This window comes from Marinobacter shengliensis (genome assembly GCF_003007715.1).
GTDB classification, from domain to species: Bacteria; Pseudomonadota; Gammaproteobacteria; order Pseudomonadales; family Oleiphilaceae; genus Marinobacter; species Marinobacter shengliensis.
In genome coordinates this window covers 634,387-692,057 of sequence record NZ_PXNO01000027.1, presented here as the reverse complement: position 1 = coordinate 692,057, position 57,671 = coordinate 634,387, and the positions used below count along the sequence as shown (strand labels likewise).

General features: G+C 57.8%; 50 protein-coding genes and 1 other RNA gene (2 of these 51 only partly in view). 11 read left to right on the top strand and 40 right to left on the bottom strand.

Annotated features, from left to right (window positions below; all coding sequences use genetic code 11):
* From C7H10_RS16300 to C7H10_RS16270, 7 genes are all read right to left on the bottom strand, one after another.
* A protein-coding gene (locus C7H10_RS16300; protein WP_106695686.1) for a patatin-like phospholipase family protein crosses the window boundary here: on the bottom strand, positions 1-739 show its 5' portion. 488 nt of this gene lie to the left of the window's left edge; 739 of the gene's 1,227 nt are visible here — the first part of the coding sequence; it begins with the start codon at positions 737-739; its stop codon lies beyond the left edge, outside the window.
* A gap of 4 nt (positions 740-743) precedes the next feature.
* Positions 744-1,655: a DUF4892 domain-containing protein gene (locus C7H10_RS16295; RefSeq protein ID WP_106695685.1), complete on the bottom strand. Its 912-nt coding sequence runs from the start codon at positions 1,653-1,655 to the stop codon at positions 744-746.
* On the bottom strand, positions 1,648-2,568 hold the full coding sequence (locus C7H10_RS16290) for an alpha/beta fold hydrolase (protein WP_106695684.1): 921 nt from the start codon (positions 2,566-2,568) through the stop codon (positions 1,648-1,650). The genes C7H10_RS16295 and C7H10_RS16290 overlap by 8 nt, the downstream gene beginning before the upstream one ends.
* Positions 2,569-2,580: 12 nt before the next feature.
* Positions 2,581-2,931, bottom strand: coding sequence for a PilZ domain-containing protein (locus C7H10_RS16285; protein WP_058089697.1), 351 nt, complete (start codon positions 2,929-2,931; stop codon positions 2,581-2,583).
* 105 nt (positions 2,932-3,036) lie between these two features.
* On the bottom strand, positions 3,037-4,068 hold the full coding sequence (gene holB / locus C7H10_RS16280) for a DNA polymerase III subunit delta' (protein ID WP_106695683.1): 1,032 nt from the start codon (positions 4,066-4,068) through the stop codon (positions 3,037-3,039).
* Positions 4,061-6,151: a transglutaminase TgpA family protein gene (locus tag C7H10_RS16275; RefSeq protein ID WP_106695682.1), complete on the bottom strand. Its 2,091-nt coding sequence runs from the start codon at positions 6,149-6,151 to the stop codon at positions 4,061-4,063. Before C7H10_RS16275 ends, holB begins: the two co-directional genes overlap by 8 nt.
* A complete protein-coding gene (locus C7H10_RS16270) occupies positions 6,148-7,173 on the bottom strand; it encodes a DUF58 domain-containing protein (protein ID WP_106696030.1) in 1,026 nt (341 codons plus the stop codon). The genes C7H10_RS16275 and C7H10_RS16270 overlap by 4 nt, the downstream gene beginning before the upstream one ends.
* A 237-nt stretch (positions 7,174-7,410) precedes the next feature.
* Between C7H10_RS16270 and C7H10_RS16265 the strand changes: the two genes are divergently transcribed.
* The gene (locus C7H10_RS16265) at positions 7,411-8,025 is read left to right on the top strand and encodes a hypothetical protein (RefSeq protein ID WP_106695681.1); all 615 of its coding nucleotides are present in this window, start codon (positions 7,411-7,413) and stop codon (positions 8,023-8,025) included.
* A 137-nt stretch (positions 8,026-8,162) separates the two neighbouring features.
* Here the strand turns inward: C7H10_RS16265 and C7H10_RS16260 are convergent, their stop codons facing one another.
* Both C7H10_RS16260 and C7H10_RS16255 read right to left on the bottom strand, forming a co-directional pair.
* Positions 8,163-8,957 (bottom strand): DUF6160 family protein, encoded by a 795-nt coding sequence (locus tag C7H10_RS16260; protein ID WP_106695680.1) that lies wholly within the window; start codon positions 8,955-8,957, stop codon positions 8,163-8,165.
* A 170-nt stretch (positions 8,958-9,127) separates the two neighbouring features.
* Positions 9,128-9,706 carry a hypothetical protein gene (locus C7H10_RS16255; RefSeq protein WP_106695679.1) on the bottom strand — a complete coding sequence of 193 codons (579 nt, stop codon included), beginning with the start codon at positions 9,704-9,706 and terminating at the stop codon, positions 9,128-9,130.
* A 173-nt stretch (positions 9,707-9,879) separates the two neighbouring features.
* On the opposite strand from C7H10_RS16255, the gene pabB reads away from it, so the two are divergent.
* Positions 9,880-11,241: an aminodeoxychorismate synthase component I gene (gene pabB, locus C7H10_RS16250; RefSeq protein ID WP_106695678.1), complete on the top strand. Its 1,362-nt coding sequence runs from the start codon at positions 9,880-9,882 to the stop codon at positions 11,239-11,241.
* A gap of 45 nt (positions 11,242-11,286) precedes the next feature.
* Here the strand turns inward: pabB and thrH are convergent, their stop codons facing one another.
* The gene (gene thrH, locus C7H10_RS16245) at positions 11,287-11,901 is read right to left on the bottom strand and encodes a bifunctional phosphoserine phosphatase/homoserine phosphotransferase ThrH (RefSeq protein WP_058089690.1); all 615 of its coding nucleotides are present in this window, start codon (positions 11,899-11,901) and stop codon (positions 11,287-11,289) included.
* A gap of 245 nt (positions 11,902-12,146) precedes the next feature.
* Between thrH and C7H10_RS16240 the strand changes: the two genes are divergently transcribed.
* Entirely contained in the window at positions 12,147-12,872 is a 726-nt protein-coding gene (locus tag C7H10_RS16240) for a phosphoadenylyl-sulfate reductase (protein WP_061331122.1), read from the top strand.
* A gap of 70 nt (positions 12,873-12,942) precedes the next feature.
* Here C7H10_RS16240 and cysB read toward each other — a convergent pair whose 3' ends face one another.
* On the bottom strand, positions 12,943-13,920 hold the full coding sequence (cysB, locus tag C7H10_RS16235; protein WP_058089688.1) for an HTH-type transcriptional regulator CysB: 978 nt from the start codon (positions 13,918-13,920) through the stop codon (positions 12,943-12,945).
* 215 nt (positions 13,921-14,135) lie between these two features.
* On the opposite strand from cysB, the gene C7H10_RS16230 reads away from it, so the two are divergent.
* Positions 14,136-16,859 (top strand): winged helix-turn-helix domain-containing protein, encoded by a 2,724-nt coding sequence (locus C7H10_RS16230; protein WP_106695677.1) that lies wholly within the window; start codon positions 14,136-14,138, stop codon positions 16,857-16,859.
* Positions 16,860-17,105: 246 nt separating this feature from the next.
* On the opposite strand, the gene dinG is transcribed toward C7H10_RS16230, so the two are convergent.
* From dinG to C7H10_RS16205, 5 genes are read right to left on the bottom strand one after another with little or no spacing between them, the layout of a single operon-like run.
* Complete coding sequence (gene dinG, locus C7H10_RS16225) at positions 17,106-19,286, bottom strand: ATP-dependent DNA helicase DinG (protein WP_106695676.1); 2,181 nt, start codon at positions 19,284-19,286, stop codon at positions 17,106-17,108.
* Entirely contained in the window at positions 19,286-19,999 is a 714-nt protein-coding gene (locus tag C7H10_RS16220) for a general secretion pathway protein GspB (RefSeq protein WP_106695675.1), read from the bottom strand. The genes dinG and C7H10_RS16220 overlap by 1 nt, the downstream gene beginning before the upstream one ends.
* Positions 20,000-20,002: 3 nt before the next feature.
* Positions 20,003-21,700, bottom strand: coding sequence for an ExeA family protein (locus tag C7H10_RS16215; RefSeq protein WP_106695674.1), 1,698 nt, complete (start codon positions 21,698-21,700; stop codon positions 20,003-20,005).
* A 12-nt stretch (positions 21,701-21,712) separates the two neighbouring features.
* Positions 21,713-23,200 carry a DUF3336 domain-containing protein gene (locus tag C7H10_RS16210; protein ID WP_106695673.1) on the bottom strand — a complete coding sequence of 496 codons (1,488 nt, stop codon included), beginning with the start codon at positions 23,198-23,200 and terminating at the stop codon, positions 21,713-21,715.
* A 23-nt stretch (positions 23,201-23,223) separates the two neighbouring features.
* Positions 23,224-23,997 carry an MlaA family lipoprotein gene (locus tag C7H10_RS16205; RefSeq protein ID WP_106695672.1) on the bottom strand — a complete coding sequence of 258 codons (774 nt, stop codon included), beginning with the start codon at positions 23,995-23,997 and terminating at the stop codon, positions 23,224-23,226.
* Positions 23,998-24,086: 89 nt separating this feature from the next.
* Here C7H10_RS16205 and C7H10_RS16200 point away from each other — a divergent pair, with 89 nt between their 5' ends.
* Complete coding sequence (locus C7H10_RS16200) at positions 24,087-24,494, top strand: acyl-CoA thioesterase (protein WP_061331114.1); 408 nt, start codon at positions 24,087-24,089, stop codon at positions 24,492-24,494.
* Positions 24,495-24,500: 6 nt separating this feature from the next.
* Here the strand turns inward: C7H10_RS16200 and C7H10_RS16195 are convergent, their stop codons facing one another.
* From C7H10_RS16195 to C7H10_RS16185, 3 genes are all read right to left on the bottom strand, one after another.
* Complete coding sequence (locus C7H10_RS16195; RefSeq protein ID WP_106695671.1) at positions 24,501-25,622, bottom strand: beta-ketoacyl-ACP synthase III; 1,122 nt, start codon at positions 25,620-25,622, stop codon at positions 24,501-24,503.
* A gap of 149 nt (positions 25,623-25,771) precedes the next feature.
* The gene (hrpA, locus tag C7H10_RS16190) at positions 25,772-29,704 is read right to left on the bottom strand and encodes an ATP-dependent RNA helicase HrpA (protein WP_106695670.1); all 3,933 of its coding nucleotides are present in this window, start codon (positions 29,702-29,704) and stop codon (positions 25,772-25,774) included.
* A gap of 146 nt (positions 29,705-29,850) precedes the next feature.
* Positions 29,851-31,527 carry a long-chain fatty acid--CoA ligase gene (locus tag C7H10_RS16185; RefSeq protein ID WP_106695669.1) on the bottom strand — a complete coding sequence of 559 codons (1,677 nt, stop codon included), beginning with the start codon at positions 31,525-31,527 and terminating at the stop codon, positions 29,851-29,853.
* Between the two features lie 234 nt (positions 31,528-31,761).
* Here C7H10_RS16185 and C7H10_RS16180 point away from each other — a divergent pair, with 234 nt between their 5' ends.
* Complete coding sequence (locus C7H10_RS16180) at positions 31,762-32,247, top strand: MaoC/PaaZ C-terminal domain-containing protein (RefSeq protein WP_106695668.1); 486 nt, start codon at positions 31,762-31,764, stop codon at positions 32,245-32,247.
* Positions 32,248-32,259: 12 nt separating this feature from the next.
* Here the strand turns inward: C7H10_RS16180 and C7H10_RS16175 are convergent, their stop codons facing one another.
* From C7H10_RS16175 to C7H10_RS16075, 21 genes are all read right to left on the bottom strand, one after another.
* Positions 32,260-33,201, bottom strand: coding sequence for an AgmX/PglI C-terminal domain-containing protein (locus tag C7H10_RS16175; RefSeq protein ID WP_106695667.1), 942 nt, complete (start codon positions 33,199-33,201; stop codon positions 32,260-32,262).
* Positions 33,194-33,682, bottom strand: coding sequence for an ExbD/TolR family protein (locus C7H10_RS16170; RefSeq protein ID WP_106695666.1), 489 nt, complete (start codon positions 33,680-33,682; stop codon positions 33,194-33,196). Before C7H10_RS16170 ends, C7H10_RS16175 begins: the two co-directional genes overlap by 8 nt.
* Positions 33,679-34,209, bottom strand: a complete 531-nt coding sequence (locus C7H10_RS16165; protein ID WP_106695665.1) for an ExbD/TolR family protein — start codon at positions 34,207-34,209, stop codon at positions 33,679-33,681. The genes C7H10_RS16170 and C7H10_RS16165 overlap by 4 nt, the downstream gene beginning before the upstream one ends.
* Before the next feature lie 42 nt (positions 34,210-34,251).
* Entirely contained in the window at positions 34,252-34,899 is a 648-nt protein-coding gene (locus tag C7H10_RS16160; RefSeq protein ID WP_072678221.1) for a MotA/TolQ/ExbB proton channel family protein, read from the bottom strand.
* A gap of 25 nt (positions 34,900-34,924) precedes the next feature.
* Positions 34,925-35,260 carry a hypothetical protein gene (locus C7H10_RS16155; protein WP_106695664.1) on the bottom strand — a complete coding sequence of 112 codons (336 nt, stop codon included), beginning with the start codon at positions 35,258-35,260 and terminating at the stop codon, positions 34,925-34,927.
* Complete coding sequence (locus tag C7H10_RS16150; protein WP_244178312.1) at positions 35,257-35,634, bottom strand: tetratricopeptide repeat protein; 378 nt, start codon at positions 35,632-35,634, stop codon at positions 35,257-35,259. The genes C7H10_RS16155 and C7H10_RS16150 overlap by 4 nt, the downstream gene beginning before the upstream one ends.
* Positions 35,635-35,740: 106 nt before the next feature.
* Positions 35,741-38,533, bottom strand: coding sequence for an outer membrane protein assembly factor BamD (gene bamD / locus C7H10_RS16145; protein WP_106695662.1), 2,793 nt, complete (start codon positions 38,531-38,533; stop codon positions 35,741-35,743).
* A complete protein-coding gene (locus C7H10_RS16140) occupies positions 38,530-40,173 on the bottom strand; it encodes a tetratricopeptide repeat protein (protein WP_106695661.1) in 1,644 nt (547 codons plus the stop codon). The genes bamD and C7H10_RS16140 overlap by 4 nt, the downstream gene beginning before the upstream one ends.
* Before the next feature lie 6 nt (positions 40,174-40,179).
* Complete coding sequence (locus C7H10_RS16135) at positions 40,180-40,659, bottom strand: AraC family transcriptional regulator (protein WP_106695660.1); 480 nt, start codon at positions 40,657-40,659, stop codon at positions 40,180-40,182.
* A gap of 438 nt (positions 40,660-41,097) precedes the next feature.
* Positions 41,098-42,276, bottom strand: coding sequence for a vWA domain-containing protein (locus tag C7H10_RS16130; RefSeq protein WP_058089669.1), 1,179 nt, complete (start codon positions 42,274-42,276; stop codon positions 41,098-41,100).
* 22 nt (positions 42,277-42,298) lie between these two features.
* Positions 42,299-43,141, bottom strand: coding sequence for an AAA family ATPase (locus C7H10_RS16125; protein ID WP_106695659.1), 843 nt, complete (start codon positions 43,139-43,141; stop codon positions 42,299-42,301).
* Positions 43,142-43,159: 18 nt separating this feature from the next.
* Complete coding sequence (locus C7H10_RS16120; protein WP_106695658.1) at positions 43,160-45,217, bottom strand: vWA domain-containing protein; 2,058 nt, start codon at positions 45,215-45,217, stop codon at positions 43,160-43,162.
* Positions 45,218-45,257: 40 nt separating this feature from the next.
* Complete coding sequence (locus C7H10_RS16115; protein ID WP_061331099.1) at positions 45,258-45,602, bottom strand: hypothetical protein; 345 nt, start codon at positions 45,600-45,602, stop codon at positions 45,258-45,260.
* On the bottom strand, positions 45,602-46,048 hold the full coding sequence (locus tag C7H10_RS16110; RefSeq protein WP_106695657.1) for a YcgN family cysteine cluster protein: 447 nt from the start codon (positions 46,046-46,048) through the stop codon (positions 45,602-45,604). The genes C7H10_RS16115 and C7H10_RS16110 overlap by 1 nt, the downstream gene beginning before the upstream one ends.
* Positions 46,045-46,338, bottom strand: a complete 294-nt coding sequence (locus C7H10_RS16105; protein ID WP_061331097.1) for a YcgL domain-containing protein — start codon at positions 46,336-46,338, stop codon at positions 46,045-46,047. Before C7H10_RS16105 ends, C7H10_RS16110 begins: the two co-directional genes overlap by 4 nt.
* Complete coding sequence (locus tag C7H10_RS16100; RefSeq protein ID WP_106695656.1) at positions 46,335-47,486, bottom strand: ribonuclease D; 1,152 nt, start codon at positions 47,484-47,486, stop codon at positions 46,335-46,337. Before C7H10_RS16100 ends, C7H10_RS16105 begins: the two co-directional genes overlap by 4 nt.
* 16 nt (positions 47,487-47,502) lie before the next feature.
* A complete protein-coding gene (gene recR / locus C7H10_RS16095; RefSeq protein ID WP_106695655.1) occupies positions 47,503-48,105 on the bottom strand; it encodes a recombination mediator RecR in 603 nt (200 codons plus the stop codon).
* Positions 48,106-48,143: 38 nt separating this feature from the next.
* The gene (locus C7H10_RS16090; protein WP_106695654.1) at positions 48,144-48,467 is read right to left on the bottom strand and encodes a YbaB/EbfC family nucleoid-associated protein; all 324 of its coding nucleotides are present in this window, start codon (positions 48,465-48,467) and stop codon (positions 48,144-48,146) included.
* 4 nt (positions 48,468-48,471) lie between these two features.
* On the bottom strand, positions 48,472-50,328 hold the full coding sequence (gene dnaX, locus C7H10_RS16085) for a DNA polymerase III subunit gamma/tau (RefSeq protein WP_106695653.1): 1,857 nt from the start codon (positions 50,326-50,328) through the stop codon (positions 48,472-48,474).
* A 119-nt stretch (positions 50,329-50,447) separates the two neighbouring features.
* Positions 50,448-50,544: signal recognition particle sRNA small type (ffs, locus tag C7H10_RS16080), an RNA gene on the bottom strand.
* Between the two features lie 81 nt (positions 50,545-50,625).
* Positions 50,626-51,387 carry a 2OG-Fe(II) oxygenase gene (locus C7H10_RS16075; RefSeq protein ID WP_106695652.1) on the bottom strand — a complete coding sequence of 254 codons (762 nt, stop codon included), beginning with the start codon at positions 51,385-51,387 and terminating at the stop codon, positions 50,626-50,628.
* Positions 51,388-51,510: 123 nt separating this feature from the next.
* Between C7H10_RS16075 and C7H10_RS16070 the strand changes: the two genes are divergently transcribed.
* The 5 genes from C7H10_RS16070 to prsR all read left to right on the top strand — a co-directional run.
* On the top strand, positions 51,511-52,431 hold the full coding sequence (locus C7H10_RS16070; protein ID WP_106695651.1) for a D-hexose-6-phosphate mutarotase: 921 nt from the start codon (positions 51,511-51,513) through the stop codon (positions 52,429-52,431).
* 39 nt (positions 52,432-52,470) lie between these two features.
* Positions 52,471-53,286 carry a lysophospholipid acyltransferase family protein gene (locus C7H10_RS16065; RefSeq protein ID WP_072677423.1) on the top strand — a complete coding sequence of 272 codons (816 nt, stop codon included), beginning with the start codon at positions 52,471-52,473 and terminating at the stop codon, positions 53,284-53,286.
* Positions 53,286-54,233, top strand: coding sequence for an SDR family oxidoreductase (locus C7H10_RS16060; protein WP_106695650.1), 948 nt, complete (start codon positions 53,286-53,288; stop codon positions 54,231-54,233). The genes C7H10_RS16065 and C7H10_RS16060 overlap by 1 nt, the downstream gene beginning before the upstream one ends.
* Positions 54,234-54,331: 98 nt before the next feature.
* Positions 54,332-56,467 carry an XrtA/PEP-CTERM system histidine kinase PrsK gene (gene prsK, locus C7H10_RS16055; protein ID WP_106695649.1) on the top strand — a complete coding sequence of 712 codons (2,136 nt, stop codon included), beginning with the start codon at positions 54,332-54,334 and terminating at the stop codon, positions 56,465-56,467.
* A 135-nt stretch (positions 56,468-56,602) separates the two neighbouring features.
* Positions 56,603-57,671: the 5' portion of a PEP-CTERM-box response regulator transcription factor gene (prsR, locus tag C7H10_RS16050; RefSeq protein ID WP_072677426.1), read on the top strand. It continues 302 nt past the right edge of the window; the window shows 1,069 of its 1,371 coding nt (coding positions 1-1,069); its start codon is at positions 56,603-56,605; the stop codon falls past the right edge of the window.

Below are 57,671 nucleotides of genomic sequence, written 5' to 3'. Positions count from 1 at the left end.
CTTCATCGGCAAATGCCGCATCGGGAATTCGCCTTGGCTGTTCATCCTCGCCACTCAGGTTGACGGCCATGATCAAATCAGCGTGGGCAGAGATCGTCGGGATAATCGGCAGGGGATTCAGCAATGCACCGTCTACCAGCACCCTGCCATCCAGCACCAGAGGCGTCACAACACTCGGGATGGCAATGGATGCACGGATGGCGCGATCCAGCGGCCCTTCCTGAAACCAGATTTCCTTGTGGGCAAGGAGATCGGTGGCAACCGCAGTAAACGCAATGGGCAAGTCTTCGATCCGGGTGTCGCCCAGAATGTCACGGACCACCGAGAAGACCTTCTCTCCCCGAATAGCGCCGACCGAGGTGAAGGTAACGTCCAGCAGTTTCAGGACATCGAACTGGCCCAGCCCGGTCACCCAGTCCTTGTATTCTTTCATCTTGCCAGCCGCGTACATACCGCCGATAAGGGCGCCCATGGAACAGCCGGAGATAGCGATAATGTTGTAACCCCGTTCCTGCAGTACCTCAATGGCGCCAATGTGGGCGTAACCCCGGGCACCGCCACTACCCAGGGTCAAGGCGACCGTTTTGCCGTTTCCGGTTTGCGAGGGCTTGCGTGCAGAATTGGCCGGAGCTTCGGCCGGCGATACGTCAGAACTTGCCAATACTTTGCTGACGCCATCCTCTGCAGCCGCTTGCTCACTGCCGACCGGTTGGTCGTCTGGCTTAGTGTCCCCGGACATTCCCTTACCTCTTGATTACCAGAATTTCGATGCGGTCACCCGTGCGGTTAGGGTCCGCTACCTGCACCCCAGGCCCGATGGCCAGGGTGCGGACCTGCTCCCGGGAGACGCCGGATTTCGCCAGCACGTCGGCCAGGGCGCCCGCAGCCCTTTCCGCCCTTGCGATCGAATCATTCAGGCTTTCATCATTTTCCAGCGAAGAAAACGCGGCGAGCACCACCTCGGCGCCCTCCTCTGCCGCCCACTCTCCCAACCGCCGGCGATCGGTAGTCGACAAATCAAACCGATGGGTAACACCGCCCTGCCAGGGCACAATAATGGGACCCAGCAACCGTGCAGCAGAGGCCTGAAAGCCGGGAATGTCCGCTCCGGTTGCTACCTGGAGATGTTCAACCCAAACATATTCACGCTGATTGCCACGGGTGACGGTGTACACCAGGGTCAACCATCGGTTGCCATCAACATCCGCCACGGCACCGACGAAGTAGTCCTGGTCCTGATCCCGGCCAAGGAGCCTGGGTTGCTCAAAAATCTGGTTTGCCCAGACGTTGCTTCGACCACAGGCCACTCCGGAACATTCAAAAAGGATCTGGCCGCCTCGCGCCTGAAGCTCGCGACGGTAATGTTCCTGTGCGGCTTTACGGCTCGCATCCCGGTTGATTTCGAATAACTGCCCTTTGCCGTTCACCGGCAGCCTGGCCATGACATCCGAGCGGATCTCTCCGCGTATTTCGCGAACCGGGCTCATAAGCACGAGGTGCCCGGACGACCGAATGTCCAGCGCCGACTGAAGACTCGACTGGGCGAACGCGTCCAGTGGCTCGCCAAGCTCCGAAGCTGCCGCCACTGAGCCGCAAGCCAACACAGCAAACGCCAACAGGCTCCGGAGTTTCATTACAACAGCACGATTATTCATTGAATAGAAACCTTTTTATAGCATGTGCAACCGGCGTGGTGTCACCATCCAGGTGACAATGATGCCCCCCGGGAACGTCCACTGTCGTCAGGTCGGGTATCAGCTCTGCACGCTTGACCAATCCGCCACGGCTGGCCAACAACCCTTCCGACGCTCTTACGAACAGGGTTGGCGTCTGGATGGCGGCCAGCGAGGCATGAACCTGCTCTTCGGTCATCATTAAAGGCGTGGGATGCCTTAACCGTGCATCGGTGCGCCAGACAAAGCCATCTCCTTCAGCCCGCATGTTTCTGGGCACCAGCAATGCTGCAGCCTCGGCGCTCAATGGGCTAAGCCCGCCCTCACGGATCCTCGCCGCCGTCGCCACATCGGGATAGACCGCCGGAGGTGCCGATCCGTTCCGTTTTTTTTGCAAGGCCCGGCGCAACTGGGGGATGGTTTCCTTGGCGGGGCGACTCAGGGCACCCAGGCTGTCAATCATCACCAGCCGCCTCACCCGCTCAGGGAAAGCTGCCGCATACAGGGCACAAACGATACCACCCAGCGAATGGCCCACCAGATCAAGGGGGTACCGTTCGCTTTCCGGGAAATGATGGTCAATCAATTCACTGAGGTCTGCCACATAGTCCATCAGCCAGTAACCATAGCCCGGTGGTCGATGCCCCGAGTGGCCATGACCAGCCATGTCGATTGCGTGAACACTGGCATCGGAGGCCAGCGCTGGCGCCAACCGGGCGAATGTCATGGCGTTATCAAGCCAGCCGTGCACCATAAGTATGGGGGAGCGAACTTCGTGCGAGGGGTCCGTATGCCAGGTCAGGCCGGCAAGGGTCAGGTTATCGAGCGGCCAGCGTGCCTCCCGGCAGCCGGCCGGAATGTCGTGCCCACTGCCGGGTAACACAGTGTCAGTCATGCAAGGCGAGTCCTACATGGTGTGCGTTGGGCGATCAGAGCTCAGCGAGCCTGCCAGGTAAGACTCGATCTTGGTCCTTGCGGATTCATCGTCACCGTTAAACTGGACACCGATACCTGCTGCACGGTTACCTTGCGCTCCTTTAGGGGTAATCCACACCACTTTACCCGCTACGGGTATCTTTTCCGGCTCGTCCATCAGGTTTAGCAGCAAAAACACCTCGTCTCCGAGTTGATATTGCTTCTGGGTAGGAATGAACAAACCACCTTGCCGAATGTAGGGCATATAGGCGGCGTACAGAACCGCTTTGTCCTTGATGGTCAGGGTGAGAATGCCGCTGCGTGCGCCAAATCCTGGGCCCATATCACATACCTTTTACGCTGGAAGTTCTTGTGTCGTTAAACATTGCCACAATGCTTCAGGAATTTCCTGACATTTCAAATCATAGCAGCTGAAATTGAAGAAAGCTCAGCTTGCTTTCCGCTTCCTTGGCATCAGTTCCCGCCAGGCAATCAGAAGCTGGCTGGCCTCCAGTTCCGGGCTGGCATTATATACCGCGGCACTGCGACTTTCCCTGACCAGGTCCAGGAGCTGATGAGCCCGCCACGGCGGATTGTTGTTTGCCAGATAACCAAGCATGTCCGCCGCTTCCGGGTCAGATACTGCCCCCCCCACACTGGCCCGCGCCAGATCCGCGGCCCAGCTTTCAAATAACCAGAGCGAATCGTCCAGGCCAAGGGCCTTGAAGGATTTAGCCGCTTCGCCAACCGGGATCTGCCCTTTCATAAACTGCCGGAATGCTTCAAAGGCCTTGTCCCGAAGGGGCAAAAAATCTCCGAGGGCATAGTCCAGCGCCAACCGCGGTGCATTGCCCGCCAGCATCAGGCTTTTGGCTAAGGTCTCCGCCCCCGGCCGGTTTGCCTCGTCCAGCTCAGCCACGCGGGCAGCCAGCCATTGCCCGCCCTGCTCTGCTGTCGGCAAGGGTATGGTCAGCGCCTGACAACGGGAGCGAATGGTCGGTAGTACCGGCCGACCGCTCTCCTGCAACAGCAGCAACGTCACGTCCGGCAACGGCTCTTCCAGGGTTTTCAGCAACGCATTGGCGGCATTGATGTTTAATTGATCTGCCCGGTCAACAATCGCGACCTTGTGGTGACCAACCTGGGGCGAAGCAACAGCAAACGTGGAGAGTGCCCGTATCTGGTCAACCTTCACCATGCGCGATTTTTCCGGGGTATAAACCCGCAGATCCGGATGACTGCCTGCAGCCATCAGCTCACACTGCTTGCAATGGCCACACGCCACCGCCGCGCCGGATTCTGATTTGGCCGGTGTTTCACACAACAGCAATCCGGCCACTGCCTGGGCCCAGGCGCGCTTTCCTACGCCACGCTCACCCACTACCAGCAATGCGTGGGGCAAACGATCCTGTGCCAGTCGGCTTTGCACTGCCGACCAGGCGCGGGCCAGCCAGGGCATTTCCTGTGCGATGTCAGTCATGTTTCGGCATCCGGGATCCGGTTTCCTGATTGCGTTTGAGTTGACGCTTCATGGTTTTCAGTAGCCGCCTCAGCCGCCGTGTATCGTCATCGGCCTGACGGGTTGAGGCAGAGCTATAGTAATGGCTGTTTACTGTCCGGGCAAAGATCCGGGCAGACTCCGCCACCGATGGCCGGGCCTCGGCCATGCGCTCCGCCAGCACCACCGGAGTTTCGCCACTGCGCACAGGCACACCGGCCTGTTCACACAGCCGGTGCCATGACCCGACCACGCGCCTGAAGCCATCCTGACGGGCTCCCCGGGTCATTGAAAGCGCCGACACCAACCCGGCCACAAGAAGGGCAAAACCAACCAGCCCGGCGGTAATGTAGCCAAGCTCCTTCATGCCAATGCCGCCTGGCAGCCGGGACATCAGGTTCATCTGGCTCTGGCCCTGATAGCCCACCACCCAACGCTGCCAGTGGTAGTTTATTCGGTCGAGCTGCAGCGACGCCCACTGCAAAACCGCCAGATCCCCATACCGCTGGGGAGAGGTCAAATTGTTCTCCAGGAAGGAGCCCTCTTCGGCCATCGCCTCCCGCAATCCGAACTCAATACGATCAGGAGCAATCGCAGCAGTGGGATCAACCCGAACCCAGCCCCGGCCTTCCAGCCATACCTCAACCCAGGCATGGGCATCGTACTGCCGCACAATGAGATAATCGCCCCCGGCGCCGGCATCTCCGCCCTGGTAACCCACCACCACACGGGATGGAATACCAGCGGCCCGGAATACAAAGGTGGCAGCACCTGCGTAATGGGCGCAGAAGCCCCTCTGTTCCTCAAACAACAGGGTATCCACACCATCGTTGGGCATCGCCGGTGGCCGCAGTGTGTAATAGTATTCTTCGTTACGGAACCGCTGCATGAGCTCGTTAACCACCTGGGCCGGGGAATACTGGCCCGCCAGCTCACTGGCTAATGCCCTTGCGCGCGGGTTCCCTTCGCCAGGCAATTGCAGGTAGCGCTGACGCACTGCCTGGGTGAGCTCACTACCCGGCCGGGTTTGCCCGGGGTCTATCGCCAACCGGTAGCGCACCGGGCTGTCTGCGGGGCGACGGAAACGGAACAGGTCTTCCCCTGCGTCAAACACGTTGTCCGACACCGCAATGGAATTTTCCAGAGAGAAGGCCCATCGTTGGTCCGTCGGCTCCAACAGTACATCGTACTGGTTGCTCGCCAGCGCCCCAATGCCGCCATCCACCGCCACCCTGCCCGGGCGTTGAAATGGCTCCCGGTCGCGCTGCCGCCAGGTCTCGCCGTCAAGATAATCGAGAATCAGCCCTCGCCAATAGCGATCCCGATACTCCGGAATCGGACCACCAAAACTCACGCGGAACGCCCGCTCACTGCTCTGGGCCAGATTGGAAATATCGCCGGGGCGCATGGTATCGGAGATACCGCTGCGAGCCTCGCCGGAAACCAGCGGGACGCTCCACAGCGGCGCCATACGCGGAAAGAACACGAATAACAGGACGACTACCGGCAGGGTTTTCACCATCAAAAGTCCCAGCCGCTTCCAACCGGCCTTCAATGACCCCGGAAGATCCGGCGCGTTAAGAACCTGCAGACCCACCAGCAGGCAGGCAATGGCTGCAAACGTCAGCAGGGCCCACAGGATGTCCTGCTGGAACAGGAAGTTTACAGCCGCCAGGTACACCAGAATAAAAAACAGTACATAGAAGTCTCGGGCGGAGCGGGTTTCCAGCCATTTGAGCCCCACCGCCAACACGAAGAACGACGCAGCAGTATCAACGGTAAAGCGGCCCTGAACAGTGCCCAGGTAGACTCCGATCAACACCAGCATAATGCCCGTACGCAACCAGCGCCCCGGCAATCGCACCCGACCACTCTGGGCCAGCCAGCGCCAACCGGCCAGCACCACGCAGGCGGCAATCAGCCACCAGGGTAACCGGTTCCACTGCGGCAACAGTAACAGTGCAAAACTGCCAATCAGCCAGAGTAGCGCAGCGCCAGGAATGGCATCTATCGGTACTTCGGAACGGCGGCTTCTACCAAGGAGCACATCGACCAGGCGGCTCATACGCTGCCTCCCGCCGTAGCGCCGTCCACGGTTTTACGGGTACCAAACGGCAATGCATCCTGCTCTCTCGGCGGCTTTTCGCCCCAGACCGCCAGCGCCCGCAGGCACCGGTCTCCATGGATTGGGCCGGTGTCGGGTTCGATGACCTCCCCCGGCAGGTTCAAACCAAACTTTGCACCTTTCTGTAGCCGGTCGGCCACCAGCCAGGCCAGGTAACTGAGCCTGAGCTCAGTATCCGCGCCCGGGAAAGCGTTGAAATCCAGCCAGTGGGGGCTTCCTTGCTCCCCTTCCCAATCGGCAACCACCATCTGCCCGGAGCGGGCAAACCGTTTCCACATCACCCGCTGGCTCATATCCCCTTCACGCCAGGGCCGAAGGTCGGCATTGTCCTGACCGGCCACCGGCGCGGAAGAACGGGCTTCACTACCGTCATCCACCTGGCTGATTACCTCCGGAGCAACCAGTGGCCTGGGATAGGCAATGCCGGCCGAACTCGGGCGCAACCAGGACCAGGCCTTGAGCAACCCGAATGGAAAACGGGTTTCAATCCGAACCTTGTCTGGCCGAAGGTACCCACGATGGGCTGAGGGGATGGGCAAAATAACGTCCCGGGCCTGGCCAGCCGGCACATGGACACCTTCCAGCTTTGAATCCACAACCGACAGCGCAATGGCAAGCCCGCTATCCTTTCCAGCGGTGACCCGGAATCGAAACGGTACATCATCCCCGGCCTCGCCCTCGCCGGGCTGAATAAGGGCGAGCGTAAGCCCCGAGAGATTGCGATGGGTCTGATGCATGGCACCGACGAACAGGGCCCCGAGAATGAAGGTCAGCAGGTAAATAAGGCTGTTCTGGTAATTGATACCGGTGATCAGCATGATCAGCAGCAGAACACCAAAAACCACCCCAGCACCGGTTGGCAGGATGAAGATGTTTTTCTGGCTGAACGTCTGGCTGTCTCCGCGGGGAACCCTGCGGTTAATCCAGTGCTGCCATCGTTGCCGGAGTTTTCGCGTTATCATGCCCATCAGGCCGCATTCTTCCTCAAAAGTTCACCCGTTATCGGCACGCATCAAACCATATTATCCTGCCGCTCATAAAGCTTTACTGCCAAACTGCGGATTCTGATCACAGACCAGGCACTTTCCGGTTGAAAAACTGTCTGACAAACCGAATACTCCGATAAGGAAGCGTATTGACTGAATAGAGTAGTCTCAGCCGCGCCCCTCAACTGATCCGGTAACGCAAGAGGCTATGCCATGACACGCCCAACACTGCTTGCAACGGCCATCACCGTCACTCTCTCCGCTCCGGCCATGGCCGGCGTTCAGACGATGACATCGGATGAGATGGTGGAAACCTATGTTCAGGATTCCGCAGTCATAGTTGTGCCAAGGGACCAGCAAAGAAACGAAGCGGATCGCCAGCGCATTATCAGGGCGCTGACCATCTCGCCCGGCGAGCCGGTTCTGAGTGAAGCCGAAGAGGAAGCCTACCGCGAAGCGCTCCAGCGCTATATGGAAGATGGCAAGTCCGACGCTCTGAGCAGCGCCGAAGAAGAGTTCCTGCGCAGGGCCCTTCTGCTACCCACTGAGGAGCTGGCCCGGGCCCAACCGCCGGCCAATTTTGCAGAAACCATTCCGCAACTGATCTTCGGTCAGCAGCCGCAAATACCGGACGAACCCTTTACCCAGACCTTTCTTAATGACCAGCTGGGCATTGGTTTTGATGGCCAGAATCTGAACTTCAGTATCGGTAATCCACCGGGCATTGATCGTATTGATATTCCCCACGGCATCAATGAGGGGCCAATCCAACTGACCCCAAGACCCGGTGGCGGCTTCGACCTGTCCATTCAGGTGCCCGACCGCTGATTCAGAGCCCGCATCTTTAAAAATAAAACGGCGACCTGCTTCGGGTCGCCGTTTTATTTAGGCCAGATTTTTTCTAACCAACTAAAAACGCCCCGCAATGCGGGGCGCTCATCACCTACTCAGGTGTTCAGGTCAGATTAGCGACCGTAAACAGCCAGACGAGTGTCGGAGATGGTCAGGTTATCCATGGCGATAGAGCCGATGGAAGCGCCGCCGATCTCGATTGCACCGATGGACATGTCCATGGTGATGTCGTTGATGTCGATACGCAGGACGTCAGTCATAGTGGAATCACCAAGACCATCGCCTTTGTATACATCTACGTTAGCAACGGCGAAAAGGCCGGCAGCGCCAGGGTCACCTTCAAAGAACTGACCGCCCATGATGGCCATATCGCGGATACCAATGCCCAGGAATTCAACATCGAAGTCCATCTGCATAACGTTGAAAGCAACGTCCAGGTTCAGGGTGTCGGTAGCGGTATCAACGCGGATATCCAGAGCACCCAACATACCCCAACCGCTCAGGTTAGATACCAGAGTGGTGCTCTCGCTGCCGTCAGCAGCAACCAGTTCCATGGAGCTGGCAGTCATACCCCAGTCGATCGGCTGACCAGAGATTGAACCAACGTGGATTACAGCGTCACCGTCAGCTTCTACGTCGATGTCGATGTACAGGTCGTCCAACAGGTCGGTGCCCGGACCACCAGCAACACCAGAACCACCCAGAACGATGTCGTTCACGGTGAAGCTACCTTCATCGGTGTACACGAACTGACCGATGCTGACTTTGGTTTCCAGTTCGATGGTCACACCGGCCTGGCCAGTAACGTTACCCATTGCGGTATCGTCAAGGGCTTTCAGGTCAGCGTGAGCAGCGAACGGCATAGCGGCAACGGCAGTTGCCAGAGCAATTTTCTTCAGGCCTTTCATTATTATCTCCTTGTGAAACTCATTTTATTCTTGTGTGAGTTTTTTAAGTGAAGTCCTTTACTTCACGGGTCCATTTAAGATTGTTTTACAGTCCTAGTCCGTGACTCCATTCACAGTCCTTTACGTTACAATTACATTTGGAAACAAGTATCGATGAGTTCGCATTTTGCTCAGGACTTACCGCCTTTACCCTCGTAAAACCATTCAAAAGGTTTTTCCTGAGATACCGGTTCAGCCCAGGAAATCGCTCCGTTGCGAATCTCGTATCCGATTACTTTATTCGAAGACACGCCTAAACGGTGCTCATGTTCTATCACCAGGACTTCAGTTGCGTTGTCTTCACTAACCCTACCCGTATAGAGGATGGCTGCCGCGTTTATCTCCCCTCTCTGGGCGATCGATTTAATGGCTGCCCGATACATCTTTAATTGTGCGACCGCAGGCATGCCAACAGCATGGGCATCAATATTGATGCGCTTTACGGTTTCACCATCCTTCATCAGCATCCAGGCTTTCGGCGTATTGGCGCCAGGTTCTAATATGGCTGACTGATATTCTTCCGTCGCCGCCTCTGACAACCGAATCAGCTGCTGCTGAGCGCTGAGAATAACGACACCCAACTCATCCTCCGAAATTTTTCCATCAGACAGTGGTCCGTCTTGCGGCAAGCCCTCCGCCAGCGAGTGGGTCGCACCCAGGGCGAACAGACTGAACGTGGCAGCAAGTGCGTGTTTTCTGAAGCGAGACATAGGACAACTTCCGTTCTTGTTTTATGGATTTTCAGTTCACGGGCGGCAAAACCCGGTAAGATACGCTCCGGGCTGATCGGCGCCGTATAACCATTAGATCAGCGCCTGTCCTGATCGGACAACGGCCGTTTTGTGCATCGTGTATCATTCTTCCAATTTTTAACGGAGGTATCTTGGCCTTTCCTCTCTGCCAACCGGTTACCCGGCAACAGTACAACCGGCTGTGCGCCCATGCCTCGCAGCATCCCGACTTCGTTTTTCTGGGCAGCCAGGCGTCGTCGGGGGGCCGTGGTGGGGCCAGGGGCTTCAGTTGTCTTGCCGTCGAGCAGGCCATCATCGAGGGCATCCCAGGTAATCGAATCGACACCCCAACGCTGGCCGCTGAACTGGAGGCTCTGGCAGACACCTACCGGCAGCCCGGGATCACCGATGCCGAGGTGCCCTGCCCTCTCGCAGGCGGCTGGGTTGGCAGCATTGCCTACGAGTTCGGCTATGCCAGAGAACCAAGGCTGAACAGACTGGCCGGGAACCTCCGCTACCCGCTGTTTTTCGCCGGACTTTACCTGTGGATGGCCAGTGAGGACCTGGAAAGCGGCGCATGCTATCTGTGGGTCCACCCCCAACTGCCCGCCTCCACGGAAAAAAAGCTGGTCGATTGGCTTGACCACCCTGTTAACGATGATCATGAGCCCTGGTTGATAACCAATCATTTCAGCCCAACACAAACACCCGACATTTTTCGGCAAAGGGTCAATCAGGTAAGGCATTACATTCAGTCAGGTGACTGCTACCAGGCCAATCTGTCCCAATCGTTTGAGGGGCACTACCAGGGCAGCCCCTGGGCCGCCTTCAACGCGCTCAGCGATGCCAACCCGACGCCTTATGCAGCTTTTCTCCGCTTTCGGGGTAACGCGGTAGTCTCAGTATCACCGGAACGATTCCTGGCCATTCGCGAAGGTGTGATTGAAACCAGCCCCATCAAGGGCACTCGTGCCCGGGGTCAGAACCCTGAACAGGATGAAGCTTTGGCGCAGGAGCTACTGGCCTCGGAGAAAGACCGGGCCGAGAACCTGATGATCGTGGATTTGCTTCGTAACGACCTCAGCGTCCATGCCCTGCCCGGCTCAGTCAGTGTGGATGAGTTATTTGCCCTTGAGTCCTACCGCAATGTGCATCACCTGGTTAGCCACATTCGAGCCAAATTGAAACCTGGCATCAGCCCGTTACAGGCGTTATTTGATGCGTTCCCCGGTGGCTCCATTACCGGCGCCCCGAAAATCCGGGCCATGGAAATCATTGCGGAGCTGGAGCCCCATTGGCGCGGCCCCTACTGTGGCTCGGTGTTCTATTACGGACTCGATGGCAATCTGGACAGCAGTATCGCGATCCGAACACTGCTGTGCGAACCAGACGGAACCGTCAGATGTTGGGGGGGAGGTGGAATCGTCGCCGACTCCGAGCCGGAAGCCGAATACCAGGAAACCCTGGCAAAAGTGCAGCCGTTGATGCGGTTTCTGGAGGAACTGAAACGCTGATTTGCGCCACCGGGTACCAATAGCGCAAATCAGCGTCAGAAAAGATCAGGCCGTGTGAACAGCGCTGGCCTTCAGGAATTCCTGCCGCAGATCATCGAAATTGTGCACTGCAGGGAACTGCGGGAACTCGTCAATAACGTTCTGCGGTGCATGGAACAAAATACCGGCTTCTGCCTGACCCAGCATGGTAGTGTCATTGTAGGAATCACCGGCCGCAATCACCCGGTAATTCAGCAACTGAAAAGCACGAACTGACTGGCGCTTGGGATCACGCTGACGCAACAGATAGTTGGTGATCTGCCCATTCTCCGCCACTTCGAGTTTATGGCACAGCAGAGCCGGATAGCCCAGTTTTTTCATCAGGGGCATGGCGAATTCATAGAAGGTATCCGACAGGATCACCACCTGGAAGCGCTCACGCAGCCAGTCCAGGAATTCACGGGCGCCAGGCAGTGGGTCCAGGGTGCTGATCACTTCCTGGATCTCCGGCAGCCCGTAACCGTGCTCGTCCAGAATCCGCAGGCGCTGCTTCATCAGCACATCGTAATCAGGAATATCCCGAGTGGTTGCCTTGAGCTCCTCAATGCCGGTTTTTTCTGCAAATGCGATCCAGATTTCCGGGATCAGTACGCCCTCAAGGTCAAGACATGCGAGTTCCACAACGGTCTCCTGAAAAAGTCATAATTGGCCGGGCCAACAAGGCCCGGGTTGTCTGGGGCGTATGATATGAAAATCCTGGCCGGAATGCATCGTGAATCCCATGGATCACCTTATCAGCGAGGCATAAAGATATAGATGCTCATTCCTTCAAGCTATGAGGCATTTGGTGGTAGCCTTTATTTCAGGTTAGATCACGCCTTTATTCACTCCGTTGATCGCACAGTGGAAAAGCCCCCTGGAGCAACATGACTGATATTGAAAATCTCCGCGCTGAACTCGACGGCCAGAGCCCCCGGGCTATCCTCAAGGCGGCGCTGGCACGCTATGACAACATCGCCATTTCATTCAGCGGCGCCGAAGATGTAGTGCTGATCGAAATGGCCCACAAGTTAACCGACAACCTGCAAGTGTTTACCCTGGACACAGGCCGGCTGCACCCGGAAACCTACGAGTTCATCGAGCGCGTGCGAAAGCATTACGGAATCGAGATTGAAGTGCTGTTCCCGGATGCCGGTGAAGTTCAGGACATGGTGAACCGCAAAGGATTATTCAGCTTCTACGAAGATGGCCATTCCGAATGTTGCGGCATTCGCAAGGTCAACCCTCTGCGCAAGAAACTGGCAACCGTTGATGCCTGGATTACCGGGCAACGCAGGGATCAGAGCCCCGGTACCCGCAACGACGTACCGGTAGTTCAGGTTGATTCAGCGTTCTCCAGCGACAACAAGACTCTGGTGAAATTCAACCCGCTCGCGAACTGGAGCTCGAAAGAGGTCTGGGATTACATCCGGATGTCTGAGGCTCCCTACAACACACTGCACGAAAAAGGCTTCGTCAGCATCGGCTGCCAGCCCTGCACCAGGCCGGTGCTGCCGGGCCAGCACGAGCGGGAAGGCCGCTGGTGGTGGGAAGAGGCCACCCATAAGGAATGTGGCTTGCATGCGGGCAACCTGATCGGCAAATCAGGCTAAACCCATTTTGCACCTGTAAAAAAAGCCCGCACGTCATCACTGACGGCGGGCTTTTCTGTTATTCAGAACTTCAATAAACCGGCAGTTCAATATCCTTGAACAATTCCTGGATTTCTGTGCGACTGCCCTGATGCGCAACCACGTTATCGATCATGTCCTTGGTCAGGTGCGGCGCAAACCTGTGCATGAAATCGTACATGTAACCACGCAGGAAAGTCCCTTTCCGGAACCCGATGCGGGTGACGGAAGGCCGGAACAATTTGCTGGCATCCAGCGATACCAGATCGGTATCCACTTTTGGATCAAACGCCATGCTGGCAATAATCCCCACCCCAAGGCCCAATCTTACGTAGGTTTTGATCACGTCGGCGTCCGCAGCGGTAAACACCACTTTTGGTGTCAGGCCACGGGACTGGAAGGCCTCATCCAGCTTCGACCGGCCGGTAAAACCAAACACGTAGGTCACCAGGGAATACTCCGCCAGCTCTTCCAGGGTCAGCTCCTGCCCTTTTGCCAATGGATGATCCTTGGGCACGATTACGCAGCGATTCCATTTGTAGCAAGGCATCATGATCAGATCATTGAACAGATCCATGCCCTCAGTGGCGATGGCAAAATCCACGGCGCCATTGGCCGCCATCTCGGAAATCTGCATCGGCGTGCCTTGATGCATATGCAGCGACACGTCCGGATATTCTTCAATGAAACCACTGATCACCGGTGGCAAGGCGTAACGGGCCTGGGTGTGGGTGGTGGCAATACTCAGGTCACCCTTGCGCTGATTACTGAACTCCTGGGCAATCTTTTTGATGCCCTCCACCCGGCGCAGTATTTCACCGGCCTCCCGGATGATAATCTCGCCACCGGGGGTGATGCGAGTCAGGTGCTTACCACTGCGGGCAAACACCTCCAGGCCCAACTCATCTTCCAGTAACCGAATCTGCTTGGAGATACCCGGCTGGGAGGTGAAAAGGCTCTGGGCGGTGGCGGAGACATTCAGATCGTGGTGCGCCACTTCCCAGATATAACGCAGCTGCTGTAATTTCATTGAGTCTGTCGCTCCCTGGATGAGTCTTTTACCCGATAATACGCATAAGAATTTATTTTTTCATTCTTTTTGGATATACAATTTAATCTGTATTCAGTGTAGACCAATTACCGGGATTCGCAGCCCCACCAACGCGTTGCGTCACCGCAGCCCTTGACTTGTGTGCGACAAAGCACACAATCCGGTAACAACAATGCGCTGATCTCCGGGAAACCATGCTACTGACCACCAAATTTCTCAGGCCAACACCCGATGCCAGAGCCGTGCGAAGGCACCGGCTGGATGCCCTGTTGGAACCGGAGCAAGGTAAAAGGCTGAACCTGATCGTGGCTCCCGCCGGCTTTGGCAAGACCACACTGGTCAGCCAGTGGTGCGCCCGCAACAGCACCAGTACCGCCTGGCTTTCCCTGGATGAGCATGACGACCAGCCGGTGCAGTTCTGGCAGTATGTTATCGGCGCGTTCAAGCACGCCGGGTTGATGGGGCTTGAAGACAGCGAAAAGCAACTGGCCCGGCAGCAGGGTGACGACCTGACCGCCGCCATTACCGGATTGGTCAATGCCCTGGCCGAAGACCGCAATCCCTGGCACCTGGTCCTCGACGATTACCATGTCATCAGTAACGACGGTATCCACCGCCAGTTGGCCTGGTGTATGGACTACCTGCCCCCTGGCATTCTGGTCACCATCGCCTCCCGCACTGAACCCCCACTGCCACTGGCGCGATGGCGGGTCAGGCGCCAGGTTCAGGATATTCATCCGGGCCTGATGGCATTTTCGGAAGACGAATGCAGAGCCTTTTTCCAGGACACCATGGCGATGAACCTGTCCGAACAGGAGATCCGCACTATTTGCCGGCGCACTGAGGGATGGGTTGCCGCCATGCAGCTCTCCGCCCTGGCCGGAAAAACCGAAGCCCTGAAATCCGGCCACACCGGCCACGAACGGATTGGCACGCCGGATGGCGCGCTGATCAGCGACTATGTTCTTACCGAGGTACTGCACCAGCTCCCGGTCGAACTCACCGATTTCCTGCTGGATACCGCCTACTGCCCTCGTCTGTCCAGCTCCCTGTGCAATGCCGTTCGCCAGCGGGATGACAGCCAGGACATCCTTACTCGCCTGCTTTCCCTGAACCTGTTCCTGATCCCCCTGGATAAACACAACCAGTGGTTCCGCTACCATGACCTGTTCCGGGAAGCTCTGCTCCAGCGGATAGAATCGATCGATCCACAACGGGCGGTGGAGCTGCAGTCACGCACCATTGACTGGTTGCTCAGCCATGGCCAAGTTCAGGAAGGCATCGCCCAGATCGTCAGCCAGAACGACACCGACCGCCTGGCCCGGGTGCTTGCCGAGCATGGTAACAACCTGATTCACGGTGGCTACCACCTGCCGGTACTGGCCTGGCTGGATACCATACCGGCACGGCAACTGGCTGAAAGCCCCCAGCTGCAGATGCTCAGAATCTGGGGGCTGTTCTTCGCCAACCGTGTTGAGGGCCTCGAGCCCCTGCTGACGGAAGTCGAAGACCTGCTCGACCGTCGGGTAGCCGATTCCCACCCGGATGCCGAAGGCGCACTGGCTATCCACAGTGAAATATCCCTGGTGCGTTCTTACCTGGCCCGAAGCAGGAATGACGAAAAGAATGCGTCAGACCTCACCCGTCAGGTACTCAAGGACATCGATCAGATCCAGATACCGTTGAAATCCGTCACCTATTACGGCCTCGGCCTCGACTACTTTGGCAAGGGTGAACTCAACGATGCCGAGGAAGCCCTGGAATCAGCCGTTCACTATGGACAGATAGAGCGCAAGGCCAGCACCGCGCTGTCCTCTGGCGGCCTGTTGGCGTGGATTCAGTACAACCGTGGTGACACCGAGCTGGCCCTGAAAACCACCACCCGCGTACGCAACTGGGTGGATGAGCATTTCGCAGACCCAAGCCAGCCACGGCTTATTTCCTGCTGGCAGAACAGCGCGCTGACCGAAATCTACCGTGAACGCAATGAACCGGAGTTGGCCGCCAGTTACCTGTCTCCGCTGCTAGAGCATGTGGAGAAAGGTACGGAGCCCGGACAGCATGTGGTCATCCAGTACGTACGCGGCCACCTTGCGTTCAGCCAAGGCAAACTCGAAGAGGCCGTTGAATTGCTGGATGACGCTGTCGCCGTTGGCAGCAAGCGCCGTGACCACATCCTGTTTGAGCCACCTGCCGCTTCGGCCCTTCTGGCTCGTTGTTACCTTGCGCTGGGCCTCGCTGATAAAGCCATGACCACCCTGAAGGCGGCCCTGGAAACGCCAGCCACCAACCCCCTGAACCGGGAACAGAACCAGATCGCGCTGGCCCGGGTGCAGGTAGCCCAAAAGGATTACCAGAAAGCGCAGGAAACCCTGTCGGCACTGGTTCCGGTGGCGGAACGCAACGCCCATAACCGACATCTGGTGGAGATCCTGTTGGTGTATGCCGATGCTCTCTCGCAGGAGCATCGCACCGACGAAGCAGCCATCATGCTGGAGCGGGCACTGGACCGAGCCGAAAACGCGGGGTTTTTAAAGCTGTTTGCGGAAGAAAGCCCCAGCCTCCGGGCCATGCTGCTGGACTGCCCCCGACTACGAACACCCGGGCGCTGGAACCGTGAACTGCTGACCATGCTGAAAGACCAGCTATCCGGAAACGCCGACATTGCCATATCCAAGCCCCAATCGGACCAGCCTTCTGAAACAACTGACGGGCTGGCCGAACCCCTGAGCCAGAGAGAACAGGAAGTACTGCTGCTGATTAATCAGGGGCTGGCCAACAAGGACATCGCCATCAGGATGGCCGTGGCGCCCGCCACCGTCAAAGCCCATATCCGGAACCTGTACGGCAAGCTCGGCGTTAGCCGGCGCACCGAAGCCCTGGCCCGGGCACGGGAACTGAGAGTGCTCCGTGAGTAGAGGTGTGACACAGATCACACTTCTCGAGAATTAAACCTCTTCACTACGCCCTTTGGACGATCCGTTTACGCCCCGTTAAGCCCTATTATTCAACCATGGTGAGGTTAACGCCTTGCCGGGAATTCTGAACTTCAGGCCTTCAGACTTCTTGTTCCGCGTTGTTTCGACGCCCGGGTTCGTTTGAACCCCTTTCGATAAGAGCCATCCCCTTTCGGGTTGGCTCTTTTTTTATGGGCACGGCCCGAATTAATGCTCGATGATTCGCCGGAACGGTGGCAGCGCGTCCAGCAGCAACTGGCCGTATCGGCGCGCCACTATACGGCGGTCCAGAATGGTTACCCTCCCGGTATCCTGCTCGGTGCGCAACAACCGCCCCACAGCCTGGACCAGCTTTACGGAGGCATCCGGCACGGTGATTTCCATAAACGGGTTGCCACCCCGCTGGGTCACCCACTCAGCCAGACTGGCCTCGATCGGGTCGTCCGGCACTGAGAACGGCAGGCGGGTGATCACCACGTGGTGCAGATACTTTCCAGGCAGATCGATTCCCTCAGCAAAGCTGGCCACTCCGAACAGCACACTGGGCCGTCCTTCATCAACACGAGAGCAGTGCGTGCGCAACACCTCATTTTTCGCCATGTCATCCTGAGTCAGAATCAACTCAGGGTAATCCGGCGCCAGGGCATCCCTCACCTGCTGCATTTGCCGGCGGGATGTAAACAGAACCAGGGTGGCCTTCTCACCGGCCCAGAGACCTGGTAGCCGCTTGATCAGCGCCTCGGCAAAGCCATCATCGGTTGGCATGGCAACCATAGCCGGCACTTCCACCGTGGCCATCTCGCCATAACGGAAGGAACTGGGCACCACCAGATAACGGCTGGCCTCTGGCAATCCGGCACGGGAACGCAAACGGTCGAAACGGCCCAGGGCCGTCAGTGTGGCACTGGTCAGAACGGCGCCATAGACCCGCGACCACAGCCGGGAATACAACAGGTTGTCCGCCAGCACCGGTGAGCTGAACAGGGCAATATCTTCTGCATGGTCCCAACGTTGGCGCACGGCCCAGCGGGCAGGCGGCGGCCCTTTACGAATGACCGGTGCCGCTTCCACCTGCTCTTCGTTTTGTGGAATGACCGGCCCGGATTCACACCAGGCTGCCCACAGGCGTAGCTGCTCCTCTGCCCGGCTATGGAAAGCGCCAATCACCGGATACCAGGAATCGGCAGTGTCCCGGTCCAGTTCCGGGTCTTTTCGCTCATCAAAGGCACTTTGCAGTTCATCCACCAGAGTGCCCAGGTGCCGAACCAGGCCTGCGGTGACAATCCGGGTCTCCGCCGCCAACTCTGCAACCGCCTCCGGCAGCTCGCCATCCGGGTAACGCCACTGGGCGCTGCGCCGTTCGTCATTGAATTCCCAGCCGGTGTTCTGCTCAACCTCTTCGTAAACCTTGCCAAGGGCGAGATCCAGGTCACGGCCAGACGTACTGATTTTCTCAACCGCCTTGGTCGCCTGGGAGCCGCCAGGTAACCAGGGCTGCATTTTCACCAGGGCCTGAGACAACTGTTTCAGCCACTGCCGTGTGGAGTTTAACGGTACCGACGCAGCAAAATGGTTTAACGCCTTGTCTGGCAGGTGGTGTGCTTCGTCAAATATGAACAGGGCATTTTCCGGTTCCGGCAAAATGGCACCGCCGCCCAGGGCAAGGTCGGCCAACACCAGGTCGTGGTTGGCCACCACCACATCGGCGTCGTCGAGGTCTTTGCGGGCATCGAAAAACGCGCAACTGTCAAAGTAGGCACAATGGCGATTGGTACACTGGCGATGGTCGGTGGTCACCTGGCGCCAGATGTCATCGGGAATTTGCTCTGGCCAGTGGTCCCGGTCGCCATCCCATTCGCGTGAACCGTAGGTGGCGAGCATCTTCTCAAAGGTGATTCGGCTGGCTGCCTCGTCATCCATGGGCTGATCAAGAAGGAACAGGGGCATGGTGTCGCTGTCACCATGGCCCTCGTCGTGTAACCGGGATTCCAGCCGAGACATGCACAGATAACGGCCCCGCCCCTTGGCAAGGGTCCAGCTGAAATCCAGTTTGCTGTGTTTGCGAAGATCGGGAAGGTCCTTCAGAACAATCTGATCCTGCAGCGCCACGGTTGCCGTGGAGATCACCAGCGTTTTACCCAAGGCCTTGGCTACGGGTATTGCTGAGATCAGGTACGCCAGGGTTTTACCGGTACCGGTGCCGGCTTCCACCACACAGGTTGCCGGGGGCGAGGTACGCTGGCCATCGTTGTCGGTGATTTCACCCATATAGCGGGCAATCTCCGCGATCATCAGCCGTTGGCCGTAACGGGCGCGAACGTCCTTACCGGCCAACACATCACGATAAGCCTGCTGAATCTGTTGTTTGACGTCGTCAGTCAGCGCCATTATCGCGGGCTCACCCAGTCTCGTACCGTGCCCACCCGGAAACGTTGGCCAGATTTGCTGAGAATCACGCCATCCTCGGTGATACGCTCAACCACCAGGCTGGCAAAGGTGTCGCCAGGGCGAAGATACTGATTGTTGATCATTACCCGGCTGGCCATGGGGTCGGATGAATAGATATGGCTATTGAAGGTCAAATCAGGAACGCTCTTTTGAAACGACAGCGGTAGTTCTACCAGGTGCGGCACTCTGCCCTGAGAGTCTGCCGGCGTCAACACCCTTTCCCGAACAGACTGGTCCGGAACAATCACCAGGGGAGTTTCATTGCCGGATTCAGCCAGGGGCTCGTCTGCCACCTCAAACACCGGAACCACTTCCCGGGTTGGCTCAACCTGTGGCGCCGCCTCGACCGGAGCAGTTTCCGGGGCCACCGACTGCTGCTCGGTGACCACATCATCCGGATCTGCAGCGCTTAGCGCTCCCTGCGCCACTGTCGGTGCGTCCTCCACCGGGCGCTGAACTGAAGGCTGCGCAGGCCAGAACAGGTACGCCATCACCGCTGCATTGAGCAACAGAGCCAGCACCACCCAGACAACGGGTGATAACGGCTTCTTTTTAGGCCTGTAGACCATCTGTACCTGCTGCCCCAGGTCTGGTGCCTTGCCCTGTCGCCGCTCGGCTTCGGATTTTCTCAACGCATCAAGAATATATGACATAGCCTACCCGCTATTGCCCACACGGGCCGCTAACAGCCGGGGTACATTCGTGCCCAGGTCATTATTGATCTGGATAATGGTCATCGGCCCGGCAATTCCATCCACCGTCAGCCCTTTGGCCTCCTGATACCAGCGCACCTGTTCTTCGGTAGTCAGCCGCTTTACCCGGGCGCTCTCTGCCTGGTTCGGCGATATCCGGTCTGCCAGCTCCATCATCCGCGCTCCCATCCATAGCTGCGCCCCGGAAGTGCCAGCAAAAAAACCATCACCCGACATATACTCGGGCATTCGCCACAGCACCCGGAAATCACCATACCAATACTGCTCTAACTGGCGAAACGGAATCTCCCGGGTTTCACCCGTCAACTCGATACTGGCGGTATCACCCTCCAGAGATCGCAGCACCACATAGCCCGTGTCGCCTCGACCATTGCGAAGGTGCAGAATCGCCGGGCGATCCAGAAACTCCAGGCTTCGTCGGCTGCCCTGCCGTTCCAGGCAGCCAAGGCGGACGCTTCGGGCGTAATCGCAGGCAACCGGAAACTGCCGGGCGTCATACTCTTCGCCCCAAACGCCGAACAGCTGCCCAAACGCCTCGGTCAGCGCTTGGGTGTGGCGTTCAAATTCAAAGGAGGTTACACCAGGTTCCGCTGGCTCCGGAAGCGCATTTGGCTCAGCGGTGTCGAATCCGGGTTCAGCCACCACCGGATCACTGACTCGCTCGATGACGCCGGAGATGGCGGGTGCTTCAAGGTCGTCAGCGAGGGTCTGCTCGGTTACCGGCAGCTGGAACAACCAGATAGTGCCGATGATCGCCACCAGAATCGACGCCGATAGCAACAACAGATGACCTGCGCGGGAAACCTCCCTGCCACCACCGGTGGTCTTCGGGCGGCTGCTACCATGAACTTCCCGAGCTGCCTGGCGGATGTGGTCGGCGGTGATCTGGTGTTCACCCTCAGCATAAGCGCCCAGCAGCGCACGATCACTGATCAGGTTGATCAATCGGGGAATCCCCTGGCTCTGGCGATAGAGTTTCCGGACAGCGGCCGGGCTGAAGATATCTCCGCGCAGCCCGGCCACACTCAAACGGTAACGAAGGTAAGCCGGCAGATCTGCCTGCTCAATGGCATCGAGGTGATACCGTGCGGTCACACGCTGGTTGAGCTGGCGCAATTCGGGCAGCGCCAACATGTCCTGTAATTCCGGCTGCCCCAACAGCACAATCTGAAGCAGCTTCTTCTCGGCGGTTTCCAGGTTGGTGAGCAGGCGCAATTGTTCCAGCACATCGGCGGACAGGTTCTGGGCCTCATCAATAATCAGAACTTTATGGCGGCCAGCAGCGTGGGCCTTGAGCAGTTCCTGATTGATGCCATCCACCAGCTGCTTGATGGTGGCTTCCGGCGCGTGGTCGATTTCCAGCTCGTCGCAGATCGAAGACAACAGTTCCCGGGCAGACAACCGCGGGTTGAGAATCAGCGCAATATCGACATGCTGGGGAGCATTCTCGATAAAACACCGGCACACGGTGGTTTTACCGGTTCCCACCTCACCGGTAATGACAATAAACCCGCCCTGCCCCTGCACGCCATACATGAGGTGCGCCAGGGCTTCCTTGTGGCGATCACTCAGGTACAGGTAGCGAGGGTCCGGTGCGATTGAAAACGGAGGTTCCCTAAAGCCGAAAAAATCGTAGTACATGGTTCCTCAGGATCAGGGTTTAGCCTTGTCGGCTCCGCTGACCAGTCGTAATTCAGCGGCCTTTCGGTTCTGTTGTTTCAGGCGACGAACGCACCGTTCAAGCGTTTTCGAAATGCGTGCGTGGGAGCGAATCATCGAAATTTTCGGCCAGGTTGCGCGCTCACCGGCCAGAATCATCTCACGAACATACTCCGGACTGGGGTTGGACAGCATACGACGGAAGTCCCGGAATGCATAGGTGGGCGCAATCGTCACATCACCGGAGTAGCGCTGGGCCATGATGGTGTACATCTGACCAGCCATCTGCCGCATCAGTTCCGGGCGTACCCGCTTTCTCAGATAATCGAACACACCCTGGCCGTGGAACTGGATCTCGGACTTCACCAGATGCATCGGCAGGCTTCCCAGGGACAGCTTTTCGTCCCGACTCTGCTGGCTGAGGAACGGCACAACATGGGGGTTGGTCTGACTGACAATGGTGAAGTTCACATCGTACAGATGAACTAATCGTTCAATCGGAAGGTCGCTGACCACCGAGCCATCCACAAACTTCAACCGGGGCATGTAGGGCAGCGAATTACCGTAAAGGTCTTTCTTCATCAGAGTAACGGGAGGGAAAATGCCTGGCACCGCGGCACTGGCAAGAGCCGCACTCCACACCTGGATATAAGGCGAGGTGTAACCGCACATCAACCGTGCTTTCTGGTGCGTCTGAACCGGCGACACACTGATATTGATGCTTCGCCCGGTGCGCTGGTAGGCCTCTTCAAAGGTATAGTCGCCGATGTTGGCCCGCAGGCAGGTTTTCAGGGTTTCCTGATCCATCAGGCCATCACCCCGCATGGCGCTCATGATCCCCCGCCACTTCCAGGCGTTGAGGTTGTGGTTCTCGGGCACCAGCATTTCGGGGATTTCCGCGTCAGTATGCACGCCGAGAATACCGGCAATGATGGCGCCAATGCTGGAACCCGCAATCACCTGCGGCAGCAGACCTTTTTCCCATAGCGCCTTGATCACCCCAAAATGGAACATACCCAGACTGGCGCCACCGCTGAGCAGCAGCGTTGGCCGGCCATAACTGGTCAGGGTGTCTCGGAAAAACTGCAGCTTGTCATAGACGGGGAAGCCCGGCACCGGATGATCACACAGGTAATCCAGGGCCTCGCACACCTGGGTGATGTATTCCTCGATCAGGTGCTTGGTGCCAACCCGGGAACGGGTGTAAAGCGCGGGATTGCCCATGTTGCCAAGATCATGGTGGAGGCCCTCCCGGAGCGCTCGCTTCAAACGCTCGAAGTCGTTCTGCTGACGATACTGTTTGATGTTACTGAGCCGGTCATAGATCAGCTCATAGTGGTAAAGGTCAGACGCAAAGTCCTCCTTCCACTCTGCATTGCCTTCCAGAAAATCCAGCTCCAGCGCGGCGGCCTTCCACTGTTCATAATTGGGAGCTTCCGCCAACAACTTGCGGAATCGGGCTATCCTGGGGTCCTTGATCACCTGCGGCCTCCCGGCGTGAACGCTCAGAAATCGTCGAGCATGAAGTCGTCATCATCTGCGAAGGGGTCTTGCGTGATCTTACCATCGTTAATCAGAAATTCACGACGCTGCAGGAAAGCATTACGCACAAACGTGTACCGGTCACCAGAAATAAAGCTTTCTGCCGGGATCAGGTCGGCCCGCTTATCAACGAGCTGCAGTGCCCGCAGGTAATACCACTCGGGACTGCTGACCTCATCCCAGGCTGATGGCAACAGGAACCCGTCAGTTGCCATGCCGGTAAAATAGCGCGGGGTCGCCGGGCCGAGGAGCGGCATCACCAGGTAAGGGCCAGAACCGACCCCCCAGTATCCCAGGGTTTGACCGAAATCTTCCGGGCGCTCGGGTAAGTCAAAGGCGGTGGCCACATCAAAAATGCCCCCGAGGCCAAACACCGTGTTGTAGGTGAAGCGCCCGGCGGCCACCACCGCCGACTCACCCTTCAGCTGCAGCAGGCTGTTGCCGAAGTTGCGAATTTCGGTGAGATTGTTGAAAAAATTGGTAATACCCCGGTCGACAATTGTCGGTGTTACCGTGCGGTAGGCTTGCGCGACTGGCCGAAGGAACCAGCGATCAATGGCATCGTTGAAGGAGAACACCTTCCGGTTCCAGTTCTCGTAGGGATCATCGGTATTGACCGGGGTTGAACCCTCGGGAACCGGCTCCTGCATGTTCTGGGCGTGTAACTGGCCACCGGCACACGTCAGCAGGATCAGAGCGGCCAGCGTGGTCAGGCGCCGGGATAAAAGGTTTCTCATGTTGCTCTCTTGGGTTGTTTAACCTGTTTCAGTTCGTCGACAATACCGGCGTTTGATTATTATTATGAAAGTCATCCGGAGGAAATCAGATGTCAGTACCGGGAAACCCCGTCAGTTCCCTGACCATGTCGCTGCGATGGGGCGATATGGATGCATACGGCCACGCCAATAACACGGTTTACTTCCGCTTCTTTGAAGAAGCCCGGATTGTCTGGCTGTCGTCATTGGAACTGGGTGGCGCGGAAGAGCCAACCGGACCGGTCATTATAAAGACCAGTGCCACATTTCTGAAGGAATTGACTCACCCCGCCAACGTCGTGGTTGAAACATACGCGGACAAAGCGGGAAATACCAGTCTGGATACCTACCACCTGCTGAAAGATTCAGATACAGGGGTGGTTTACGCGGAAGGCTACGCCAAGATTGTCTGGATGGACCGGGCTTCCCGAAAGTCCACCCCCCTGCCAGACACCCTGAGGGCGCTGGCAGCGAGGTAACAGGCCTCACCGATGGCGAACAACCACGCTACCGATGGAATAGCCGGCGCCGAACGAGCAGATCACGCCCAGGTCGCCGGTTTTCAGGTCATCCTTGTGTTTATGGAAGGCAATGATCGAACCGGCCGAACTGGTGTTGGCGTATTCGTCCAGAATCACCGGCGCTTCCTCGACCGTTGCATCCCGGCCGAGAACCTTTCTGGCAATCAACTGGTTCATATTCAGGTTGGCCTGGTGCAGCCACATGCGCTTGAGGTCTTCCGGCGTCAGCTGCAGGGATGCCAGATGGCCCTGAATGGTGTCTGCCACCAGCGGTGACACCTCTTTGAACACTTTGCGCCCCTGCTGGATGAACAGCTTGTCCGGCTTGCCAATACCCGATTCGTCCGCCCGGTTCAGGAAGCCGAAGTTATTCCGGATATTGTTGGAAAACTGAGTCTTCAGGCGGGTACCGAGAATTTCAAAACCCTGGCCAGCCTGGGTGTTCTCTTCCCTTTCCACCAGAATCGCCGTGCAGGCGTCACCGAAAATGAAGTGGCTGTCCCGGTCCCGGAAGTTCAGATGCCCGGAGCAGATTTCCGGGCTGACCACCAAAACGGCTCTGGCGCTGCCGTTTTCCACCGCGTTCACCGCAGCCTGGATGCCAAAGGTGGCGGAGCTGCAGGCCACATTCATGTCATAGGCAAAACCGTCGATGCCCATGGCTTGCTGGACTTCAATGGAAATGGCCGGATAGGCCCGCTGCAGGTTGGAACAGGCAACAATCACCGCATCCACATCTGCCGGGGTTTTGCCCGCCTGCTCCAGTGCTTCCTTACAGGCCACAATGGCCATCTCGCACTGGACTGACGGTTCGTCATTATCCCGGTCCGGAATATTCGGTGTCATGCGCCTCGGGTCCAGGATACCTTCACGGTCAATCACATGTCGGCGCTTGATACCCGATGCCTTTTCAATAAAGGCAGATGACGAAGGTTGCAGGGCCGTCAGTTCACCGCGGGCTATCTCTTCCGCATGTTCATCGTTATACAGCTCTACGTATTGATTGAAGGCTTCAACCAGTTGATCGTTTTCAATAATGGCGGGTGGCGTATACAGGCCGGTTCCGCTGATGACGGCTTTAATCACAATAACCCCACGTCATGGTTGTAATAAGACACTATGCTGTCAGAAATACTAACACACACGGCCGGAATTGCCCGCCTGACCAAAGTCCAGTAGCACCAGAACGGTGCAACCCTTCCTCACACTGGCCCGAGAAGCACCCTGTTCAGGCCCTACACCCGTGTGTTCTGCCACTGTTTGTCAAGTCGCTTGGCCGATACGGTCATCGCCGTGCCCAGTTGTTGGGCAAAGAATGAGACCCGGTATTCTTCCAGCATCCAGCGGTACAGCTCCAGTTCAGGGTCCCGCACACCTTGGCGTTTCTGCTGTTCCAGCTTGGTGGCGTAGCGGGCCCACAGTGGCTCAATGGTGTGCAGGAATTCGCGCTCGCGGCCCATCTCCCTGGGCATTTTTTCCAGGCGAATCAAGGCAGCCTCGAAATACACCCCGAAGCGTTCCAGCCACTGGGATGGCGTGGCCACCAGGAAGCCCGGATAGACCAGGTGCTGAAGCTGGAATTTCAGATCTGCCATGCTCTGCGCCAGCGCCAGGTTAATTTTGCCCTTGAGCTGTTTGGCCACTTTCTGGTAACCGGCCATAGCCTGGTAAAGGCGTTCGTCGGCCTGCTCTAACGCCGGAATAAAATCCCCGCGGTGGGCATCGAACACTCGGATAAAGCTTTCTTCGTCTCTGGGCAGGGTTCCGGGCAGGAAGTGTTGCATCACCGCAGACAACAACAGATCGTCCAGCAGCACCTTCGCCTGTCCTACCGGGGCAAACATCAGCGCGGACTGTTTGAACCGGGGCAGCTTGCGCTCAAGGTCCGCGAGGGTGTTGCCAAACCGGTTGATGATCAGCCGGGCAATACCCCGGCGCAGGGTGTCCTCAGCGGTTAACCGGTCCAGGCAGCGAATGGACCGTACTTGCTTGCCCAGGTCCTCAAGGGCGGGATAGACGGTTACCTGCATACCGCCTTTTTCGGTCTGCACCTGCTCGGGCATATTGCCAAACTGCCAGTCACTGAATTCTTTCGGTGCTCTCGAACGATCATCGTCGCTGGTAGCCGAGGCCAGCGCCGCTTCCGCCCGACCCTCCAGCTTGGCCTGCAAATCGTCGGTATCCCGGCTCTCTGCCACCACTTTGCCTTTGTCTCCGGTTACCCGAAGGTTCATCCGCAGGTGCCGGGGCAATTCGTCCTCCGGCCAGGCTTCCGGATCAATCTGCACACCGGTCATCCGGCGCAGTTGATCCCCCAGTTTCAGGGCAAGGGGCTCGTTGCCAGGCTGCATGTTGGCGAGGGCGGCATCGACGAAATCCGGAACCGGCACAAAGTTACGGCGCAGGGATTTGGGCAACCCTTTCACCAGGGCGATGCATTTTTCTCGCAACAGCCCCGGCACCAGCCATTCCAGCCGGCGTGACGGAATCTGCTTGAGCGCCATCAACGGCACCTGCAGGGTTACCCCGTCCCGCTCGCTGGTGGGCTCGAATTCGTAACTGAGCGGGTACTTGACGCCTTCCCACTCCAGATAATCCGGATATTGCTCCGCTGCGCCCTGGTCCAGCGGGCGCTGCAAGACATCGGCCTCGGTCAGCTCCAGTTTGCGAAGTTCGTCGGCAGACAGGCCCTTCCACCAGCTTTCAAAGTGGCGACCGCTAACAATGTCTTTCGGCAGCCTCTGGTCGTAAAAGGCCACCAACACCTCGTCATCCACCAACAGGTCACGACGGCGGGTTTTCTTCTCCAGGTTCTCGACGGTATCGAGCATCTCCCGATTGCGGGCAATAAACGGAGCCTTTGAGCGGTAATCACCCTCCACCAGGGCGCGCCGGATGAACAGATTCCGGCATTCCTCCGGATCTACCTTGGCGTAGGGAATCCGCCGCTTGGCGACGATATCGAGTCCATAAAGCGTCACCTTCTCGTAACCCATCACCTGGGCACGCTTCTGCTCCCAGTGAGGTTCGAAAAAGTGGTGTTTCACCACATGGCCCGCCAGGGGTTCAACCCATTCCGGCTGGATGGCGGCAACCATGCGGGCGAATACCTTGCTGGTTTCCACAATTTCCGCCGCCACAATCCACTTGGGCCCGGACTTGGCCACCTTCGAACCAGGAAAGATCATCACTTTCCGATTTCGAGTGGCCAGGTATTCCCGCTTCTCAACCTTAACCGCCACATGACCCAGCAAACCGGCAAGAATCGCCTTGTGCATGGACTCATAGCTTGCCGGCTGCTTGTTCAGTGCCAGTTTCTGCTCCCGACAGATCAACGTCAGTTGCCGGTGAATATCCCGCCACTCGCGCATTCGCATCCAGCTCAGGAAGGTTTTCTGGCAAAGCCTCTTTAGCTGGTTCTGGGATTGCTCCTGGCGTTGCTCCTCAAACCAGTTCCAGATATTCAACAAGGTGGCAAAGTCCGATTCCTTGTCGTTGAACGGTGCGTGGGCCTGGTCGGCTGCCTGCTGTTTATCCTGGGGCCGCTCTCTTGGGTCCTGGACACTGAGGCCGGCAATCACAATCAGCACTTCGCTCAGGCTGCCCTGCTCAGCGGCCGTCACCAGCATCCGTGCCAGGCGCGGGTCCAGTGGCAGGCGTGCCATGGTCCGGCCGAGACGGCTCACTCGGCGTTTATCGTCAACAGCGCTCAGCTCTTCCAGCAGCTTGTAGCCATCGTTCACCTGGCGGCGATCCGGCGCTTCCAGGAAGGGGAAATTCTGGATATCGCCCAGGCCCGAGGTGGCCATTTGCAGGATGACCGAGGCCAGATTGGTTCTCAGGATTTCCGGGTCGGTATACTCGGGCCGGTTAAGAAAATCGGCTTCATCATAAAGCCGAAAACAAATACCCGGCGCCACCCGCCCGCAACGCCCCGCCCGCTGGTTGGCGCTGGCCTGGGAGATCGGCTCGATCGGCAACCGCTGAATCTTGGAGCGAACGCTGTAACGGCTGATACGGGCAACCCCCGTATCGATCACGTAACGAATACCGGGTACCGTCAGCGAGGTTTCCGCCACGTTGGTGGACAACACAAGCCGCCGGCCTTTATGGGCCTGGAAAACCCGGTTCTGTTCCTGGTTACTGAGCCGGGAATATAACGGCAATACTTCGGTGTGTCGCAACTCCGCATGCCGCAGCACTTTACTGAGCGCCCGAATTTCCCGCTCACCCGGCAGGAACACCAGCACATCTCCTGGGGGCTGCTTCTCCTTGCGTTCGTGCTGTTCGATCTCCTCAATGGCTGACAGTACGCCGTCGGTCCAGCCCTGGTCACGGTCGTCTTCATCGCCGGTCAGGGGCCGATAGCGGACGTCCACCGGAAACGTTCGGCCGCTGACCTCAATAACCGGTGCTTTATCGAAGAACTCGCTGAAGCGATCAACCTCAATGGTGGCGGAGGTAATGATGACTTTCAGATCCGGCCGTTTCGGTAACAGTTGCTTGAGGTACCCGAGCAGGAAATCGATATTCAGGCTTCGTTCATGGGCCTCATCGATAATCAGCGTGTCATAACGATCCAGAAAGCGGTCGTGCTGGATCTCCGCCAGCAGGATGCCATCGGTCATGACCTTGACCCGGGACGCCTCCGAGGTGTTGTCGGTAAAGCGCACCTGGTAACCGATCTGCTGGCCAACCTGTTCACCAAGCTCTTCGGCGATACGGGCGGCGACACTGCGCGCGGCGATCCGGCGCGGTTGGGTGTGGCCAATCAGCCCACGAACGCCACGGCCATGGTTCAGGCAGATTTTCGGAATCTGGGTGGTTTTACCGGAGCCGGTTTCACCGGCGATGATCACCACCTGATGATGACGAATGGCCTCGCTGATGTCGTCCACCCGATCACTGACCGGTAGTCCCGGCGGAAAACTCGCTGGGCGGTGCAGCGCCTGACGCTGGCGCACCTTCTCAAGCCCCTGTTCCAACCAGTTCGCCATCTGTTCCAGGTCTTTCTGGCCCGGCTTGCCCTTGGTTCGGCCCACTCTGCGGATAATGCGCGCCGCTTCCTGCTGGTTACAGACATCCAGCTGGCTCATAACGGCCTTCACTGCCGCCTGAGGATCAGCAGCCGTGGGTTGGGCGTTATCGGGCGTTGTTTTGTCAGTCATTGAACGGCAACAGACTCATGGATTGATAGATGCATCACAAGGCGCCACAGTCTAGCGGGAAATCCAAACGGTAGAAACACAAAGACCCTGCCTGAGCAGGGTCTTTGTGGGAAGCAGTTCAACCTAAGGGTTGCACCATTCGCCGTTTACTTGGCGTTGGCTTCGTCCCGCAGTTCACGGCGAAGAATCTTGCCCACGTTACTCTTGGGCAGCTCGTCCCGGAACTCAAAGTGCTTGGGCACTTTGTAGGCGGTCAGGCGCTCGCGGCAGAACTCTTTGAGTTCGTTTGCGGTGACACCCTCTTTCGTGGGCACCACGTAGACCTTGACGGCCTCGCCACTCTTGGCGTCCGGAATGCCCACAGCGGCGCACTCAACCACTTTCGGATGGCTGGTTACCACGTCTTCAATCTCGTTCGGGAACACATTGAAGCCAGACACAATGATCATGTCTTTCTTGCGATCAACAATGCGGATATAGCCATCTTCCTGGATCAGTGCAACGTCACCGGTTTTCAGGAAGCCATCGTCAGTGAAGGACTTCTGTGTGTCTTCCGGGCGCTGCCAGTAACCACGCATCACCTGCGGGCCTTTCACACACAGTTCCCCGGGCTCACCGATGGGTGTTTCGTTGCCGTCGTCGTCGATGGTTTTAACCACGGTGGACGGGATCGGCAGGCCGATGGTGCCGATCTGGATGGCGCTGCGGGGGTTGAAGGTAACCACCGGAGAGGTTTCAGTCATGCCGTAACCTTCACTGATTTCACAACCGGTCACCCGCTCCCACATTTTTGCGGTATCGCTGGTCAGCGCCATACCACCAGAAGCCGTCAGCTTCAGGCCGGAGAAATCCAGATCCTGGAAGTCCTCGTTGTTACATAGGGCCACGAACAGGGTGTTCAGGCCAATGAAAGCAGAGAACTTCTGCTTCTGCATTTCCTTCACGAAGCCCGGAATATCGCGCGGGTTCGGGATCAGAACGTTGTGGGCGCCGGCTTCCAGCATGATGCCGCAGTTCAGGGTAAACGAGTAGATGTGGTACAGCGGCAGCGGTGCAATCACCACTTCCTTGCCCTCTTCTACCTGGTCTTCCATCATAGGGCGCACCTGGGTCAGGTTGGCCACCAGGTTAGCGTGGGTCAGCATCGCGCCCTTGGCGACACCCGTGGTGCCACCGGTGTACTGCAGTACAGCCAGGTCGTCCAGATTGATGTCAACCGGAGTGAACTTCTCACGGGCACCGGCACTGAGCACCGCCGGCAGTTTGTGGGCAGTCGGCAGGTTGTAGGACGGAACCATCTTCTTGACGTGCTTCACCACAGCGTTCATCAGGGTACGCTTGATGGGTGAATGCATATCGGCAATTTCAGTCACGATCACGTGCTCAATGCCGGTATGGGGCAGCACTTTCTCCGCGTTGTCTGCCATGTTGGCCAGCACCACCAGCGCCTTGGCACCGGAATCGTTGAATTGGTGCTCCATTTCACGGGTGGTATACAGCGGGTTGGTGTTAACAACGATCAGGCCAGCACGCATGGCACCGAAGACAATCACCGGGTACTGGGTAATGTTGGGCATTTGCACCGCAATGCGATCACCCGGTTTGAGATCGGTTTTGTTCTGCAGCCAGGCCGCAAAATTACGGCTCTGAGTATCAAGATCCCGGTATGTCAGGGTGACGCCAACCGCAGTGAACGCAGGCTTGTCTGCAAACTTCTTAACAGCCTGTTCAAATACATCCACCATGTTTTTGTATTTCTTGAGATCTACCTCACGGGGAATGCCGGCGGGGTACTTGTCTTGATAGAACTGCTCAAAATCCATCACCATCTCCTGTCTGATTGGCGCTATTGGGGAGCCACCGGATGGGTTCAGAAGCTCCCTGATTGTAATGTTTTGCCAAGGCCGAGCTGGTCAAAAAATCAACCCGACAAAAGTCTCAGCCTTAAAAAGTCGGGAGAGAATAGCAGTTTTGTTAACGATGAGGTAGTTTTCGAAGCGTTAAACGGTACAACTGTATACCCCTTTCAAACACTTCTTCCGTCACCGGAGTCTGTGATGAGCGACACCCTGGATACCCTTGAAAATATTACCTATGACGAATTGAACGAGGGCGACTCTGCCACCTTCACCCGGACACTGACCGAAGATGAGCTGGTATTGTTTGCTGCGGTGTCGGGCGATGTGAACCCGGTTCACCTGGACTCCGAGTTTGCTGCAGAGTCCATGTTCAAGGAGCGCATTGCCCATGGTATGTGGAGTGGCTCACTGATTTCTGCCGCACTGGCCACGGTTATGCCCGGCCCCGGCACCATTTACCTTGAGCAGAGCCTGGCGTTCAAGCGCCCGGTCAAACTGGACGACACCCTGACCGTCACCCTCACCGTTCTGCGCAAAGAACCGAAGAACCGCGTGGTACTCCAGTGCGATGTGCGCAATCAGAATGACAGCCAGGTGGTGACCGGCGAGGCGAAGGTCATCGCCCCCACCGAGAAAATATCATTGCAAAAGCCACGCCTGCCGAAAATTACTATCGAAAGCTGAGGTCGGGCCCTGTCAGCCCGGGAGGAAATCGATCGGGAATCGAACCTTCCGGGTTTCGACATTATCTGCGCCAAAGTTGAACATCTGTACCCGCATTGCAATGCGTTGCTCCAGGGCCGGGTTACCCAGCTCAGAGCTGACGACCTGGCAGGCAGATACTGAGCCATCCGGCTCTATCACCAACTCCAATGTGACCTTTCCTTCAAGCGTCGGGTCCTGTCGCAGTTCCCGCTGGTAAAGGGCATAAAGCACACTTTTCTGGGTATCGAACACCTGCCGTATATTGCTCATGGCCCGCTCACCTACCGAGGGCCTGCCCTCGGTCGCCGGGGCAACCGCTAGGTCTTCCTGAGGCGCAGAGACGGCTTGCACCGTCTGCTCTGCGAGCGCCACTTCCCGGGCTGGCCCCTCACGGCTCTGGACGCCGCCACTGCCGGCTAACACCCTGGAGCGGTCGTCTTGCGGTTGCTGCACCTCTGCCTGTACATCACCAACGTTGGCGGTCCGGTTCTCGGGCCGGGCTAACGGCTCGGGCGCCTTCAGTGCCGCAAGCCGGTCTTTCATGGCAAACAAACCAGAACGTGCGGCATTTTCCCGGGCCTGCTCGGCCGTCTGCTCCGGGGGTGCCGATACCCTGGGTTCCGGACGGGGTTCCGGGTCGGCCACGACGGGTTCGGCCTCTGCACGCTCGGGCTCGGGTTCAGGCGAGGGCTCAGGATCTGGTACCTCAACTACAACGGGTTTTGGCGCCTCCACCAACTGCGCCAGCCGCGGCGGAATGCGCTCTGCTTCCGACCGTTCCGGTTCAGGTATTTGCAGAGTGGGGATAATCATGGCCGGCAACAGAAACAGCGCAAGCATGACCGCAAGTATCACACCGAAACGCGCGCTCTCCCGTCCATCCCTGCTCCACGGAAGGCGGGCAGTTTGCGTGCTTGGCCTGCGTTCAGCCATTGCGCACCTCCGCCTCTACCGCCAACCGGACCTGCCGGAAATCCTCGTCTACACAGGTTTGCATAATCTTACGCAGTAACCGGTAGTCCGTCTCCTTCCCCGCCATGATGGTGACTTCCAGGCCCTGGTCTGGCACTTCCGCCCAACGGCCCCGGCGATACGCCAGCTCTTCAGACAATCCCGCTATGTGGGTGTCCGAGGCCTCAATGCCGTCCAGCCTCGCCACTTCCCGGCCCTGAACCAGAATGGATCGGCCACTGATCTGCACAGTCAGGTTCTCCACGGCCTCTTTCTCCGCCGTCGAGGTCGGCAAAGGCACGTCTGCCGTATTCTGCATGACCTTCACATCGGAGGAATTCACCATCAGAAAGAACACCAGAATGGTGAAGATATCCATCAGCGACACCAGGTTCAGGCCACCGGCCTTGTGCATCCTGCCGTAATGGCGTTGGCGCAGACGGGCGCGACGCGATGCCTTCATACGCCGCCTCCATCCGCTGCCGCGGCCCGCTGCGCCAGAGTACGATCCTCACCTGCATCCATCAGGGACACATCCGGGAATAACTCAGCCTCGACCACACTGGCGGCAACAACCGCCGGGTAAGAGCGTACCGTATCCATGACCGTTACCAATGTCTGATAATCCACATCCGGGCCCACTTCGAGGGTCACGTCGGTTTTGTCCGGAATGCGGGCCTTGATCTGCTGAAGAATGGCGCTGAGCCCCTGGTAGTCCTGGCTACCATCCTTGACCGGTAGCACTTCAATCAGCCCGCGCTCACTGTCGGCTACTTCCAGGCCGGCGGGAATGACGGTCACCACCAGCCGAAAATTCTCAGAGGCCGGTGCCTGCCCGGCTTCCATGCCGGGGAAGTTCAGCTCAATCATCCGGATCTGGGTGAACACCATGCCCAGTAACAACACCGGCACCAGTACAATCATCAGGTTCAGAAACGCGGTAATGTCCAGATCCGCCTGAGCCGTCAGCCTGCGATGTCTGCGTCTCATATCGCCATACTCCTGTTTACAATGGCTGAAACACGAGGTGCATCAGGCGGCTACCCTGCCAACGTCGGGATCTGACACCATATTCAACAGCTTGACCCCGGCCATCTCGAAGCTGTCCACGATTTCATTGGTTCGTGTTTGCAGCAAGGCGTGGAACAACAACAAAGGAATGGCGGATATCAGGCCAAAGGCGGTCGTGTTCATGGCTACCGAGATGCTTTCCGACAACAGCGTGGCCTTCTGGGCCGGATCAGCTGCGGCAACGGCAGTGAACGCCGCGATCAAGCCAATAATGGTGCCCAGAAGGCCCAAAAGAGTGGCCACATTGGCCAGGGTTGCCAGGTACTGAGTGCGCTTTTCCAGGCGCGGCAGCACTTCCATCAAACCCTCTTCCATGGCGTATTCGATATCTTCACGGCGACTGTTATTCAACAACCGGGAAATACCCGCCCCGAGCACCGAAGCAATGGCACTGTCGGAACTGGTTGCCGCTTTCATGGCCCGTTGGTAGTCCCGTTTTTGGAGGGCGGGCAGAATACCCCGCTCAAACGCCAGGCGGTTGCGCCGCCGCACCGACCCCAGATACAGAAACCGCTCAAGGGTGATCGCCAGCCCCAACGCCAGCACTATGGCAATGGGGTACATAAATGGACCGCCGTCCTGAAAGAATCGAATGATGGTATCGAGCATGCCTTTGTCTCCGTTTACTGCAGGGTCACGGTTGGCCCGGACCAGCCGCATTAACGGCTGGCTCCAGGACCAATGGGTTCAGGGATTCCCGGAACTGGCGATGATTCTCCAGCACCTGAGGGGAAAGGGGTTGGTTAAGCTCCGGCGCCTGGCTATTGAGCTCTGCCCTGGGCCTTCTGGGCAGCGTCGGGTTCTGCCAGGGCAGAATGTAAAGCACCCTGGGGTCATCTTCCCCCACGCTGGCAGACAAGCCGCTCACAGTCAGGGCGGATTGTTCCGGGTCTCCGGCCGTGGCCACCTGGAACAAACCACTGGCCAGCACAACCAAACAGAGGCGAAGAAGATTCCGGCCAATGCTCATTGCAGCCTCCGCTCAAGGTCGGCAATCCAGCCAGCCACCAGCTTGTCTTCGTCAGCGGTCAACGCCCGGTATCGCTGGTAATGGGCCAGTGCCTTATCAAGATCCAACAGATAAAGCTCACTGATCACCGCCAGGTTGTAATGTAGTTGGGCAACGTCCGGAGCCGCCTCCACGCCCTGCTCCAGCAGGTTGGCCGCGTCCCGGAAATGGTTTTGCTGTTTCAGCAAAAGCGCCAGGTTATTGACCGTTGTCGCATCGCTGGGGTCCAGGGCCACCGAGGTCTGCCAGGCCTTGATGGCCCCGGGGATGTCGCCGTTCTCATGGGCGTTCACGCCCTTTATGGCCCATTCTCTCGCCTGCTCCGGCGAATGCACGGGCTGTACCGCCGCTTGACCCGGTGCTTTCCCCGGTCCTGCGGCACAAGCCGTCAGGCCAGCAAGGACAACAAGGATCAGAGCACGTTTTCCGTAGTGAAAGGAGTTACACACCATCGTTGTCCTCCATGTTCCAACTCATCCAGCGAAGTTCACGGTCGTAACGCCCCGGGTGCATCACGGCCAGCGCCTCCAGGCTCTGACCAATCCATTCATCAAAACCCTGGCTGGCAATGCGCCCGTGATTTCTGGAGTGCAATTCCATTGCCCGCTCTTCCAGCGGCCAGGCTTCTTCTTCCAGAAGCATCTGGTATTGCATGGCTTCCAGCTCATTGAGTTCTGCCGGTACCTCAGAAGCCATTAAATCTGCCGCCAGGGTGCGATAGAGTTCGGCCCTTCGGTACAGCACCTCTGATGCCACAGTTTCTCCGGCAAAAGATTCCGCTTCGAGGAAATAGGCCTGGGCCTGCTCCATTGCCCTTTGCTTGCGTTCAAGTGCCCGCTCCAGGGGATGTTCCAGGCGAATAGCCGCAAAGCCCTGCGCCACCGAAGCACCCAGGGCCAGCGCCGCCTTGCCGGCCCACAGCAGGGTTTCTTCTGAGTGCCACTGGCTCGCAGCTTCACGGGTGACCAGCGCCTTTTGCTGGCGCGCTGAATCAATGCCAGATTCAATCAATCTCTGGCGCATGGTCTGCTGTTGCACATGGTCAGCCGCCGTATCCGGATCCGGAGCAACCGCCAGCCAATCCACATACAGGGCATTGCGCTCGGGCAGTTCGCCGGCCTGGTGGTAGAGCGCCGCAGCGCGCAGCCTCAACGGCCATGGGTTTTGCGCACGTTCAGAGGCCGCCATCAATTCGCCGGCTGCTTTCAGAGGTTGGCGGGATTCCCGGTAGGCGTAGACCAGTTTTTCACTGACCTCATCCGTGAGCTCATGGGCGGGGTAGTCGAGCCGGAAACGGTTCAGCTCGTTAATGGCCGTTTGCCATTCAGAAGCCTTGAGCAATGCATTACTGGCATCAAAGCGCGCCCGGATGGCAATCTCGGAATCGGGTACAACGGAATTCACGCGCTGGAAATGGGCGACCGCCACGGCAGTGTCGCCACTGGCCGCCGCTTTCTCTCCCTGCCGGTAGATGGCGGTCGCCAGCTGCTCACGAATCTGCTCCGGTTCATCCTGAGTCGTGGCCACATCAGGCGCCTTGTCCACCAGCATCAGCGCCTGTCGCCAGGCCCGCTCTTCCAGCCCGTACTCCCCCGTCCTCTGACGCACCCGGGCGGTCACCAGCCAGGCGGCATAACGTTCTTCGTTATTCGCCGACTCAAGAACCAGTGTCGAGCGCGCATACGCCAGCGCCTCATCCTGAGCACCAATCTCGTACCAGCGGTTTGCCAGGTCAGCCCTCAAACCTGAAAGCCTGGCGTCCTGCGCAAAGGTATTGCCGAATTGTTGCTCTTCACTGGACAGTTCCGCCAAGACGCCTCGGTCTGCCCCGGCAGCGCTCTCCTCAAGGGTCGATCTCAACACCTTGATAGCAGCCCAACCGGCCTCGGCCGCATCGGCGTATGGCTGGCCGGAACCCCGAGCGCCGTAAGCGGCGCTGCGATAGTTCTCCAGAGCCTTGTCACGATTGCCGGCCTGTAACCGGGCATCGCCGGCCAGGTGCAACAGTTTGCCGGTGTCGCCGGAGTGGCCTGCAAGTACTTCATAGTAGCCAGCCGCAAGGGTCCAATCCTGTGCGGCATAATGGTAATCCCCGAGGAAGCGCGCATAGTCCTGCCAGAGGGCCTGCTGTTGGCCCCTCAACTCTAGATACTCTGGCTGTGATTGGTATCGGGCCACATAGTCTGCCCTGGCTTCGCGAGCCTTGACGGTGTCGCCTGCCATCCGCCAGTAATCCACACTCTGGGCGAGGAAATCCGGGCTGGCTGAATGCTCGGGATAGTTCCCGGCGAACGCCTGGTTGATGCCAACGGCCAGATCAAAACGCCCTTCAAGGGCATGCAAATCTGCCAGCCGGTCGTACAGGAGGTGCGGCCAGGCCACTGGCGCACGGTTGCCAAGCCACTCGGCCAATGTCTCAGAATTGTCAGACCGGGCGGCCATCAAAGCCAGCACCCGAAAACTGTCTTCAATCATGTCCAGGCCAGACTGCGGCGGATCCAGCAACGTGGCTTCACTGGGCAGCTGTTGATCCAGCAATGCCATAAACGTCTCCGCCGACCGGTTCCAGGCCGCAGGCCCCTGTTTGAACTGGCTCCAACCCAGCATGTAACGGGCTTTCATGGCCAGGTCCTGGTGACCGTCACCTTCAATCAACTGCCGATACCCGGTTTCCGCTTCCTGGTACTCGCCGGCGTTATAGGCAGCTTCGGCAATCCGGAACCGGGCTTCCGGCACCAGTGACGAGCGAGGGTACAGGCCCACCAACTGTCTGAGTCGCTGGATGGACTCTTCATGTTGCCCAGTCAGTGCATGGGCTTTGGCCATCTGATAGAGCAACTCGTCGAGTTTTCCGGAGAAGGAGCCACGGGCCAGGATGCTCTCATAGCTGGCCAGAGCCTCTTCATAGACCGCTGACTGCTGCTCATCCGAGAAGCCGATATCCTGGCCGGAACGGTCGCGGATGTTATTGAGGCGATTCAGCGCATCAATACGGACTTCCGGTTCGTCGGACTTCTCGAACAGTTTTTGATAGCGACGAGCCACCTCTTTCGGCGAAATTGCAGGCAGAGGGCGGCTTTCAAACTTGAGAAACACCGGGCGCATATCGCCCAGGGTTTCGCCATCCCTGCCGAGTTCCACACGGAAGGATTCCTGGGCCGCTACGTTCCCACCTTGAATTGCAGATATCAGGATGACAGCGAGCGACGACCGGCGCATAAATTGACGATTCATCGGGCAGCCTCCCCGATGTTTTCCAGCGCGAGATACTCGTAAAGGTGCGCAATCTGTTGTTCGGTTTTATCCAGGGAGTGGGCCATACGCTGCTGTTCAGCAGCAACCAGGGCCAGTGCCTTTTCATCAAGGTATTCAGCAGCCCGGGCGCGGGCTTTGCTCACCCGGGTCTGCAGGGTGGAGATCTCATCCCGCAATCGCCGGGCCTCGGAAAGGGTGTCCTGCAACTGCTCTTGCCTGCCGGCTTCACGACGGGGCAAGGACGACAGACGCTGCCCACCAGACTGAAGCAAACGCTGCAGCTGCCGGAGCCGGGCGATGTGATCTGCACTCAATTGGCGATCCGCAAGCTGTTCAAGTTGCCGGGCTAACGTGTCTTGCTGATCCTGCAACGCGGCCAGTTGGCCGCCCCCACCACCATGATGGTTGTTTTCCAGGGCGCCGATAAATACATCGAGATCATGCTTGCTGCTCTCCAGCGAGAACGCCAGATCATCAAGCCGGGCCACCCGCCCCACCGCCAACTGTCCCTCTGCGCTCTCCAGGAAGCGAAGAAGGTAGGCGAGCCGGGGTTGGGTCAACGTTCGGCTGTCTGCAAGGAACCATTGGGTATCAGCGCCCCGTGCGTCTGCCACCAACGCCTTGTAGGCACCTTCAGCACGGATTCGCTCTGCGAGCGTACCAAGCGTTACCCGCTCCCCTTCGTAGGCTGCGTTGGCAGCAAGCCAGGCTTCACCGGCCTGCCCCGGATAGCCCGCAAGATCGTATCCACGGCCCATTCCGATCCAGGCGTCAGCCACCCCGGGAAACGCCAGCGGGAATTTCTTGGCGCGGTGCCAGCTCTGCATCGCCGCCCGGTGGTTGCCCTTTTCAGACAGCGCGAAACCATGCAGGTACAGGGCCTGTGGGGTGTAATAGCTCTCCAGGGAGACTTTCTCAAGGAAATCAGTTGCCTTATCGTAGTCCTGGTTGCGCACGGACAAATAGCCTGCCCGGAGATAAAGCTGATCGCGCAGATCCGCGCTACGGGCACCATCCGGGTCTTTCGCGGCCATGGCCATGGCAACCCTCAAAGACACCAGGGCCCTTGATGGATCAAGGTCATCCCGGGCGAAATCGGCCGCCAGGTTCATATATCCCATTGCGGCCCAGTAACCGTCGTCCATACTGGCAAGGTATTGGCCAGCAAGATCGGTTTTTCCCTGCTGCCGCTGTGTTTCCGCAAGGTTCAGCAGTGCTCTCTGGCGAACCTCGCCAAATCCGGTTCGGGCAGCCTCCTGATACCACTGCACTGCTTCGACCTGATTACTCTCTGCCTCTGCCAATCGGGCAAGCTCCAGGGCGGCATCGGCGCGATGAACGTTGCTGTTGAACACACGCTCCAGCAACGGTTTCGCCTCACTGGTCTGGCCACTGGCCAGCAACACTCGCGCGCTAAGGTAGTCGGCAGAATCGCCTTTAAACTGGCCAGCCAGAGGAATAGCCTGTGCGATATTCCCGGTGTCCAGCGCAAACCGGGTAACACCAGCGGCCAGCTCTGTCGGCACAGACTCAGATGCGCCTGCCTGAGGCACCGCCAGGGTGCAAAACACCAGCAAAGCCCGGGCAGCGCAATGAACGGTGCGAACAGGTCCCGTCATGATCGGCTACTTCCATTCCTGGAACGTGACTTCCGGCTCGTAGTCCGGAGCCCGGGCATCAAGATTCATCTGCAGCCGCAAAGTACCGGGACGTTTATCAAACCGGTGAACCACCTCACGGCGGACAAAGCGCTTATTGGCAGCCCGGGCGTTGATCACCGTCTTCAGCTGGTGGTTGCCGTCAGCCATATTGCCAACGAATAGCTGCTGCACCCCACCCTGCTCCAACGACGTTCGTTCCGTGGCGCTGTACAGATGGGACGCTACGGGCTGATCGTTGATAAAGAGTTCAACAGAATCAAGATTGAGTGCCTGCCGGTTTCCCAGGGTCAGGAACACCGAGACTCGGGTATCCACCGGGTGCAGCAAGCGTTGCTCAAGGGCATGCACCGATGCCGAATGACGGGTAACGTCCGCCGTCAGGCGGTTGATTTCATCGTCCAGCGATGAAGCTGAAACAGAGCCGAATGCCAGTACGGCAATCATTCCGGATATCCAAAGCCCCTTGGTCCTTGGGACAATCCGGCAGTGTTGTGATTTTTGTTTGCCGAACATAATTTTCCTGCCGTGCGATCTCGGGCCCCGGCACAACCGGGCACCGTTACAATTCGAAATAAAGACTAACACCCGCTAACAACCAAGAACGGTATCCAATTCACCAAATGAAACTTTCACCGGCAGTGGCGTAATAATAAGTGTCGAGTTATTTGACAGAACAAAAGGCGGGAGCGGGAAAGACCGGTCGACATGACCGAGCAAAAAAAGTAACTAATTGATAATTAAAAACTAATTTCGGGTGGCCCAAGGCTTGCTACGGGGAAAGCGGCGGGAGCGCCTTCTGGCAACCCCCGCTTGAATATGCCGAGCTTTGCCGATGCCCTCAACCGCATCGGCTTTTTTTTGATCCACCCACCTCGAACAGAACTACTTGCTCAGGTGTTTCATGGCGGATTCAAGCCCCTCAATGGTCAGTGGGTACATATGATTATTGACCAATTGCTTGGTTATGCCCAGCGAACCACCGCTACCCCAGTAACTTTCCGGTAGCGGGTTCAGCCAAACCACCTTGCGGAAATGCTCCGACACCCGCTGGAACCAGGTGGCGCCGGCTTCTTCGTTCCAGTGCTCGATAGACCCACCGGGATGGGTAATCTCGTAAGGTGCCATGGTGGCGTCCCCAACAAAGATAACCTTATAGTCCGGGGTGTACTTGTGCAGGATGTCCCAGGTGCTCAAGGTCTCATTCATGCGGCGAATATTGTTCTTCCACACACTCTCATAGATAAAATTGTGGAAGTAGAAATACTCCATGTGCTTGAACTCAAGCCTGGCGGCGGAGAACAGCTCTTCACATACTTTGACGTGCGGGTCCATGGAGCCGCCGACGTCGAAGAAGATCAGAACCTTCACCGCGTTGTGCCTCTCTGGCACCATTTTCAGATCCAGGTAGCCGGCGTTGCGGGCGGTGGAACGGATGGTGTCATCCATATCCAGTTGATCTGCCGCCCCCTGTCGAGCGAATTTACGCAACCGGCGCAGGGCCACCTTGATGTTGCGCAGCCCCAGGGTGATGCTGTCGTCGAGATCACGGTATTCCCGTTTTTCCCAGACCTTGACGGCCCGGCCGTGGCGGCCGTTCTTCTGGCCAATCCGGAAGCCTTCAGGGTTATAGCCATTGGCACCAAAGGGTGAAGTACCGCCGGTCCCGATCCATTTATTGCCGCCGGCATGGCGCTCGTTCTGCTCTTCCATGCGCTTCTTGAAGGTATCAATCAACTCCTCAAGGCCACCCAGGGACTCAATCTTGGCTTTCTCTTCCTCGGTGAGGTGCTTCTCGAACTCGGCCCTTAGCCAGTCGTCAGGAATCAGGGCTTCGAGCAGATCGTCCAGGTTCTCGATGCCCTCAAAATACGCCTTGAAGGCCCGGTCAAACTTGTCGAAGTGCCTTTCGTCTTTCACCAGGCACACCCGCGCCAGGTAATAGAACTCCTCCATGTCTGCGAACGCCAGGCGCTGCTGGATAGCTTCCAGCAGGTCAAGGAACTCTCGCAGACTGGCCGGAACCTTGGCCCGGCGCACTTCGAGGAAAAAATCGATCAACATAAAGCGAAACTCTTGCCAGAGATCAGTTGCGGCGACGTGCCATGAACGCCAGCTTCTGCAGCAGGTGAACATCCTGCTCGTTCTTCACCAGGGCGCCATACAGAGGCGGCAGTGCAGAACTGCTGTCCTTCTCCTGAAGCGCCTTGGCAGACAGCTCATCGGCCATCAGCAGTTTCAACCAGTCAATCAGCTCCGAAGTGGACGGCTTTTTCTTCAGCCCGGGCACCTTGCGCACGTCAAAGAACACTTCGAGGGCATCACGCACAACCTGTTGCTGAAGGCCCGGGAAATGCACATCCACGATGTTTTTCATGGTGTCGTGGTCCGGGAAGCTGATGTAGTGGAAGAAGCACCGGCGCAGGAAAGCGTCTGGCAGCTCCTTTTCGTTGTTACTGGTAATGACCACAATCGGGCGTTTCTTCGCTTTCACGAATTCCTGGGTTTCGTATACGAAGAACTCCATGCGGTCGAGTTCCAGCAGCAGATCGTTCGGGAACTCGATGTCGGCCTTGTCGATTTCATCGATCAGGAGCACCACCTGCTCATCGGCCTCGAAGGCCTCCCAGAGCTTGCCCTTGACGATGTAGTTACGGATGTCCTTGACCTTTTCATCGCCCAGCTGGGAATCACGAAGGCGGGATACCGCATCATACTCGTACAGGCCCTGCTGGGCCTTGGTGGTGGATTTGATGTGCCAGGGAATCAGGCGCATACCCAGCGCCGCGGCCATTTCTTCCGCCAGCAGGGTTTTTCCGGTGCCGGGCTCGCCTTTGATCAGCAACGGGCGCTGGAGCGCGATTGCTGCGTTTACAGCCATCTGCAGGTCATCGGTGGCTACGTATTTATCGGTACCGGTAAACTTCATGTGTCTGTTTCCTGTTGGTTACTTTTTCTGATCTTCGTCGTCTTTATCGGTGTCGTCAGCTTCGGACTTGTCCGTAGCCTCGTCGTCCGCTTCTGATTCGTCCAGCTCCGGCAGATCATCAAACTCCGACAAGTCAAAGTCTTCAAGACCGAACTCATCATCGTCGTCTTCCTCTGGCTCTGGCTCTGGCTCTGGCTCTGGCTCTGGCTCTGGCTCTGGCTCTGGCTCTGGCTCTGGCTCTGGATCAGTTTCGGCCAAAGTCTCATCGTCTTCCGGCTCTTCGTTAACCGCATCATCGGCAACGGGAATCTGGTCATCTTCCGTTTCCAGAATCTCATCGCTTTCAAGCGATTCGGTCAGTTCCGGGACATCCTCGGGCTCCCGCGTTTCATCCGGTTCGCTGTCTGGCACGGCCGCTGCCACCACAGGGATCTCCGGCTCTTCCTCCGGCAGATCCTCCAGGGTCTCTCTCTCCGCTGCGGCGGCCTGCTCAGCATCCGCAATGGACTTCTTCTGGCGCCAGGCGAAAAGCCCCAGCCCAATAATGGCCACCAGCAAGGCGGCACCCGCCCCAAATGCCCAAACCGGTATTCCCCACAACGTGCCTTTCTCCGGTACGTGAACCGGTTCAGGTTGTGGCTCCGAGGGCGCTTTTGCCTGTTCAGGCTCAGATTCTGGCACAGGCATTGGTTCCGGGTCCTCGACAGGCACCGGCGCCTCGACCGGTTCTGGCTCAGCCGGCGCCTCGGGTTCAACCTGTTCACTGAGGTCAGGCACCAGAGGCTCAGACACCACCGCCAGCTCAGGCTCCTCGCCCGGCAAAGTGAAAGCGGTCATTGCACTGAATTTCCGGGAGAATGTACCGCCGTCTGCCACCACATCAATCTGATACCGCCCGGGAGCAGGCAGCCGCGTCACGGTATCCCGATACACGCCATCTTCCGGAGGCTGGTCGCCAGACAGCACCTTGGTGCCCCGCCGGCCATCATTGGCGGTGATCGACAGGCTTACCTGCATCACACCCAGAAAATCCCGATTCCTGATCTTCTCGGATTCCTCGAAAAACACGACCTCCAGATTGAACGGCGTTTCTTCCGAGAATTCTGATGGCACCTCACTCACGGCCATGCGCAAGTCACTGACAACCGTCACCCGGCTACCTCGGCCGAGGTCTCCAACAATACGCCATCGCCCGGCGGCCGGTTCAGTTACGGTAATCAGGTCGTAACCCGGCTCCACGGCCCACCGCACGTTGTCTGGCAGATTATTGGCCGTGAACGGCTCGCCATCCGGCTCAGAGAGGGCCAGGCTTCGTGCTTCGGCGTCAGAGCCGCCCGTGAAGATCAAAGCGGTAAATTCCCGGACGCCAGCATCCACCGCAAAGCCATCGCCCTCAATGGGAATCTGTTCTTGCGGTACGGCCGTGTTCAGGGCATCCGCAAACGCCAGGTTGAGCGCTTCAGCGGTTTTGGCCAGTTGAAAGCTGCCGCCGGTTTCCCGGGCCAGGCGCTGCAGAAAGGTGATGTCTGCCAACTCCGACAGGCCGACAGTATGGATAGTGGCGCCTTTGGCTTTCAGGGAAGGCAGCAGGGTTTCAAGGATGTGCCGCTCCTCTTCACGGCTGGCAGCCTCTCCGCCCGGAATATCAACCTTGCCGTCACTCAGAAGAATCAGGTGGGTGTTTTCCAGTGTTCCGCCAGACAACCAGTCGTCGCTGGCCTTTTCCATAGCCAGCCCGAGATTGGTATAGAGGGCCACGGAATTGATCTGCTCGGAACGCTCTATCACCCTGTTACGCCAGGCGTCATCAACAGTGGCGTGGGGTACCAGCATGTTGACATACTGGCCAAAGGTCCAGACACCGGCTTCGGCACCCGCTGGCAGCATCCGAGCCAACAAGCGTACCGCCGGCCGGCGAAGGTTCTCCGGGTCGGTTTCCTTCATAGAGCCGGAGATATCAACAATGATGCGCACGTCGGCCTGCTCGGGTAATGTCAGACCTGAATCCTGGGCACTGGAATGCGCTGGCACAAAACTGGCCAACACCAGCATGAGGATTACCTGAACTCGCTTCATAGCTACCCTTACCTGTCTGATATTTCGCACGTTCTTGGAGTTATTTGCGCACCAGCCGATACCGGACAAGATCCAGAATCCAGACCAACAACATCACCAGAGCGGCAATGCTGAAATTCAGCAGTGCCCTGCCGGCCGCGTCGGCGTCTCCCAGAATAAGTTCGTAACCGGCGAACAACCAGGCGGGAATCCACCAGCCTGCAAGCTCTGCAGACTCTACGGGCGTCAGAAATAAAACAACCAGGGCCGACAGCAGCAACGTCCGCACACCATAGAATGGCAGTATCCGAAACAGCGCTTTCATCATGTAGAACAACACAACGAAAGCGACTGCGTAGGCCGCCCAGAAAATTCCGTAAGCTAGTGAAGCATCAGTATCGATCATTACAGAACCCAGTGAATAATGTGGTCTTCCCAATCCTCTTCCGGCACGCTGTCCTCAGAGACGACTTTGCCTTTTACCGAAACCCCGGCGCGATGCACGGATTCAGGATCACCGGATCGCAAGGGGTGCCAGTCCGCAAGGGGCCGGCCTTCCGCCAACGTTCGGTAAGCACAGGTGTACGGTAACCAGTGGTAGTCTGATACCGTTTCCGGTGTCAGAACCGTACAACCCGGAACTTTCTTCAGCCGGTCAGAATACACGGTACAACGGCAGGTTTGCGTATCCATGTAACCGCAGACCAGGTCGGTGTGGTACACCTCGCCGGTGTCTTCGTCTTCAAGCTTCTGCAGGCAACAAAGCCCGCAGCCATCACACAGAGATTCCCACTCTGACCGGGTCATTTCGTTCAGGTGCTTACGCTGCCAGAAGGGAATCTCTGCAATCATTGTCCACGCTGCTCGATTTTTCGCCGAAAATCAACAATATAAGTTTCCTGCTCTTCCGGCATCTGCAGAAAGAAATCCTTCTCGGCCAACGCCTCCAGCACTTCTTTACCGGTGGTCCTGGCGAGCTTTTTGTCTGGGCTCAACAGCAGATCCATAGCGTGAACCGGCTGCCCGAAGATCGAACGCAAAGCCTCCGGGAGATCATCCCAAACCTGGCCACGGCGAACATAGATGTAGGTATCGCTTTTTTTACTGCTGCGAAACACCGATACAAATTCACGGTCTTTCATTGTACGAGAAGCTCCTCAATTTCCGGGACGACCGGCGCCAGTATATCCCTGCGCCAGCCTTCAAAAAACGGATTACCTGCCATGGTGCCCTCTTCAATAACGCCTTCAAGGCGTTTTCTTGGCGCCAGCAATTCAATGGGTATATCAGTATCTTCTGCCACTTTTCTGAAGCAACGCTTAACCTTTTTGAACAGCGCTTGCTGATCTCGGGTCAGCGGCCTGGGTATGGGCTTCAGATTGGTGTGGTCAGCTTCTCTGGCACCCCGAACCAATTCCAGCAGGTGTTCGCCATAACGCTTTACAATGCCGCCCGGAACGCCCTGGACATCATTGAGGGCTCTGAGCGAGCCAGGGCAGCGCTCGGCAATGGCTATCAGCAAGCCATCATTCAACACTCGGTTTCGGGGGCGATCCAACCGCCGGCACTCCTGTTCCCGCCAAACCACCAAGGCCTGCAGAACCGCCTGCTGTTCCCGATTCAGTGTCCAGCCACCACGAAGTTTCAGGTAGTGTTGCCCGGCGTCCTCCAGGCTGGCTGCTTCATCCGCAAAGCGCTGTGACTCGTCGGCCATAGCCTGTTCCAGCCCGCGCTCGCGCAAGCCGTAGCAAACCCACTCATACACCGGTTGCAAAAAACGGATATCATCCAGGGCATAGCGCTCCTGTTCCGGGCTCAATGGCCTGGCCACCCAGTCGGACCGGGTAACGGATTTATCCAGGGTTTCACCGAACAGGGTTTCCACCAGGCGGGCATAACCCACCGAAAACCCGGCACCGGCCAGTGCCGCGCCAATCTGGAGGTCCAACACACCTTTAGGCATCACATCCAGCCAATGCCGGAACAGCTCAAGGTCTTCGCTCATGGCGTATAACAGCTTTGGTCGCTGGCTATCCGCCAGCATCTCCCGAAACCGTTCGGAGGCCTCGGCTACGTCCGGATCAATCAGCCAGAACTCACCGCCGCCACCCAGCTGCACCAGACCGGGAATGGGATAGAAGGTAGAGACTCGCTCAAATTCTGTGTCCAGCACCACCGGTACCCCGGGCTCGAGGGCGTCCAGCCAGTTGTCCAGGGTATCTGGCTCGCGAATCCAGCGAACAGTGTCAGGGGCCGGGGGAATGGTAACGGCCGGTGCGGAAAGAGTCATGGAGGAACCTGAGACGTTATTCAGACAGGGGCTTTCGGCCCCGGAATGCATGGGTAAGTGTGAAGCCGTCTACATAGCCCAGCTCGCCACCCACCGGAATGCCATGGGCCAGACGGGTGATCAGGATATTCTGGCCATCCAGGCGGTCAGCGATGTAGTGGGCAGTTGCCTCGCCTTCGACGGTGGGATTGGTCGCCAGGATCAGTTCAGTCACACCCTCTTCACGGACCCGCTGTAGCAACCGTTCAATACCAATTTCTTCCGGGCCTACGCCATCAATCGGCGACAAATGCCCCATCAGCACGAAATAACCACCCCGATAATCCCCGGCCTGTTCGATGGCGAGCAGATCGGAAGGGCTTTCCACAACGCACAGGGTGCCGGTGCGCCTTTCAGGCTTCTCGCAGATATGGCAGATTTCGGTGTCGGAGAAATTCTGACAGCTGTTACAACGACGCACACCGTCCATGGCCTGGCTCAGGGCACCGGCTAGCCGGGTGCCACCGGAGCGGCCCCGCTCCAGCAGATGAAATGCCATGCGCTGTGCTGTTTTCTGACCAACTCCGGGCAAGCACCGGAGAGATTCAACCAATTCATCAACCAGGGGGCTGAATGCCATGAACGCTCCTCAAAGACTATGGCGGGCCGGGGCCAGGTTCAGAACGGCATCTTGAATCCGGGGGGCACCCCCATTCCGGACATCATGCCAGACATCTTGTCTTTCTGATTCGCCTCAACACGGCGTACGGCATCGTTAACGGCCGCCGCCAACAGATCTTCAAGAATCTCTTTGTCTTCAGACAGCAGCGACGGATCAATGTCTACCTTGCGAACGTCATGGCGACCGTTCATGGTCACCTTGACCAGGCCAGCACCGGACTCACCCGTGACTTCCGCCTTGGCAATCTCTTCCTGGGCCTTCTGCATCTGCTCCTGCATCTGCTGCGCCTTTTTCATCAGGTCGCCCATGTTATTCATCATCTGTTCATCTCCTGCCTGTCTCGATGGGGCGGATGCTTTCTTCAACCACCCGCCCTTCAAATCGTTCAACAATACTTTTTACCACCGGGTCCTGACGGATCGCTTGCTCTGCCGCTTTCTGCCTGGCTGCCCGTTGCCGTTCTTCCCAGGCGGCCGGGGTGTGAAGCCCTGGCTCACCCTGCTCTATTCTCAGTGAAGTGGCATCACCGAAGCGAGATCTCAAGGCCGCCAGGATTTTTTCTTCATGGCGAGCATTCAGCAGCCGGGCGTGGCCTTCATCCAGCGTTAACACCACGGTTTGACCGTCCATCGCCATGGCACTGTAGCTGGCGAGGTTACCGGGCATGCCAGTAATCTCCAACTGGCGAAAATCCCGTTCCCACACAAATCCGTCCGCGGTTACCGGCTCCTGATTTTCGACAACAGGCTCAACATACGGTTCCACCGGACCTTGCGGTTGGACTTCTTCAAGAACCGGACTTTTCGCGGGCTCTGGCGCCATCTCGCTGGCAAACGCCTCGGGTTCTTCACGCTCCAGGCTCAAGGCCGGGTCGCCGGGCTCTGGATCCCAGGGGGGCGATTCCATCAGGGGTGGCGCAGGCTCTGGTTCTGGCTGTGGTTGCGGCACTGGCTCAGGATTCTGCTCGGGCGCCTGCGTTTGTTCAGCGTCGGGCTCGGGCTTAGAGCCCTGAACCGCCGCAGGGTCGGGTTCCGGTTCGGCGCGCGCCTGGCCCTCGTTGCCACCAGAGGCAACAGTTGGCGGCTCACGGCGATCAGCCCCCGGCCGGAAAGCCAGCATCCGGAGCAGGGTCATTTCGAACCCCATCCGGGCATCCGGCGTGACCGCCAGATCTTTCCGACCCATCAACGCCGCCTGATAGAACAGCTGGGCGTCTTCCGCGCTCAACTGCTTCGCCAGTGACTGAACCTGAGCGGCATCGCCCAGGGCATTGTCGGCACTGCCCGGTACTACCTGTTCCATGGTGACCCGGTGAAAGAGCGATAACAGATCCGCCAGAATGACCGCGTAATCCGGCGCAAAATCTGAAATGCGGCTGATCTCCGCCAGCAGACCGGGGCCATCCCGCTCGACCAGCGTTGTAACGATGCGTTCAATGTCACGCTGGTCAATGGTGCCCAGCATATTGCTGACATCACTGGCAGCCAGGTTCTGGTTGCCGAAGGCGATCGCCTGGTCGGTCAGACTCAGTGCATCACGCATACTGCCGTCCGCCGCCCGGGCAAGCAGCCAGAGCGCAGGCTCCTCAAAGGGAATCTGCTCTTCGGTCAATACGTGCTTGAGGTGGCCTACGATGTGCTCCGGTGTCATCCGCTTCAGGTTGAACTGCAAACAGCGGGATAGCACGGTCACCGGCAGTTTCTGGGGATCGGTCGTGGCCAGAAGGAATTTGACGTGCTCGGGTGGCTCTTCCAGGGTCTTGAGGAAGGCATTGAAGGACTGGTTGGTGAGCATGTGCACCTCATCGATGAGGTACACCTTGTAGCGGCCGCGACTGGGGGCGTACTGAACGTTGTCTGTCAGTTCACGCATGTCGTCAACACCGGTGCGGGAGGCCGCATCGATCTCTATCAGGTCAACAAACCGCCCTTCCAGGATTTCCTGACAACTCCCACACTTGCCACACGGGTTGGCGGTGATGCCTGTTTCGCAGTTAAGGCAGCGGGCCAACAATCGCCCGATGGTGGTTTTACCCACGCCCCGGGTGCCGGTAAACAGGTAGGCGTGATGCAGCCTCTGGTGCTCAAGCGCATGCACCAATGCCTGTAGCACATGCTCCTGGCCCACCATGTCCTCAAAGGTGCGGGGGCGCCATTTTCGGGCTAAAACCTGATAGCTCATGATCCTTCAACTACTCAGAAAATCGAGCCTAACCTTAGCATGGACCGTGATTCTAAAGAAGAAAAGTTGTTTCAGGGAACGTTGTTTCAAGGACAAAGGGGAGGGAAATCTGGGGGTGACCCCATCAGCAATCCCCCGGCACACACATCCACCGCTTCGGCTGCTCCCTTCCGGGCCTGACCGGGTTCACGGTTTCATGTTGCGGGGGCACCAATGGGGCCACCATAACGGCGTTCCGGGACTTTTACCCCGAAAGCGGCGCGCATATTATCAGAAGGATATAAGGACTACAACGGCCTAGAGCGGCAAGGGCACTTCATCCTGCCGAAACCAGCAGGCAATGCTATAACGGGTTCGCCTTGCCGGCAGCACCTCATGGGGCACTTCCTCGCTCAGGAAGAGTACGGCACGGCCAGCTTCCGGGCGCACAAGGCCAATCGCCCTATCCTCTTCCCGTGGGCTGAACACCTGCAATTCGCCGCCGTCTTCCAGGCCCCAGTCGTCATTCAGGTAAAGCACCAGGCTGATCATCCGGGACGCTCGCCCGCGAAAGCTGTCGAGGTGGCACTTGTAAAAGTCGCCGGCCTGATAGGTCGCATAATGCGCTTCATACCGTTTAAGCCCGAGAAACAGCCTTTGATTGAGGCCAGCCATCAACTGGTCCAGAAACCTGAAAAGACTTGCCTGCGGTTCGGTAAACCCTTCCAGCCAGGCAATACTGTCTCGCCGAACGCTGCGATCCTTCACCAGATCCGCTCCACGCCCGATACCAGCCCGGCTCATCGCTTCGGTGCGTTCGAGAATCTTCACCTCATTGAGCAGGGCCGGCACCAAGCCCTCCGGCAGGCGATCAGCAAGATCCAGCTCCAGCCAGGCGTGTTCGCTCAAGTCATCCGCCAACTGATCCAGCCACCGAGCGTCAACACGATCAACGTCGTGCGCGCCCGCAGTACCCGCCAGCGAGCCCTCGCCCACTACCTGGTCGAAATGTCCCTGGCCATGTTCGAGCCGAGGCTCCGGCAGTGGAACAATAACCGCGCTCTGGCTATCAGAATCCATCAATACACCCCCTGAATTTTAGGCTATTGTATGATCAAACTCGCCGGCGCGGCGGATTTAATTTACTCTCTTGGTAAGCAGATACCCTTAAGGAAGTCATCGCAAAGGAAGTCGTCGCACGCTATGTCTGAAAGCAGTAACAAACCACCGGTCTCGGTGACACCGGGACAATGGTCGTTCACCCGCTGGCAAACCATCGGCCAGCTCGAGGCCCTGGAGGTGCATCATCCTCTGTTTCAGGCCACTATTTTTCTTCAAGGCGCACACCTGACTCATTTTTCCCCGCGGGACCAGAACAATTGGCTTTGGCTGAGTGAGCTGGCCAAATTCCAACCGGGCCGGGCAATCCGGGGTGGCATTCCAATTTGCTGGCCCTGGTTTGGCGACCCTGCCAGAAACCCGCCGGAAATCCGCAAGCGGGTTCATGAACCGACTGCACACGGTTTTGCCCGCACAGCCCTGTGGCGCCTGGAGGATGTGCGCGAGAGCGCCCATGAAGTGGAGATCAGCCTGTCGCTGAATGCCAACGAGGATTTCGCCGAGCAATGGGATGGTCACGCACTGGTGCTGGCCACGTTCAGTTTCTCGGTCAGGGGGTGCCAGATTGCACTGACCACCACTAACCTCTCACGCCAGCCACTGGCGTTCAGCCAGGCCCTGCACACCTATTTGCCAACCGCTGACATCAGCCGCACCCGTGTGCTTGGCCTTGGCAACAGTCAATACATAGACACTCTGAAAGACTGGGAGTATTGCACCCAGGAAGGCCCGGTCTATTTCGAGGGTGAGACCGACAGAATCTATGAATCCGGCGAGTCCCTTACAGTGGTGACACCACTTGGCAAACGCAAGCTGACCTCGGTGGGCAGTGATTCGACCGTGGTGTGGAATCCCGGACCGGACAAATCTGCCCGGCTTTCGGACTTCCCCGGCAATGGCTGGCAAAAAATGCTGTGTGTCGAAACAGCCAATGCCGCTGGCGATTATCGGGTGTTGAATGAGGGCCAGAGCCACACTCTGGGCGTACTGATCGGCCGCATCTAACGGCGCCGCAAATCCAAATCCACCAGACAGGGAGCAGGCATGGGCCTGGCATCGTTTCTCAAATCCAGGCTGGTACCAGCCGAACTGGACCAGCAGATAGAGCGAATCCGCAAGCCAATCGGCTCCCTGGGCTACGACCCCTGGGGTTATAACAACGAGGCCATCAAGTACGGCTTCTCCCTTACTCGGCAGATCTACGAGAAGTACTTTCGTGTTCAGGCTTCAGGCGTCGACAACGTGCCCGCCGAAGGCCCGGTTCTGATCATTGCCAACCATTCCGGCCAGCTCCCCCTGGACGGCCTCCTCATCGGCTACGCCCTGGCATCACGAAAAGAAAATCCCCGTATTCCCCGGGCCATGATCGAGCGGTTCTTTCCCACCGTGCCCTGGCTGGGCAACCTGCTCAATGAGATGGGCGCCGTTCTTGGGGACCCGGTCAATTGCGCCAAGATGCTGGAGAACAATGAAGCGGTGATCGTCTTCCCCGAAGGGGTTCGCGGCTCCGGCAAACTGTACCGTGACCGTTACCAGCTCAAGCGCTTCGGTAACGGCTTCATGCATTTGGCGATGAAATACAACGCGACGATTGTTCCGGTAGGTGTGGTGGGTTGCGAGGAAACCATCCCTGCCATTGCCAATATAAAGCCACTGGCCAACGCACTGGGCGTGCCCTACGTTCCGGTGGCACTGCCCGTGATTCTTCCGGCCAAGGTACACCTGAACTTCGGCCCGCCCATGCATTTCGACAATACCGAAATCCCGGAAGAACAGGTGACCGAGCGGGTGGAAGCCGTCAAGGCTGAAATCAGCCGATTGATCGACAAAGGGCTCAGTGAAAGGAAAAGGCTGTTCTGATGACCACCAAACGCAGACCCCACATCCTCGTGACTGGCGCCGCCGGCGCGCTGGCGCAACGAGTCATCAGCCGCCTCAGGGAAACCTGCGACCTGGTCGCCGTGGACTTCCGTGAGCAGGTGTATCTGGGAGACGACATCCCCAGCTATTGCATCGACTTCAATAAACGGGTTTTCGAGGACCTGTTCAGGCGATATCAGTTTGACGGCGTGATCCATCTGGGCCGGATACTGTCCAGCCAGCTCACCCGCATGCGCCGCTATAACGCCAACGTGCTGGGCACCCAGAAGCTGCTGGATCTTTCCCAGAAGTACGGTATTCGCCGGGTGATTGTTCTCTCCACCTATCACGTATACGGCGCCGTGGCCTACAACCCGGCCCTGATTGATGAATCCGCTCCCCTCAAAAGCGCGGGCCTGAGCGCGGATCTTGTGGATTCAGTGGAACTGGAGAACCTGGCCAACATTTACCTCTGGCGCTATCCGGAGCTGAACATCACCATTCTTCGGCCATGCAACATCGTGGGCCCCGGTGTGCGAAATTCCATGAGCTCGCTACTGGGCAGCTCCCGGGCTCCGGTACTGGCCGGCTTCTCGCCGATGATGCAGTTCATCCACATCGACGACATGGCGGATGCCATCGTACTGGCCTGGAACAAACCTGTGAAAGGCGTGTTCAACGTCGCTCCCCAGGATTGGGTAGCCTATCAGCAGGCCCTGAAACTCTGCGGATGCCAGCGCATTCCGCTGCCGTCCATTCCACCCATCGTTCCCAAGGCGATTTCAAGTATTCTGAACCTCAGGAGTTTCCCGAGTTACCTGATGGCGTTCTTCAAGTACCCGGTGGTGATTGATGGCCGAGCCTTTGCCAGGGAATTCGGGTTTACCCCCAGGCGTCAGTTGAAGGATATTTTCCGTTACTATCGGGACAACAAACGGCCAGTGTGAACCAGGCCGGGAAAACACCGATACCCATAGACGGAACCGGGAATTCAGAGCTACCCTGTACAGAATAAGTACAGAACCCAGGTTCAAGGAAAGACCGAATGCTCAGGGACATCAGCGTGATCAGCTACGGTGCGGCGGCGGCATTGTTCGCGGTGCTGTCCGTATTGATCGCTACACGTTATCTCCGGCGGGATCTTGACCGCGCCCTGTTTCTTGCGGCGTTGGTCACCACCTTGTGGGCAAGCACCCTGGTCTCCCAGAGCCTTTGGGGGCACCCCGGCTTTTTCGTACGTTACCTGCTTGAATTGCTTCGAGATACGGCCTGGATCCTGCTACTGTTCGCCATGCTGCGGGATGCTTTTCGCCAGGGCAAGCTCGCCAGCCAGCTCAAAAAAGTGCTTGGCGCCTCCCTCTTCATTCTGATCGCAACCCTACTGACCCTTGGCAGCCTTGAATTTATCCTTGGCGTCGCCCTGCTGGATGGCAAAACCAAAGTCATCGGGCAAATCGCCCTGGCCCTGCTCGGGCTGTCACTGGTGGAACAGATCTGGCGCAACGCCCCGGGCTTTGGCCGGTCCTCCATGAAGTACCTCTGCATTGGTGTTGCCACCATCTTCACCTTTGACTTCTTCATGTACGCCGATGCCCTGCTGTTCGGCAAAGTCGCCGATTCGTTCTGGAATGCCAGGGGCTTCGTTAACGCCGCGTTAATGCCGCTGTTTGCCGTTAACATTATCAATACCCGCAAACAACCGGTGGATTTCCAGCTTTCGCGGTCCGCGGTCTTCCACGTGGGCACCTTCCTGTTCGCCGGCGGATACCTGTTGTTCCTTGCCGTAGGTGGTTACTACGTTCGCGCCCTGGGGGGAGCGTGGGGCGAAGCCATGCAGGTGCTGTTCATCAGCGTTTCACTGGCGTTTCTGGTCACCCTGTTATTGTCGAGGCGAATCCGGGCCAAGCTGATGGTGTTCATCAGCCAGAATTTTTTCGACTACAAGTACGATTACCGGAACGAATGGCTGAGAATGACCCGTGAACTGGCCAATCTGAGCAACGATCCTCCCCTGCCTGAGCGCGTCATCCGGATTCTCGCAGGCCTGGTGGAGAGCAACGCTGGCGCCATCTGGCTTCGCAGCGACCAGGGCGATTACCTGCTGAAAGCCAGCGTTAACCTGGCTACGCCCAAATACACCATTATCGATAGTGATTCGGAACTGGTCCGTTTTTTCACGGATCGGGAATGGATTATTGATCTGAACGAATACCGCTCCGACCCGATACGCTACAACCTGCTGGAAATTCCTGACCCCATCACCAACACCCCAGACGCCTGGCTGATTATTCCCCTGTACCTCGGCAACGAGCTTTACGGCGTTGCCATGGTGGGGCGCCCCTATTCAAAGGTTGAGTTGAACTGGGAAAACTTCGACCTAATCAAAGTGGTAGCCCGACAGACCTGTAATCTGCTCGCCCAGATGGATGCCCAGAACCGTCTCTCGCGGGCCATGCAGTTCGAGGCCGTGAGCAAAGCCTCGGCTTTCATGGTGCACGACTTGAAAACCCTGATTGCGCAGCTGTCGCTGCTGGTTAAAAACGCCCCCAAGCATCGGAACAACCCGGCGTTTATCGACGACATGATCGCCACCACAGACCACGCAGTACGCAAAATGGCCAACCTCGTGGACCACATTCGCAAACCTTCCAGCCCGGCAGAAGAAAACCGTAGCCCGATAAACCTGACCGAACTGGTCCAGGAGCTGATCGCCCATCACAGCCACCGGGCTCCTGCACCTTCACTGCAGGGCAGCCCAGACAACATCTTTGTGTCTGCGGATAAAGAACAGCTGCGGAGCGTGCTCGGCCACCTGTTACAGAATGCCCAGGATGCAACCCCGGCAGACGGCGACATATCCATCAACCTGAAAACCGCCAAAGGCAGCGTTGTGATTTTCATTCAGGACACCGGCACCGGCATGACCGACGACTTCATCCGCAGCCAGCTATTCAAACCATTCGAAAGCACCAAAGGCCTGACGGGCATGGGCATTGGCGCCTACCAGGCCAGAGAGTACATCCTGGAGTTAGGCGGCAATATTGATGTCACCAGTGAGCCAGGCGTTGGGTCTTGCTTCTCCGTCAGGATTCCTCTGCTCACGTCCGAAGCCGAAATACGGGCTGCGGCCCCGAGTGTGCCAATTCAGGAAACCGTACACCCACAGAAAACCGTCAACTAATCGTCGCCCGAAGGTATTTTTCTGAATCAGCATTGCAAAGTGTCAATGTTCAGTTAAGAATCATAACCATGGAAATGCCGGTTCAGCCAATGGTGGCAGCCGTGCCGTACACAGACCAAAGGATTGAGTGTTGTTGTGAAGCAGCTACTGATTGTAGAAGACGACCCCGGCCTGCAGAGCCAGATGCGCTGGTGTTTCAGCGACGACATTGACGTATCTGTTGCATCAGACCGTGAGGCCGCTCTCACGGCCCTTCGGCGCCTTGAACCCCAAGTTATTACTCTGGACCTAGGCTTGCCGCCCGACCCAGGCGGAGCATCCGAGGGCTTTGCGCTTCTGGAAGACATTTTACGCCTGGCCCCCATGACCAAAGTCATTGTGGTGACTGGCCGGGAAGACAAAGAAAACGCGGTCAAAGCCATTGGCATGGGCGCATCGGATTTCTACCAGAAACCGCTGGATGCCGACATCCTCACCTTCGTGGTCAACCGCGCGTTCCGGCTTGCAGAGCTTGAAAGAGAGAACCGTGAACTGGCCAGCCAGGGCAACGGCACCACCATCAAAGGCATTGTTGCCGCCAGCCCTGAAATGCTAGCCATCTGCCGCACGGTTGAAAAAGTCGCCCCTGCAGACGTTACTACTCTGATTACCGGAGAAACCGGCACTGGCAAGGAACTTCTGGCCAGAGCACTGCATGATCTCAGCCACCGGGCTGACAAACCCTTTGCCGCCATCAACTGTGCCGCCATCCCGGAGAACCTTCTGGAAAGTGAGCTGTTCGGCTTTGAAAAGGGCTCGTTTACCGGCGCGACGCAATCGAAGAAAGGCAAGATTGAAAGTGCCAACGGAGGAACCCTGTTCCTCGATGAGATCGGCGACATGCCCATGGCCCTGCAAGCAAAACTGTTGCGGTTCCTGCAGGAACGAGTGGTAGACAGAGTGGGTTCAGTCAAACCCATACCGGTAGACGTCCGGGTGGTCTGCGCGACCCATAGAAATGTTCAGGACCTGATCAGCCAGGGTGAGTTCCGGGAAGACCTTTACTACCGGATCAGTGAAATCACCCTGGATGTGCCAGCCCTGCGGGAACGTGAAGGCGATGCTCTGGTAATAGCCCAGTCGTTGCTGAAAACCCTTGGCAAGCAGCTCGACCGACCCAACCTGTGTTTCTCCGAAGACGCTGTACAGGCCATTAATGCCTATG

What these genes read in the sequence shown, in the direction of transcription:
- dinG (WP_106695676.1), bottom strand. Translation starts at nt 19,286, where the DNA reads ATGGCGCTGACTGACGACGTCAAACAACAGATTCAGCAGGCTTATCGT.
- C7H10_RS16070 (WP_106695651.1), top strand. Translation starts at nt 51,511, where the DNA reads ATGTCTGAAAGCAGTAACAAACCACCGGTCTCGGTGACACCGGGACAA.
- C7H10_RS16295 (WP_106695685.1), bottom strand. Translation starts at nt 1,655, where the DNA reads ATGAATAATCGTGCTGTTGTAATGAAACTCCGGAGCCTGTTGGCGTTT.
- C7H10_RS16165 (WP_106695665.1), bottom strand. Translation starts at nt 34,209, where the DNA reads ATGAGACGCAGACATCGCAGGCTGACGGCTCAGGCGGATCTGGACATT.
- C7H10_RS16220 (WP_106695675.1), bottom strand. Translation starts at nt 19,999, where the DNA reads ATGTCATATATTCTTGATGCGTTGAGAAAATCCGAAGCCGAGCGGCGA.
- C7H10_RS16175 (WP_106695667.1), bottom strand. Translation starts at nt 33,201, where the DNA reads ATGGCTGAACGCAGGCCAAGCACGCAAACTGCCCGCCTTCCGTGGAGC.
- C7H10_RS16260 (WP_106695680.1), bottom strand. Translation starts at nt 8,957, where the DNA reads ATGAAAGGCCTGAAGAAAATTGCTCTGGCAACTGCCGTTGCCGCTATG.
- bamD (WP_106695662.1), bottom strand. Translation starts at nt 38,533, where the DNA reads ATGAATCGTCAATTTATGCGCCGGTCGTCGCTCGCTGTCATCCTGATA.
- C7H10_RS16125 (WP_106695659.1), bottom strand. Translation starts at nt 43,141, where the DNA reads ATGAAGTTTACCGGTACCGATAAATACGTAGCCACCGATGACCTGCAG.
- C7H10_RS16270 (WP_106696030.1), bottom strand. Translation starts at nt 7,173, where the DNA reads ATGATAACGCGAAAACTCCGGCAACGATGGCAGCACTGGATTAACCGC.
- C7H10_RS16155 (WP_106695664.1), bottom strand. Translation starts at nt 35,260, where the DNA reads ATGAGCATTGGCCGGAATCTTCTTCGCCTCTGTTTGGTTGTGCTGGCC.
- C7H10_RS16130 (WP_058089669.1), bottom strand. Translation starts at nt 42,276, where the DNA reads ATGTTGATCGATTTTTTCCTCGAAGTGCGCCGGGCCAAGGTTCCGGCC.
- holB (WP_106695683.1), bottom strand. Translation starts at nt 4,068, where the DNA reads ATGACTGACATCGCACAGGAAATGCCCTGGCTGGCCCGCGCCTGGTCG.
- C7H10_RS16205 (WP_106695672.1), bottom strand. Translation starts at nt 23,997, where the DNA reads ATGAGAAACCTTTTATCCCGGCGCCTGACCACGCTGGCCGCTCTGATC.
- C7H10_RS16275 (WP_106695682.1), bottom strand. Translation starts at nt 6,151, where the DNA reads ATGAGCCGCCTGGTCGATGTGCTCCTTGGTAGAAGCCGCCGTTCCGAA.
- C7H10_RS16255 (WP_106695679.1), bottom strand. Translation starts at nt 9,706, where the DNA reads ATGTCTCGCTTCAGAAAACACGCACTTGCTGCCACGTTCAGTCTGTTC.
- C7H10_RS16230 (WP_106695677.1), top strand. Translation starts at nt 14,136, where the DNA reads ATGCTACTGACCACCAAATTTCTCAGGCCAACACCCGATGCCAGAGCC.
- C7H10_RS16060 (WP_106695650.1), top strand. Translation starts at nt 53,286, where the DNA reads ATGACCACCAAACGCAGACCCCACATCCTCGTGACTGGCGCCGCCGGC.
- C7H10_RS16290 (WP_106695684.1), bottom strand. Translation starts at nt 2,568, where the DNA reads ATGACTGACACTGTGTTACCCGGCAGTGGGCACGACATTCCGGCCGGC.
- C7H10_RS16110 (WP_106695657.1), bottom strand. Translation starts at nt 46,048, where the DNA reads ATGATTGCAGAGATTCCCTTCTGGCAGCGTAAGCACCTGAACGAAATG.
- dnaX (WP_106695653.1), bottom strand. Translation starts at nt 50,328, where the DNA reads ATGAGCTATCAGGTTTTAGCCCGAAAATGGCGCCCCCGCACCTTTGAG.
- C7H10_RS16120 (WP_106695658.1), bottom strand. Translation starts at nt 45,217, where the DNA reads ATGAAGCGAGTTCAGGTAATCCTCATGCTGGTGTTGGCCAGTTTTGTG.
- recR (WP_106695655.1), bottom strand. Translation starts at nt 48,105, where the DNA reads ATGGCATTCAGCCCCCTGGTTGATGAATTGGTTGAATCTCTCCGGTGC.
- C7H10_RS16200 (WP_061331114.1), top strand. Translation starts at nt 24,087, where the DNA reads ATGTCAGTACCGGGAAACCCCGTCAGTTCCCTGACCATGTCGCTGCGA.
- C7H10_RS16160 (WP_072678221.1), bottom strand. Translation starts at nt 34,899, where the DNA reads ATGCTCGATACCATCATTCGATTCTTTCAGGACGGCGGTCCATTTATG.
- C7H10_RS16140 (WP_106695661.1), bottom strand. Translation starts at nt 40,173, where the DNA reads ATGACGGGACCTGTTCGCACCGTTCATTGCGCTGCCCGGGCTTTGCTG.
- C7H10_RS16065 (WP_072677423.1), top strand. Translation starts at nt 52,471, where the DNA reads ATGGGCCTGGCATCGTTTCTCAAATCCAGGCTGGTACCAGCCGAACTG.
- C7H10_RS16075 (WP_106695652.1), bottom strand. Translation starts at nt 51,387, where the DNA reads ATGGATTCTGATAGCCAGAGCGCGGTTATTGTTCCACTGCCGGAGCCT.
- hrpA (WP_106695670.1), bottom strand. Translation starts at nt 29,704, where the DNA reads ATGACTGACAAAACAACGCCCGATAACGCCCAACCCACGGCTGCTGAT.
- C7H10_RS16100 (WP_106695656.1), bottom strand. Translation starts at nt 47,486, where the DNA reads ATGACTCTTTCCGCACCGGCCGTTACCATTCCCCCGGCCCCTGACACT.
- cysB (WP_058089688.1), bottom strand. Translation starts at nt 13,920, where the DNA reads ATGAAATTACAGCAGCTGCGTTATATCTGGGAAGTGGCGCACCACGAT.
- C7H10_RS16105 (WP_061331097.1), bottom strand. Translation starts at nt 46,338, where the DNA reads ATGAAAGACCGTGAATTTGTATCGGTGTTTCGCAGCAGTAAAAAAAGC.
- C7H10_RS16215 (WP_106695674.1), bottom strand. Translation starts at nt 21,700, where the DNA reads ATGTACTACGATTTTTTCGGCTTTAGGGAACCTCCGTTTTCAATCGCA.
- C7H10_RS16265 (WP_106695681.1), top strand. Translation starts at nt 7,411, where the DNA reads ATGACACGCCCAACACTGCTTGCAACGGCCATCACCGTCACTCTCTCC.
- C7H10_RS16170 (WP_106695666.1), bottom strand. Translation starts at nt 33,682, where the DNA reads ATGAAGGCATCGCGTCGCGCCCGTCTGCGCCAACGCCATTACGGCAGG.
- C7H10_RS16180 (WP_106695668.1), top strand. Translation starts at nt 31,762, where the DNA reads ATGAGCGACACCCTGGATACCCTTGAAAATATTACCTATGACGAATTG.
- C7H10_RS16135 (WP_106695660.1), bottom strand. Translation starts at nt 40,659, where the DNA reads ATGATTGCCGTACTGGCATTCGGCTCTGTTTCAGCTTCATCGCTGGAC.
- C7H10_RS16185 (WP_106695669.1), bottom strand. Translation starts at nt 31,527, where the DNA reads ATGGATTTTGAGCAGTTCTATCAAGACAAGTACCCCGCCGGCATTCCC.
- C7H10_RS16240 (WP_061331122.1), top strand. Translation starts at nt 12,147, where the DNA reads ATGACTGATATTGAAAATCTCCGCGCTGAACTCGACGGCCAGAGCCCC.
- C7H10_RS16115 (WP_061331099.1), bottom strand. Translation starts at nt 45,602, where the DNA reads ATGATCGATACTGATGCTTCACTAGCTTACGGAATTTTCTGGGCGGCC.
- C7H10_RS16285 (WP_058089697.1), bottom strand. Translation starts at nt 2,931, where the DNA reads ATGGGCCCAGGATTTGGCGCACGCAGCGGCATTCTCACCCTGACCATC.
- C7H10_RS16090 (WP_106695654.1), bottom strand. Translation starts at nt 48,467, where the DNA reads ATGATGAATAACATGGGCGACCTGATGAAAAAGGCGCAGCAGATGCAG.
- prsK (WP_106695649.1), top strand. Translation starts at nt 54,332, where the DNA reads ATGCTCAGGGACATCAGCGTGATCAGCTACGGTGCGGCGGCGGCATTG.